Source organism: Paracoccus sp. DMF (genome assembly GCF_004407025.1).
Lineage (GTDB): Bacteria > Pseudomonadota > Alphaproteobacteria > Rhodobacterales > Rhodobacteraceae > Paracoccus > Paracoccus aminovorans_B.
The window spans coordinates 53602-111272 of sequence record NZ_SOKV02000007.1 but is presented as its reverse complement, the minus strand read 5'-3'; the positions used below and the strand labels follow the sequence as shown (position 1 = coordinate 111272).

Sequence of the window (57671 nt, the reverse complement as noted above, 5' to 3'; positions counted from 1 at the left end):
CGAGGCCGGGGTCGAGGTGATCCTGGTGCCCTCCTGCACCGACACGGTGGCGGGCTACAACCGCGTCCGCATCGGCGCCATGGCGCGGGCGCTGGAGAGCCAATGCGTGGTGGTGCAGGCGCCGACGGTCGGCTGCGTGGACTGGAGCCCGGCGGTGGACGAGAACCGCGGCGCGGCGGCGATCTATGCGCCGCCGGATGGGCTGTGGCCGGAAAGCGGCGTGGTGGCCGAGGGGGCGATGGACGCGCCGGGCTGGGTCAAGGCCGAGGTGGACCTGGACCTGGTGGCGGAAAGCCGGCGGAACGGGCGGGTGCTGCCCTTCGCGCATTGGGGAGAGACGGTGGGGGTGCGGGCGGTGGAATGAGGGGCGGCACGCAACGCGCCAGCATTAACCGAATCTTGTGATCTGCTGTTGGAGGATGCCGCGCGGCATATGAGGTTCCCGGCATGAACATGATCCACACGGAAGCATATCGAACTGCCTTCAGCGCGTATCTGCGCAACGGCACGCCGATCCCCCTGACCCTGAAACAGGCAGCGACCACGGCACGGTATGTCTGGCGCTGCCAAGGCGACAATTTTGTGCGACCGGCACATCGTGCCAACGATGGCCGCGTGTTGCATGGGACAATCCGCCTGATACCGGCCATCCGGGCGAGGATTACAACTGCCGCTGCGCGGCCGATCCCTATATCCTTGGCGAGACAGAGTTCGCGTTTCACGAATTCACCTCGGATTTCCCGCCCGGCCCCGTCCGGTGGGGGAACCGGGAATTCGTGTCGCACTATTACTTTGGTGACGGGCGCGCCGTGACCTTGGAAGAGATCGGGCATTTGCGCGAGATCGCCGAGCAATATGCTTATGCTGATGGCGCACAAGGTTCGTTTCGCAGACTGTCGGGCCAAATTTCCGACGCGGCTCGAGAAAATGGAGCCGGAAAGCTTTACGTGCCTTTCAATAACACCTATCAATTCGGCGACGTTGCCTTTTCGCATGGCAGGGGAACGGTCTCAGGCTCCTTCCTGGGAACGGTCGAATATCACGACGATATGCTGCGGATCACTGGTGAAAGCAACTTTGAGTTCACCGACGAATTTGCCGATCCTCTGGATATGAATTTCGAGCCCGGTGGCATACCCTATCACATCAGCGGAACATGGCGCGCAAGCTTTTCGGCAGAGGTGCTAAGAGACCGCAGAAATAGCATTTACTTTGACCCAAGGAAATGATGGTGATGCTGCGCACGTTTGCCCATCATCTGCTTCTGCTTCCGGTCTTTCTCTTCCTGCTCTGGGCGGCGGTCGCGGGGGTGCAATGGGTCAGGCATGCGCCCAAAAGCGTCACCCTACCAAATGGCATGATGCTCAAGCTGCAATATTATTTCCCCCGCGCTCCGGTCGCGCTTTTTGCCACGGATGGCAGAACGATCCTTGCCCGCAGGCTTGAATTCCTTTGCTTCAACGATCGCTATGTCAGGATCACGTCCTACAAATTCGGTGATTCCGGCATTTACGACGCCCAGACCGACGCCAAGGTCCGGGAAGAGCAGTATGACACTGTTGCGCGTGAGCTACGCTCAGGGAGGGGAGGATGCAACGGCTATTACACCGGCCTGCTCGGAGCTGTTTTTCTGCTCGATGGCCAAAGATTCCCGTTCCTGCCGCCCTGCGAATGGCGCAACCTGAACAACCCGGCGCTGAAAAACCGCGCCTGGTTCGATCGTCCCTGCGATGACCGGTCGGGGCGGGAGGAGATGCGCCCCCCGACCGTCGCGGGCGATACGGCCGTCCAGTCCGACCTCGGGCCATAGACCGCGTCCGCCGCGAAGCGACTCAAGACCGCATCCGGCGCGGGCCAGCGCGCGGATGCCGGGTGCGGCCGCTTCGACCTACTGCTCCACGGTCCCCTCGGGCTCCTCCGGCACCGCGCCCTCGGGCGTCGCGCCTTGCGGGGCTGCACCCTCGGTCGGCACCGCAAGCCGGTTGTCCTCCCATTCGCCCGAGGCCACCTCGCCCGTCGCATAGCGCATCACGCCCGCGCCCTGGCGCTTGCCCATGACGAAATGGCCGGTGTAGACGTCGCCGTTGGCATAGGTGGCCACGCCCTCGCCGTCGATCTCGCCTTGCTTCCACAGGCCCTCGTAGCGGAAGCCGTCGGGCGCGATCAGCCGGCCCTTGCCCTGCCGCAGCCCGTCCACGAAGGAACCGTCATAGGTCGTGCCGTCGGCATAGGTCGCCTGGCCCTGGCCGTGGCGCTGGCCGTCGCGCCAGGCGCCGTTGTAGACATAGCCGTCGGGATAGGTCATGCGGCCCTGCCCCTCGTTCCGGCCGCGCTTGAAACCGCCTTCGTAGACCAGGCCATTGGCATATTTCGCCACGCCCTGGCCCTCGATCACCCCGGCCAGCCAGTCGCCGTCATAGGTGGCGCCGTCGGGATAGGTGATGAGCCCGCGCCCGTCCGGCATGTCGGCCTTCAGCGCGCCCTCGTAGACCGAGCCGTCGGGGTAGGTGATGCGGCCTAGCCCCTCCATGCGGCCCTCGACCCAGTCGCCGGAATAGACATAGCCGTCGGTGCCGGTGAAGGTGCCCACGCCCCAGCGCTTGTCGGCGCGGAAATCGCCCTCGTAGCGGTCGCCGTTGGCGAAGGTGGCGATGCCCTTGCCCTCGCGCCTGCCATTGGCAAAGCGGCCATCGTAGCTGTCGCCCGAGGGCTGGACCAGCTTGCCCTGCCCCGCCATCTGCCCGGCCGACCAGCCACCGTCATAGGACAGCCCGTCCGGCATGGTCAGCTTGCCCTGGCCGGAACGCTGGTCGGCCTTCATCCCGCCCTCATAAGCGGCGCCGTCGGGATAGGTGATCTTGCCGAAGCCCTCCTTGACTCCGGCCTTCCAGTCGCCCTCGTAGCGATAGCCGTTGGGCTGGGTCAGCACGCCCTTGCCGTCATGCAGCGCGTTGACAAAGCCGCCCTTGTAGATCGAGCCATTGGCGTAATGCGCCTCGCCCTGGCCGGTGATCTGGCCGTCCAGCCAGTCGCCCTCGTAGGTGCCGCCGTCGGCATAGGTGATCTTGCCCTTGCCGCTGGGCTTGCCCTTGGCGAAGGCGCCTTCGTAAACCGAGCCATTGGGGAATTTCGCCACGCCCTGGCCCAGGATCTCGCCCTCGACCCAGTCGCCGGTGTATTCATAGCCCGAGGGCAGGCGATAGGTGCCGCGGCCGTGCTGCTTGCCGTTGCGGAAGGTGCCCTCATAGACGCCGCCGTCGTCGTATTGCTTGGTGATGACGGATTGGGCGGCGGCCACGCCGCTGCCGGCCAGGATCATCGCGCATGCGAAAATGGCTGCCTTCATGGACCTGCCTCCGCCTCTTGTTCGTTCTTTCGGCAAGGGTTTACCGCATGGGCCGGCCGGCGCAAAGCCGACTTTTCCTTTGCCGCGCCCTCGCCTATCACAGGGATCAAAGCCGAAGGACGCACCATGACCGATACGTTCCGCATCACGCTGGCACAGCTGAACCCCACCGTCGGCGACCTGCCGGGCAATGCCGCCAAGGCCCGCGATGCCTGGCAGCAGGCGCGCGCGGCCGGGTCCGACATGCTGGTGCTGCCCGAGATGTTCATCACCGGCTACCAGACCCAGGACCTGGTGCTGAAGGCCGCCTTCACCCAGCAGGCCATGGCCGAGATCGAGACGCTGGCCTGCGACTGTGCCCAAGGCCCCACCATCGGCATCGGCGGCCCCTTTGCCGAAGGGGACCGGCTCTACAATGCCTATTGGGTCTTGCAGGACGGCCGGGTCGCCGCCCGCGTGCTGAAGCACGAACTGCCGCACAAGCAGCTTTTCGACGAATGGCGGCTGTTCAACGTCGGGCCGATCTCGGGCCCCTACCGCGTGGGCGGCGTCCGCATCGGCAGCCCGATCTGCGAGGACGCCTGGTGGCCCGAGGTCGCCGAGACCCTGGCCGAGACCGGGGCCGAGATCCTGATCGTGCCGAACGGCAGCCCCTACCACCGGGGCAAGCTGGACCTGCGCATGGGCCACATGGTCGGTCGCGTGGTCGAGACCGACCTGCCGCTGGTCTATCTGAACTCGGTCGGCGGCCAGGACGACCAGCTCTATGACGGCGCCAGCTTCGTGCTGAACCCGGGCAGGACCGGCGGCGCCGACAAGGTCGTGCAGCTGGCGCCCTTCGACGAACAGATCGTGCATGTCGACTTCACCCGCACGCCCGATGGCTGGCGCGCGGTGCCGGGGCCGATGGAGCACCAGCCCGACGAATGGGAGCAAGACTATCGCGCCATGACCGAGGGGCTGCGCGACTACATGCGCAAGTCCGGATTCCGCAAGGTGGTGCTGGGCATGTCGGGCGGCATCGATTCGGCGCTGGTCGCGACCATCGCCTGCGACGCCATCGGGCCGCAGAACGTGCGCTGCGTGATGCTGCCCAGCGAATACACCTCGCGGGCCAGCCTTGACGATGCCGCCGATGCCGCGACCCGGCTGGGCGCGCGGCTGGACACGGTGCAGATCGAGGGCGCCCGCGACGCGGTCGGCGCGGCGCTGGCACAGCTGATGGAGGGGACGAAACCCGACACGACCGAGGAGAACATCCAGTCCCGGTTGCGCGGCGTGATGCTGATGGCGATCTCGAACAAGTTCGGCGAGCTTCTGCTGACCACCGGCAACAAGTCCGAGGTCGCGGTGGGCTATGCCACGATCTATGGCGACATGGCCGGCGGCTACAACCCGATCAAGGATCTGTACAAGACCCGGGTGTTCGAGACCTGCCGTTGGCGCAACCGCAACCACCGCCCCTGGATGCAGGGCCCGGCGGGCGCGGTGATCCCGCCGCAGATCATCACGAAACCGCCCTCGGCCGAGCTGCGCCCGGACCAGAAGGACCAGGACAGCCTGCCGCCCTATGAGGTGCTGGACGCGATCCTGGAGGGGCTGGTCGAGAAGGACCTGGCGCTGAAGGACCTGGTCGCCCAGGGCTTCGACGCCGAGACGGTGAAGAAGGTCGAGACGCTGCTTTATGGCAGCGAATGGAAACGCTACCAGGCGGCGCCCGGCCCGCGAATCTCGACCAAGGCCTTCTGGCTGGACCGGCGCTATCCGCTGGTCAACCGCTGGCGCGACCGGCTCTAGGGTCGCATCCCGGGTGACGCCACGTCATGCCGGCGCCGGCATGGCGTCATTTCCGACATCACCCTGATATCGCGATGGAAAATTTGACCGATCATTAAAATCCTGTCGATTTGGACAGGTATCTAAACTTGCAGGCATTCCCTAGCTATCCAGCCGTGCCCCGCGTTGCCTATCCTTGGGGCAGGACGTGATGCAGGACCGGATGTTCCGGGACGCGCATGACTGAATGGTTCACTGGTATCGACCCTCCCCGTCGGAGGGTCTGTTAATGATGAGGGTCTGCTTATGCCGACAACGACGACGATTCGCGTCATTTCCCTGGGCACGCATCGCGACCTGGACAGCAACGAGCGCTATCTGGGCGCGGAACGGGCCGGCGAACTGGTCGGCACCACCTTCGGCAGCGCGGATGACCCGCTGGCCCGCAGCATTACCCCGGTCACGCTGAACGACGGCAACGGCAACCGGTCCATCGGCTTCGACGGCCCGCACGGCAGCCCGCGCGGCGAATACGTGCTGCATGACGGCGTGCGCTACAACCTCGACTCGGGCATCATCTATTCCGGCACCGTCACCTATATGGACGGCACGACCGCCAGCAACGTCCCGCTGCGTATCCTGCAGGCGACCGATGGCACGCTGGCGCTGGTGCCGCCGCCCAGCAACGCCTCGCAGGCCGAAATCCAGGGCGTGACCAGCAAGGCGATCCAGTCGATCACCCTGACCCGGGTCATCAACAGCAATTTCAACGGGCTCGACACCTCGCGCTATGGGCTGACCGACCCGACATTCGTCTGCTTCCGCAACGGCACGCTGATCCTGACCGCGCGCGGCAATGTCGCGGTCGAGGATCTGCGCGTCGGCGACATGGTGATGACCCGCGACCACGGGCCGCAGCCGCTGCGCTGGATCGGCTCGAAACAGGTGACGCCGGAGCTGCTGCAGCTGTTCCCGAACATGCGCCCGGTGCGGATCCGCGCAGGCGCGCTGGGGGCCGACCTGCCGGCGCGCGATCTTTACGTCTCGCAGCAGCACCGGGTCCTGGTCAGCTCGAAGATCGCCGAGCGCGTGCTGGGCGAGGCCGAGGTTCTGGTCGCCGCCAAGCACCTGACCGGGATCGACGGCATCGAGATCGACGACAGCACCGAGGCGCTAAGCTATTTCCACCTGCTGTTCGACCGGCATGAGATCGTCTGCTCGGAAGGCGCGCAGACCGAGTCGCTGTTCACCGGCCCCGAGGCGCTGAAGGCCGTGCCGCCCGAGGCGCGGGCCGAAATTCTGGCGCTGTTCCCCGAACTGCTGGCCGAGGGCCGGGCGCATGAACCTGCGCGCCGTCTCGGTTCTGGCCGCGAGGGGCGGCAGCTCGCGAAGCGCCATGCCGCAAACGGACGCGAGCTGCAAACGGCGCGGTCGCGCTGAAACTCCAGGCCCCGGACCACCACATGCCGGGGCCTTTTCCCTTCCGTGCCCGCCGCGTTCAGACCAGCACGTCCTGGCGCTGCTGCTGGCCGACGCCGAACACGCGCTTGTAGCGGGCGATTTCCTCGGCCGGGCCGGTGGCCTTCTCGGGGTTGTCCGACAGTTTCACCGTCGGCCGGCCATCCGCCGCCACCGCCTTGCAGACCAGCGAAAACGGCGCCAGCCCGTCGCCCGGCACCAGCCCGCGGAAATCATTGGTCAGCAAGGTGCCCCAGCCGAAGCTGACCTTCACCCGGCCGCGGAAGCGCCGGAACAATTCGCGGATCTTGTCCACGTCCAGCCCGTCCGAGAAGATGATCAGCTTGTTGCGCGGATCCTCGCCCCGCTCCTGCCACCAGCGGATCGCGGTTTCGGCCCCCTCGGCCGGGTCGCCGCTGTCGACGCGGATGCCGGTCCAGCCCGCCAGCCAGTCCGGCGCATGCTCCAGGAAACCCTTGGTGCCATAGGTATCGGGCAGGATGATGCGCAGCATGCCGTCATGTTCTTCTTGCCAATCGGCGAGGACGCGATAGGGGGCCTGGCGCAATGCCTCGTCCGTATCGGCCAGCGCGGCATAGACCATGGGCAGTTCGTGGGCGTTGGTGCCGATGGCCTCGATGTCGCGGCGCATGGCGATCAGGCAGTTCGAGGTGCCGATGAAGCGCTGATCCCCCAGCCCCTCATACATCGCCTGCACGCACCAGTCCTGCCACAGGAAGCTGTGCCGGCGCCGGGTGCCGAAATCGGCGATGCGCAGCTCGGGACCAAGCTCCCGCAGCTGCTCGATCTTTTCCCACAGCCGCGCCATGGCGCGGGCATAGAGCACCTGCAGTTCAAAACGCCCCATGTCCTTCAGCACCGCGCGCGAACGCAGCTCCATGATGATGGCCAGCGCCGGGATCTCCCACAGCATGACCTCGGGCCAGCGGCCTTCGAAGGTCAGCTCATACTGGCCGTCGCGCTTTTCCAGCTGATAGGCGGGCAGGCGCAGGTTCTCCAGGAACTCCATGAAGTCCGGGCGGAACATCTGGCGCTTGCCATAGAAGGTATTGCCGCGCAGCCAGGTGCTTTCGCCGCGCGTCAGCGACAGCCCGCGGACATGGTCAAGCTGTTCGCGCAGCTCGCCCTCGTCGATCAGCTCGGCCAGGCGGATGGACCTGGTGCGGTTGATCAGGCTGAAGGCGACATGCGTGTCGGGCCGATTGCGGAAAACCGACTGGCACATCAACAGCTTGTAGAAGTCGGTATCGATCAGCGACCGCACGATCGGGTCGATCTTCCACTTGTGGTTATAGACGCGGGTCGCGATATCGACCGTCGGTATCATCATGCCAAAGTCACTCCCGCCTGGCGCATCCTCTCGCGGGCTGCCTCGCGCGAGCCGTCCAGGTCGATGGCGCGGGTGGCTTCCTCGATCACCGTGGCGCGAAAGCCCAGCCGCGCCGCGTCCATGGCCGACCAGGCAACGCAGAAATCATGCGCCAGGCCGACGAAGGCCAGCTCGGTCAGGTCGCGCTCGCGCAGATAGCCGGCCAGGCCGGTCGCGGTGCGGTGATCGTTCTCGTAAAAGGCGGAATAGCTGTCGATCTGCGGCCGGAATCCCTTGCGGATCACCAGATCGGCGCAATCGACGGCCAGCGCCGGATGGAACCCCGCCCCCGGGCTGCCGATGACGCAATGCGCCGGCCACAGCACCTGCGGGCCATAGGGCATCGCGACCTCGGAAAAGGCGGTCGCGCCGGGGTGGTTGTCGGCAAAGCTGGCGTGGTCATGCGGGTGCCAGTCCTGGGTCAGCACCACGGCGTCGTAATCCGCCATCAGGTCGTTGATCCCGGCCACGATCTCATCCCCGCCCGCCACGGCCAGCCGGCCGCCCGGGCAGAAATCCAGCTGCATGTCGATGACGATCAAGGCCTTGGGCATGGCTTTGCTCCTGCTTTGACGAAAGTCGTAGGCGGGTGGGCCGGGGGCGTCAATGCCGCAACTTGATCCGGGCCCCACGCGGCGCTAAGGCCAAGCCATGCTGACCGTCGCCGCGCTTTACCATTTCACCCGCTTCCCCGACCCGGCCGCGCTGAAGCCGCCGCTGGCGAAATGCGCCTGCACGCATGGCGTCAGGGGCACGCTGCTGCTGGCGCCCGAGGGCATCAACGGCACCATCGCCGGCACGCGCGCAGGGATCGACGCCGTGCTGGCCCATATCCGCGCCCTGCCCGGCTGCGCCACCCTGGAATGGAAGGAAAGCCCGGCCGAGACCATGCCCTTTGGCCGCATGAAGGTGCGGCTGAAGCGCGAGATCGTCACCATGGGTCAGCCCGACGTGGACCCGACCGCCGGCGTCGGGCGTTATGTCGCACCATCGGACTGGAACGCGCTGATCCAGGCCCCGGACGTGGCGGTGATCGACACCCGCAACGATTACGAGGTCGAGATCGGCAGCTTTGCCGGCGCCGTCGATCCCGGCACCCGCAGCTTTCGCGACTTTCCGGAATGGTGGCGCCAGAACCGCGACCGCTTTGCCGGCAAGCGGATCGCCATGTTCTGCACCGGCGGTATCCGCTGCGAGAAATCGACCAATTTCCTGCTGGGCGAAGGCGTGCCGGAGGTCTTTCACCTGAAGGGCGGCATCCTGAAATACCTCGAGGACGTGCCCGAGGCCGAAAGCCTGTGGCAGGGCGAATGCTTCGTCTTCGACAAGCGCGTCAGCATCATCCACGGCTTGCGGCCGGGGCGCCACGGCCTCTGCCACGCCTGCCGCCGGCCGCTGGCGCCCGAGGATCGCGCCCGCCCGGAATACGAGCAAGGCGTCAGCTGCCACCGCTGCGCCGGCGAATATTCCGAGGCCGACCGCGCCCGGTTCCGTGAACGCCAGCGTCAGGCCGCGCGCGGCGAATGTTTCGGCGAGCCACAGGACTAGGCTTTCAGAAACATTCGGTTACGCCCGGCAAGGTGTTGAAAATAATAAAATTACCCGCTTCACGTCCGCTCAAATCTGCTTGAGCGGCTAAGCCGTTCTTCCTGCGGCATTTCCCGCCGACACCCAAGGGCCGCCGGTCACCGGCTGACACTTGTCCGTGCTGCGGCGCCGCAAAAGCTTCCATCCGGCGGGGGTGGTGCTAGGCATGGGGGCCGAGGGATCTGGGCCAGACCGGCCCGCAAGAAATGGAGAACTCACAATGAAAGCAATTGGTTACGCAACCCTTGTCTCGCTGATCGCCGGCGGGGCCTATGCCGGGGGCTATGTCGCCCCGGTGGTCGAGCAGCCCGTTATTGCCCCGGTCGAGATGATCGCGCCGGCCCCGGTCGGCAACTGGGACGGCTTCTATGCCGGTCTGCAATACGGCAAGGGCTCGGGCGATCTGGGCGACCGCGGCGCGCTGCCGGACTTCGGCGATTTCGACGCTTATGGTCTGCATGCCGGCTACCAGAGGGGCTTCAACAAGTTCGTCCTGGGCGGCGAGCTGGACTATAACAAGGTCTCGCCCGACGAGAACTACAGCGACGGCGACATGACCCGGCTGCGGCTGCGCGCCGGCTATGACGCCGGCAAGTTCCTGCCCTATGTCACGCTGGGCGCCGCCAAGCTCGACACCGACGAATTCTCGGACACCGGCATGACCTATGGCCTGGGCGTCGACTACAAGGTCGCCGAGCACTTCACCGTCGGCGCGGAATACACCCGCAACGCCTTCAAGGACGTGCTGCAGGACAGCGCCGGCGTGGACGGCAACGACCTGGACATGGACCTGGTGCAGGTCCGGGCGTCCTACAAGTTCTAAGACCAGGCGGCGGGCGCGCCTTGCGGTGGCGCCCGCCCTGCCCGCTGCATGACCGGCAGCCGGCGCAATCACAGGCTCGTTTTCACAGAATGCCTTCGCTAGGTTCGGGATGAGACATTCATTCCGACAGGCATTTCATGACGATCTTCATTAACGGCACCGCCGGCAACGACCGGCTGCGGGCCGAGAGCACGTTCCCCTATCGCGAGACCATCGTCATCAACGGCCTGGCCGGCAATGACATATTGACCGGCAGCTTCCTGAACCCGAACGCGCTTTACGGCGGCGCCGGTCGCGACACGCTGGAGGGCGGCGCGGCGACCAATCTGCTGGACGGCGGTCTGGGCGACGACCTGCTGCGCGCCTGGCAGGGCACCGGGAACGTGCTGCGCGGCGGGGCCGGCAACGACCTGCTGACCGGCGGCAACCAGGGCAGCCGCCTGGATGGCGGCAGCGGCAGGGACACCATGGCGGGCGGCGCGGGCGGCGATGTCTATGTGGTGGATTCCACGCTGGACCAGATCCGCGAAAGCTATGTGCCCCGCTATCCTGGCGACCCCAATCCGCCCGACCAGGTGCAAAGCTGGATCAGCTGGACGCTGGGCGCCAGGCTAGAAAACCTGGTGCTGCTGGGCCATGGCGCGACCAACGGCACCGGCAACGGCCTGGCCAATCTGATCGTCGGCAACGGCGGCAGCAACCTGCTGTTCGGCGCAGCCGGGGCGGATACGCTGGAGGGCGGCCAGGGCCGTGACACGCTGGACGGCGGCGCCGGAGTCGACACGCTGCGGTTTTCCGACGCGGGACCCGTGCAGGTAAACTTGGGGGCGAGCGGGCCGCAGGCGACGGGCTTCGGCCTCGACACCATCCGCAATATCGAGAACGTGCTGACCGGCGCCGGCAACGACATCCTGACCGGCAATGCGCTGGCCAATACCCTGACCTCCGGTGCGGGAAACGACCGGATCGCCGGGATGGGCGGCCATGACCGCCTGTTCGGCCAGGCCGGCGCCGACCGGCTGCGCGGCGGCCTGGGCAATGACACGCTGCACGGCGGCCCGGGAGCCGACAGCTTCGTCTTCGCCAGAGGCGACGGCACCGACCGGATCCTGGACTTCGTCGATGGCCAGGACCGCATCGTCATCGAATCCGGGGCCGAGCGCTTTGCCGACCTGCGCATCACCGACCTGGGCGCCGATGTGCGGATCAGCTTTGGCAATGTGGTGATCGTGCTGGCGAACATCGACCACCACCTGCTGACGGCGCAGGATTTCCTGTTCGCCTGAAGGCGCGGGCCGGCCCGGGCTGGTTACTTCACCTGGCCCAGCCGGCCGGCCGCGATGGCCGCCATGTTCAGGATGTCGTTCACGGTCGAGCCGGTCGAGCAGATCTGGATCGGCTCGGGCACGCCGGTCAGGATCGGGCCGACCACCGTGGCGCCGGCCATTTCCTGCAACAGCTTCACCGAGATCGAGGCCGAGTGCCGCGCCGGCACCACCAGCACGTTCGCGGGGCCAGTCAGACGCGAGAACGGGTATTTCGCCGCCTGCGACGGGTTCAGCGCCACGTCCACGGTCATCTCGCCCTCATATTCGAAATCGACCTTGCGGGCGTCCAGCACCTCGGTCGCATGGGCCATCTTCACCGCGCGCTCGCTGACCGGATAGCCGAAGTTCGAGAAGGACAGGAACGCCACGCGCGGCTCGATGCCCAGGCCGCGTGCGACATGGGCGCCGCGGGTGGCGATATCGGCCAGATCCTCGGCCTCGGGCCATTCGTGGACCAGCGTGTCGCCGATCAGGATCACGCGGCCGTTGTGCAGGACCGTGGTGATGCCGACCGCGCCCGCCGCCGGAGTCACGTCATAGACCATGCCGATCTGCGCCAGCACATGCGCGTTCTTGCGCGTGGCGCCGGTCACCAGCCCGTCGCCATGGCCATGCGCCAGCATCAGCGCGGCAAAGACATGCCGGTCGCGGTTCGCGAGCTTGGCCGCATCCTCGCGGTCATAGCCCTTGCGCTGCAGCCGGGCATAGAGCGTCTCGTGATACTGGTCGAGATGGCGCGAATTGCCGGCATTGACCACGGTGATCTCGCGGGCGGCGTCACTCAGGCCGGCGGCGTCCAGCTTTTCCTTCACATCGGCCTCGCGCCCGACGACGATGGACTGGCCCATGCCGCCGCGCTGCCAGGCGACGGCGGCGCGCAGCACGCGCGGGTCGTCGCCCTCGGCAAAGATCATCCGGGCCTGGGCCTGGCGGGCGCGGGCATGGATGCCCTGCAGGATGGCGGCGGTCGGGTCCATGCGCGCCTTCAGCGACTGGACATAGCCCTCCATGTCGATGATCGGCCGGCGGGCGACGCCGGTGTCCATGCCGGCCTTGGCCACCGCCGGGGGAATGACGTGGATCAGCCGCGGGTCGAAGGGCGTCGGGATGATGTAGTCGCGGCCGAATTGCAGCTTGCGGCCATAGGCCACGGCGACCTCGTCCGGCACGTCCTCGCGCGCGAGCTTCGCCAGGGCCTCGGCGCAGGCGATCTTCATCTCGTCGTTGATGGCGCGGGCGTGGATGTCCAGCGCGCCGCGGAACAGATAGGGAAAGCCCAGGACGTTGTTGACCTGGTTCGGATAGTCCGAGCGCCCGGTGGCGACAATGGCGTCGGGGCGCACGGCATGCGCCTCTTCCGGGGTGATCTCGGGGTCGGGGTTCGCCATGGCGAAGATGACCGGGTTCTCGGCCATCGAGGCCACCATGTCCTGCGTCACCGCCCCCTTGGCCGAAACGCCCAGGAACACGTCGGCGCCCTTCATCGCGTCTTCCAGCGTCCGGGCCTCGGTCACCACGGCATGGGCCGATTTCCACTGGTTCATGCCCTCGGTGCGGCCCTGCCAGATCACGCCCTTGGTGTCGCACATGATGCAGTTCTCATGCCGCGCGCCCATGGATTTCAGCAGTTCCAGGCAGGCGATGCCCGCCGCGCCGGCGCCGTTCAGGACGATGCGCACATCCTCGATCTTCTTGCCCGACAGCTCCAGCGCGTTCAGCAGGCCCGCCGCGCAGATCACCGCCGTGCCGTGCTGGTCGTCATGGAACACCGGGATGTCCATCAGCTCCTTCAGGCGCTGCTCGATGATGAAGCATTCCGGCGCCTTGATGTCCTCGAGGTTGATGCCGCCGAAGGTCGGACCCATCAGCCGCACGGCATTGATGATCTGATCCGGGTCCTCGGTGTCCAGCTCGATGTCGATGGCGTTCACGTCGGCGAAGCGCTTGAACAGCACCGCCTTGCCCTCCATCACCGGCTTCGAGGCCAGCGCGCCCAGGTTGCCAAGCCCCAAAATCGCGGTGCCGTTCGAGATCACCGCGACCATGTTGCCCTTGACGGTATAGTCATAGGCGGTCTCGGGCCGTTCGGCGATGGCCTCGACCGGCACGGCGACGCCGGGGGAATAGGCAAGCGACAGGTCGCGCTGGGTCGCCATCGGGGTCGAGGCCACGATGTCGTATTTGCCCGGCCGGGGCTCCAGGTGATAGGCCAGAGCCTCTTCCCGCGTGATGCGGGACTTGCGCGGGGTGTTGTCGTCGCTCATCCGGTCCTCCTCGTGGCGTGGCCTATGCCATAGCGCCCGGGCCGCGGCGACCGGAAGGGGTAAAATGCTTGAAGCTGATCCTAGGGATGCAGGGCAGCCGCGATGGTATGCTGGTGCCCGGTCAGCGCCGCCGCGATGGCCGTCAGCGCGACCAGCGCCGCGACGGCGTCATGGCGCGGATCCCAGCAGCCGTGCCGGCGCGCCAGCCAGACCGTGACCGGATAGCACAGGATCTGCGACAGGCCCTGCCCGACCAGCAGCCCCGGCAGGCCGTAGAACCAGGCCCCGGTCGCGACCAGCGTGAAATAGATCGCCGCCCGCAGCGACTGCATCACGAAGAAGCCGCGCGAATCCCCGGCGGCCAGCGCCGAGAATTCATAGCTGATCGGGATCACCTGCAGCATCTGGATACAGGCGATGGCCACAAGGATGCCGCCCGCCGCCGCATAGCGCGGGTCGTAAAGCAGTCCGACCAGCGGCGGCCCGGCCCAGGCCAGCACCACCGCCGCGACCAGCAAGAGCGCGGACAGACCGGCGCGGGTGCGGGCCAGGATGCGGGCGTTCTCGCGGCTCTCGGCCGGCGGGTGCTGGCGATACATCGGGATGAACAGCCGGCTGGCGATGGAATTGCCCAGCATCATCGGCACCGTCGCCAGGAACAGGCCGATGTTGTAGATGCCCAGCTGGTGCAGCGTCAGCACCCGGCCCAGGATGATGCGGTCACCCTGGAACAGCAGGAAGCCGCAGATGGTGCTGAAGAAGATCCATTTGCCGAAATGCATCACCTCGGCGCGGGCCTCGGGCTCCAGCCGGAAGCGGTTGCGGTGGCCGGGCAGGAACAGGCGGAACATCAAGAGCTGCGCGAAGGCGCCCAGCACATTGCCCCAGACCAGCGCCCAGACCGAATTCAGGATCAGCGCCGCCGCGATGGTGATCAGGATGCCGATCAGCTGGTTGCCAAGCTCGATCACCGTCAGCCGGCCCAGTTGCAGGTGGCGGGCGGCGCTGTCGATGCGGGTGGGCAGGAAGCCGCCCACGATCATCGAGGTGGCCGCGACCGGGAACACCCAGCCGAACAGCGGTGCGTCGTAGAACAGCGACAGCGGCCAGGCCATCGCCATGGCGGCGGCGAAGATCAGGAAGCCGCGCACGATCTTCAGCGTCCAGATCGTGTCCAGGAAATCCGGATCGTCGCCGCGTTTGCTTTGCATGATCGACGGGCCGAAGCCCATGTCGCTGAACATGCTGAGCCCGATCAGGAAGCTGGTGACCAGCGCCATCAACCCGAAATCGTCCGGGCTGAGGATGCGGGTCAGGATCAGGTTCGAGCCCAGCCGCATGATCTGGCCCAGGCCGAAATTGGCCATCGACCAGGCGCTGCTGCCCAGGGCGCGCGAGGCCAGCGTCTTGCGCGCCGGTTCGGAGGTGGTGGCGTCGCTCATCAGCCCATCCCGTCGGTCGGCGTCGGCACGACGCCCGGCGAGGGCAGGCCGGGGATCTTGCCCAGCAGCCACAGCGCCACCAGCGCGCCCACGACCAGAAGGACGACCAGATAGACCTGCCGCAGCCGGCGGGCGTGCAGGTCTTCGGGCGACAGCCGATAGGGCAGCGCGATCACCGGCCGGGTGCCGGTGGCGCGGGCGAATTGCGTGGTGCGGCGCAGCACCGGGTTCAGCAGCTCCAGCACGAAGGCCACCATCATCGCCAGCGCGAAGCTGCCGCCGACGCCCATCACCGCGCTTTTCTTGCGGTTCGACAGCGCCGGATATTCCGGCGGCAGGGCGCGCTCCAGCAGCACGAAGCGTTCGGTCTGGTCGTTTTCCATCAGCATCTGCTGGGTCTCGACCTGGGCCAGCTGGCGCGAGATCTCGTTATAGCGGTCCTGCAGGCGGCGCTGCTCGCGCTGCATCGCCTCGAGCTCGCGGGTGACCTGCGGCACGCGGGCGCGGGCGCGATCGATCTCGATGCGGCGGGTCTCGAAACCGGCCTTCTGCTGGTTCAACTGCAGCAATTGCGCGTCGATCAGCTCGGCCTGGCGGCGCACCACGTCCGAGCCGCCCGAGCCGCCGCCGCTGTTCAGCCGCTGCAGGTTGTCCTCGAGCCGCTTGATCTCGGGGTGGTCGGCGGCCAGCGTGCGCCGGGCCTGCGCCAGTTCGATCTCGGCCGAGCGGATCTGCTGCACCAGCGAGGCCGAGGGCCGGGCATCGGCGCCGGCGCCCGCCTCGAGCGACAGCCGCTCGCGTTGCAGGTCCATGATGCTGCTGTTCAGCGTGGTTTCCATTTCGCTCAGCTGGGCGAGTTCGGTCTGCAGGAAGGTCTGCGAGCTGGGCAGCGCGTCCTCGTTGCGGGCGCTGTATTCGACGACCTTGCGCTCCTGCGCCGAAAGCTGCTCGTTCAGCCGCGCCTCCTCGCCGCGCAGATAGTCCTGCGATTCCAGGATGCGGGCCTTGCGGTTCTCGCGGTCGCGGTTGACGACGCTGTCGGCGAAGTCATTGGCGATGGCCGCGGCCATGTTCGCCGTCTCGGCCTGCGAGGTGATGACGATGGCGGCCAGCGCCAGCCGGGAATCCACCGAGACGCCGGGCGCGGTGATGCTCTCGATCCGGGTCGAGTTGCGCAGCGCCACCAGCTTTTCCGTCTCGCTGAGGCCGGGCGTGTCGGCGAAAAGCCCCAGCCGCTGGATGACGTCACGCAGGTTGGCGCGCGCCATCAGCCGCTGCTCGATCAGCTGCACCCGGCGCGAGGCGGGCAGCGAGCTGTCGGCGCCCTGGTCCATCACCGCCGGCATGTCGAGCTGGATCACCGCCGAAGCCTGGTAAACCCGGGGCGAGGAGACGATCAGATAGAACGACACCAGCACGCCCAGCACCATGATCGTCATGACCAGCGGCAACCGCCGCCAGACCATCGAGATCAGATCCTGCAAGGATTGAATCGGTCCCAAAATCCTGAACCCTTAAAGCAAACTCATGAAATCAATCTTCGGATTTGTTCAGCACCACGCCCATCACGGGCGGCATGCCGACCAGCAGCCGCTCGGCCTCGGTCATACGGGCGGCGGTGCCCTTGCGGCCGTCGGCGACCAGCAGCAGCGCATCGGCCAGCGGCAGCGCGGCCAGCGCCGCGTCCTCGCCCAGAAGCGGCGCGGTGTCCAGGATCACCATCTCGGCCGGGTGGCGGTCGTGCAGGCGCTGCATGGCCTGGACCAGCGTCTCGTCCTGCAACAGCTCGGCGGCGCCGGGCTCGGCGCGTTCGGGGGCCAGCACGGCGAGGTTCGGCGCCTCGTCCACCCGCGACAGCAGCTTGTCGAGTTCGCCGCTGTCGCGCAGCACCGGCGCCAGGGCGCCGCAACCGGGCACGCCCAGTTCCCGCGCCACGCTGGGCGTGCCCAGGTCCAGGTCGAGCAGCGCCACCTTGGTGTGCGGCTGGCGCGCCAGGGCCAGCGCCAGATGCACCGCGACATAGGTGCCGCCGGCGCCCGGCGTCACCGGCACCACGGCGAGCTTGCTCCAGCCGCGGCTGCGCATCTCTTGCAGGATGCGGGTGCGCAGCAGCGAAAAGCGCTGCGCGATGATGCGGGCATGTTTCGCGTCCGAGGCCGCCAGCGCCGCCTCGCGCCGGACGAACCGGCTCGAGACCTTGCCGCGCGCGTCGGACAAAGCCTCGTCTTCCGGCGTCCTGTCCGGGCTGTTTCCTGTCGCGGGCTTCAAACCTGTGGCCCCTCTGCCTCTGGTGGAACGCGGCCGCTCCTGGCTATGCCGCCTGCCGTGACTTTCATGGCAGCGGCATGGTAGCGTCCGCGCCATGAAGGCCACAACCGAAAACACGCCGGATCACGACAATGCGCCGCATTTCGCGGCTAAGCCTGACCTTTTGGACAGCCCATGCCGCAGCGCGGCATCGACCCCGCCGCGCCGCACCCGGCGCCAAGGCCGCCCCTGCCCCCGAATCAAGGCGGCAGCAACCCTGACACGAGCCCGATGACGCCCTGCACCATCATCCTGCCCGCCCATGACGAGGCGGATTACATCGACGCCTGCCTGGACCACCTGCTGGCCCAGGACCATGCCGGCCCGGTGGCCGTCGTGGTCGTGGCCAATGGCTGCAGCGACGACACCGCCGCCCGCGCCCGCGCCCGAGCGCCGCAATGCGCCGCGCGCGGCTGGTCGCTGCGGGTCGAGGAACTGGCCCAGGGCGGCAAGATCGGCGCGCTGAACCATGGCGACGCCTGCGCCGGGCCAGGGGTGCGGCTCTATCTGGACGCCGACATCCACATGGGGCCGCGGCTGCTGTCGGGCATCATGCGCGTCCTGGACGTGGCCGAGCCGCGCTATGCCGGCGGCCGGCTGGTGGTGGCACCGGCGCGCAGCCCGGTGTCGCGCGCCTATGCGCGGTTCTGGCAGAAGCTGCCCTTCGTCGCCCAGGGCGTCACCGGCGCCGGGCTGTTCGCGGTGAACGCGGCCGGCCGGGCGCGCTGGGGGGAGTTCCCGCAGATCATCTCGGACGACACCTTCGCCCGGCTGCAATTCGCGGAATCCGAGCGGTTCCTGGTCGACGAGCCCTATCAATGGCCGCTGGTCGAGGGCTTTTCGCCGCTGGTCCGGGTGCGGCGCCGCCAGGACATGGGCGTGGCCGAGATCGCCCGGTGCTTTCCCGACCTGCCCGCCCGCCAGGGCCATGTCCGGCCGGGTCGCGGAGAGCTTTTGCGGCTGGCGGCCGCCGATCCGCTGGGCTTCGCCGCCTATGCCGCCGTCGCCCTGGCCGTGCGGCTGGGCCGCAACCGGCAGGGCTGGGCGCGCGGCCGCTAGTCGCGAAACGCCTGCACCGTCTCCCAGGCCAGGCGCTGCAAGACCTCGGCCTGGGCCCGCGGCACCTCGGGGTAAGGTCCGCCGCCGCCGGGAATCTGGTTGGTCAGCCCGACCGGGCTTTTGCCGGTCAGCGCGGCATAGTGGATCATGGCGACGTAATAGAAGCCGCCCGCCTCGGTCGGGTGGATGTCGTCGCGAAAGAAGTCGCGGATCGAGCGCGCGCCCGGCACCTGCCCCGCCGCGATGGCGTCATGCAGCCGCACCATGCCCAGCCCGGCCGGGATCAGCCGCATCGGTTGGGCGCCCGCCGGTCGGTCGCGATTGACCTCGGCCAGGATCTGCTGCCATTTCGGCAGGTCCGCCAGAATGCGGTCGCGCCAGGGCCGGGTCGCGCCGGGCTCGATATAGTCCCAGGTCTGGTAGAGCCAGGGCTGCACCTCGGGATTGCCCTGCCGCGCCAAGTCCAGCCAGCGGGCGGCATAGCCGGCGCTGTCGTGATATTCCATCGCCGGCCCCAGCGGCACCCGTTCGGTCAGGACCAGCGTGTCGATGGGATGATTGGGCAACCAGGCGCGCGCGTCGACACCCTGGGCGTGGCGCGACTCGGTCCATTGCAGCTGCAACGGGGCACCGTTCAGGATCTGCATCTCGACCGGCCGGCCCAGCAATTGCTGCATCATCCCCGGCACCGTCGGGCTGACCAGGCTGTGGCCGATGTAAAGCGCCGAAACCCCTTCGAGCAGAAATTGAAACAAGCTAGGCATTATTCAACCGAGGGTTGCTATATTGGACAAACCGAATATGGCATGAAGGAATTGAACGCACCATCATTTTCAACCCCAAGTTGCCGATGAAAGAGTTTATCCGCGTTCCTGTTGTGAGGCGCTTAAAACCTTATGAAACGCTAAGGAAAGTTAACCCTAGGGAAGGCGCGCGGGACCATCGGGAAATCTGCCGCAAGCCATTGAAAATAAACAAACCTATACTTTTCGTCAGTCGGCTGTTTCGTTCTAGTTTTATTAAAATGCAAGGCTATACTGCCGCTTGTAGTGATTAGGACGGGTTTATCATGCGGCACAGTGCAGATTTCCATATCGAGTCGATTGATTCGGTGCTGCAAGCCTCCCCCAACAGCGCGGCCATTGCAGAGCCCACGGGGATCAGTTCATTTTATGCACGCTTTTTGAAGCGCCCGCTGGACATCACCTCGGTGCTGCTGGCGGCGCCGATCGTATTGCCGCTGGTGCTCCTGCTGGCGGTCGTGATCCTGTGGAACGGCGACAAGCCCTTTTACACGCAGCTGCGCGTCGGCCGCTCGGGCCGCAGCTTCCGGCTGTGGAAGCTGCGCACCATGGTCGAGGACGCAGACCTGCGCCTGGCCGAATATCTGGCCGCGAACCCCGAAGCCAAGGCCGAGTGGGATTCGACCCAGAAGCTGAAGCAGGATCCGCGCATCACCAAGACCGGACATTTCCTGCGCAAGACCTCGCTGGACGAGCTGCCGCAGCTGTGGAACGTGTTCCGCGGCGACATGAGCGTCGTCGGCCCGCGGCCGATGATGCTGGAACAGGCGCAGCTCTACCCCGGCGCGGATTACTATCACCTGCGGCCGGGCGTGACCGGGCTGTGGCAGATCTCGGATCGCAACGACAGCACCTTCGCCGCCCGCGCCACCTTCGACGCGCGCTATGCGGCCGATCTCAGCCTGGCGGGCGATCTTGGCATCATCGCCAAGACCGTGGGCGTGGTTCTGCGCTGCACCGGATACTGAGACGGATCAGCCCCGCCCGGGCTGCATGCCGTGGTGATCGAGACATCTGGCGCGCCGCCATGCGACGAACAGCGTGGCGGCGGTTCCACTGACCGAATACAGCAGCAGCCCGCCCCAGAAGGACAGGTCCAGAGCCCAGACCCCGACCCCCGTGCTGAACAGCGCCACCGCGATGCCTATGGTCAGAATCCCGATCAGGGGTTTTCTCCACAAAATTCCATGCTCTCCTGCCACAATAGTGCCAAATAAAACCCGAATCGCCAGATAAACTTTGGTCTGGCGCAAGCTGACTACTGCATATCCGCTCATTCTTTACTAAAAATCAGCATAATCCAGCCGAAATGCCGCAAGTTTCCCGCGGCGATAGGATTTTTTTCTTGAAGGGACGGCACTTGCGAATCGGCTATCTGGTCAACACCTACCCCCGTCCCTCGCACAGTTTCATCCGGCGCGAGATCGCCGCGCTCGAGGCGCGGGGCTTTGACATCCACCGCATGGCGATGCGCGGCGACGCGCAGGCGCTGAGCGATCCGGCCGATCTGACCGAACATCAGCGGACCGAGCGGGTGCTGGATGCCGGCGGCAAGCGGCTGCTGCTGGGCTTGGCACGGCAGGCGCCGGGCCAGTTGCGCACGGCACTGCGCCTGGCGCGACAGCGCGCGAAGGCCGGCGAATCCAGCCTGGCCCGGCAGATGATCTACATGGCCGAGGGCGCCTATGTCGCCGCCCGCGCCCGGGCGCTGGATCTGCGCCATATCCACGCGCATTTCGGCACCAATTCGGCCCGCGTCGCCGCTTACGCCCGGATCTTCGGCGGCCCGCCCTTCAGCTTCACCGTGCATGGCCCCGAGGAATTCGACAATGTCCTGCCGCTGGACCTGGGCGGCAAGCTGGCGCTGGCGGATTTCTGCGTCACCGTCAGCAGTTACGGCCGCTCGCAGATGTATCGCTGGGCCGCCCCGGGCGACTGGCCCAAGCTGCGGGTGGTGCATTGCGGGCTGGACCTCGCGCGCTGGGCCGATCCGGCCCCCCTGCCCCCGGGCCCGTTCCACATGGTCGCCGTCGGCCGCTTTGCCGAGCAGAAGGGTTTCGGCCTGCTGATCCGCGCCTTCGCCCTGGCCTGGCGCCAGGATCCGGCGCTGCGGCTGTCTTTGGTCGGCGATGGCGAATTGCGCGGCCAGATCGAAAGCCTGATCGCCGCCGAGGGCATGGGCCAGGCCGTCACCCTGCTGGGCTGGCAGGACGAAGCCGGCGTGCGCGCCGCGATGAATGCCGCCCATGCGCTGGTCACGCCCAGCTTTGCCGAGGGCCTGCCCGTGGTCATCATGGAGGCGATGGCCTGCGCCCGCCCCGTCATCGCCACCTATATCGCCGGCATCCCCGAACTGGTCCGGCCCGGGCAAGAGGGCTGGCTGGTCCCCGCCGGCGATGCCGAGGCCCTGGCCGCCACCATGCTGGAAGCCGCCGCGACCCCGGCCGAGCGCCTTGTCGCCATGGGCGCCGCGGCCCGGGCGCGGGTCTGCGCCCGGCATGACATCGCGGAATCGGCGCGGCTTCTGGCCGAGTGCTTCAGCCGTTCCACAGGCTGATCGCCAGCCAGCAGCCGGCCGCCCGGCCCCAGCGCCCGCCGATCAGCCGGTCGCCCAGGCAGCCGCGAAACCGCGGGCCGCGCAGCACCAGCGGCACGTCGCGGAAATCCAGCATGCGGCCGGTCAGCGGGTATTGCGCCTTGAACATCGCCTCCTTGGCGCAAAAGGCCAGCAGCGGCGGCAGGTCGTCCGCGGCACGCCAGGGCATCACCATCTCGCCCAACCCCTCGGGCGGCGCGCGGTCGCAAGGCTCCAGGTCGACCCCCGGCCCCGGCGCCCCGGCGGGGGCCGCGACCGCGATGCAGTAATCGCCGCTATGCGACAGGCTGGCGCGGATGCCCGGCGGCAGGTCGGGCTGGCGGTCCGGCCGCATGGCGATGGGCCGCGCGGCGGGCAGCTCGTGCCCGGCCGCGTGAATTGCCGCGCGCAAGGCCATGCGGCCCAGCGCGAACTCGCGCCGGCGTTTCGGCACGGCGCGCGCCATGGCCCCGGCCTCGGCTGGCAGCAGCGGCGCGGGCTCCTGCGTCAGCGGCAGCACCGCGCAAGCATAGCCCGCGGGCATGAGGCCCAGCGCCAGCTTGCGCAGCGCCTCGGCGCCGCTCAATGCCCGCCGCGCAATTGTGCCCGCAGCGCCCGGCGCCGTGCCATGGCATCGTCGCCGGCCGCGGCCGCCGGCTCGGGCACGGCAACCGGCGCGGCGGCGGCCGCAGAAACCGGCGCCACCGGGCTCTGGTTCGCCGGCGCCAAGCCCGCGACATGCTTGACGAAATCGGCCAGCACCGGGAAGCGGAAGATGTCCGTCACCCCCAGCCGCGGCAGCGCCAGCCGGTCGCGCATGGTGCGATGCAGCTGGATCGCCAGCAGCGAATGCCCACCCAGCGCGAAGAAATTGTCGCGCGGCCCGATCTGCTCGACCCCCAGGGTCTCGGCCCACAGCGCCTGCACGGCGGCGGCCAGATCCTCGCTCGGCGCCGCAGCCGCGGCGGCAGCCGCCGCGGCGGGGGTGGCCTCGATGGCCGCCCCCGGCGCCACCATCGGCGCGACAATCGCCCCCGGCACCGGCAGCTGCTTGCGGTCGATCTTGCGATTCGGCGTCAGCGGCATCTTCTCCAGCCGGATGATGCGGCCGGGCACCATATGGGCCGGCAGATGCGCCAGCAGCGCCTCGCGCAGCGCCTTTTCCGACAGGCCGGCATCGCCGGTGACATAGCCGACCAGCCGCTTGTCGCCGGGAACATCCTCGCGCACCAGCGCCACCGCCTCGCGCACGCCGGCTTCGGCGGCCAGCCGCGCCTCGATCTCGCCCAGTTCGATGCGGAAGCCGCGCAGCTTGATCTGGTGATCGGCGCGGCCGATATAGTCAAGCCCGCCATCCTCGCGCCAGCGCACCAGGTCGCCGGTGCGATACATGCGCGCGCCCCAAGGCGCGGCGTGCCCGGCCGGCACGAAGGGATCGGGCCGGAACGCGCCCGCGGTCAGGTCCTCGCGCTGCCAATAGCCGCGCGCGACGCCATGGCCGCCGATCCACAGCTCGCCCTGCGCCCCCGGAGGCACCGGCACCTGATCGCCGTCCAGCACGTAAAGCTGCGTATTGGCGATGGGCCGGCCCAGGCTCACCTCGGCGGCGTCGGTCAGGTCGGCCACCGTGGACCAGATCGTGGTCTCGGTCGGGCCATACATGTTGAGGACGCGCGCCCGCGTGGCCGCCTTGATCTCCGAGAGTAGCGAGGGCGGCAGCGCCTCGCCGCCGACCATCACGCATTTCAGCCCGGCCATGGCCGCCGCCACCTGCGGGTCCGAGACCAGGATGCGCGCCATGCTGGGCGTGCATTGCAGATGCGTCACCTTCCAGCGCCGGATCTGCGCCGCGATCGAGAAATCGCGCGGGTCCAGCGCCACATCGGCCGGATTGACCGCCGCCCGCAGCCGGGCCAGCATCGGGAAACCGGCCATGACCTGGTCCGGCGCGATGCCATAGTCGATCAGGCAGGCCACCTCGCCCACGCCGATGGTCTTCAGCTGCTCGATCCGGGCGATGGCATCCTCCATCGACCCGAACAGGCCCGAATCCTCGAAATAGCGCAGGAAGGCGAATTCCAGGATGCCGTCCAGCTCGTCCTCGCTGAGCGTGCCCAGGTCGATGGCCATCGGGTTGGTCATGCCCGCCGGCTTGCGGAAGGCCGGGAAATCCCAGGCATATTGCTTGACCAGCGCCGCCGCGCTGCGCAGGTAGTTCTTCATCGGCTCGCGGGCGATCTCGCGCGCGGTCTCGCGATCCTCGGCCAGGCAGGTGTGCAGCATCAGCGTGACGGTGAAATGCGCCGGGTCATGGCCGGCCTCACGCAGCGCCGCGTGATAATCCTTGATCCGCGCCGCGACCGTGTCGATGCTCTGGCCCAAGAGGTGGGTCAGCACGTTCATGCCCAGCCGCCCGGCCTCGACCCAGGTTTCCGGGTTGCCGGCGACCGTCATCCACAGCGGCAGTTCCTTCTGCACCGGGCGCGGCTGCGTCACCACGCCGAACGTGCCGCCGCCGGCGCGCGGAAAGTCGACCTTTTCGCCGCGCCACAGCCGGCGCAGCTGGTCGACGCCCTGGATCAGCGCTGTCTTGTTGTTCGGCGGCGCGTTTTCCGGGCGCAGCACGAAATCGTCCGGTTGCCAGCCCGAGGCGATGGCCAGCCCCGCCCGTCCCGAGGTCAGGTTGTCGATCACCGCCCATTCCTCGGCCACCCGGGCCGGGTGATGCAAAGGCAGCACGCAGCTGCCGGCGCGGACCGAGATGTTCTTCGTCACCGCCGCCACCGCCGCGCCCGAAACCGCCGGGTTCGGATAGGGACCGCCGAAGGCGTGGAAATGCCGTTCCGGCGTATAGACGGCGACGAAGCCGTTCTGGTCGGCAAAGCGCGCGCCCTCCAGCAGCAGCCGGTATTTCTGCGGCCCGGGCCCGTCGTCATTGCCCCAGTAGAACAGGCTGAAATCCATGCCGCCCTGCACCTCGGCGCGCGGATACGCCGGCGCGCTGGACACAGCCAGCCGCGATTCCTCGCCCGCGATCACCAGTTTCAGGCCCCGCGCCAGCGACCAGAAAATCTCCAGCACCGAAATGTCGAAGGACAGGCTGGTCACCGCCAGCCAGGCATCGCCCTCGGCATGCGGGATCACCGCATCCATGCCGGCGAAGAAGTTGGCGACATTGCGATGCTCGACCATCACCCCCTTGGGCCGGCCGGTCGAGCCGGAGGTATAGATCAGATAGGCCAGGTTCCGGGGCGCCACGGCCGAGACCGGCGCCGCGACCATGCCATGCGGCAGGTCGGTCGGAATGGTCACGACCTGCGCGCCATGCGCGGGCAGCCGGTCGGCCATGCCGTCCTGGACCAGCACCACGCGGGCGCCCGAATCCTGGATGTAAAGCTCGATCCGGTCGGCGGGATAATCCGGGTCCAGGGGCACATAGGCGCCGCCGGCCTTCCAGATCGCCAGCGCGCCGATCACCAGCTCGGGCGAGCGTTTCGCGAACAGCCCGACCGGCTGGTCGGGACCGACGCCCATCGCCACCAGCTTCTCGGCCAGCGCATTGGCGGCGCGGTCCAGCTGGCCGCGGGTCAGGCTGTGATCCTCGAAGGCCAGCGCCAGCGCATCCGGGTTCTCGCCGGCCTTCTCGGCGATCAGCTGGTGGATGCAGGCCAGCCGCACCTCGGCCTGGGTGGCGTTGCGGGCGACCAGCAGTTCCTCGCGCTCGGCGGCATCCATCAGGGGAATGTCGCGCAGCGCTGTCGTGGCGGGCAGCGCCAGCCCGGCATCCAGCACCCGGGCCAGCCTTTGCGCCTGCGCGGCCGAGACGCGGGCCGGATCATGGTCCAGCCAGGCGCCGGCTTCGGTCAGGGTCACGGTCAGCGCCGCGCCCGCAACCGGGCCGCGCGCGTCGAGGCTGATCGCCAGGTCCGGCACCGCCACCTCGCGCAATTCCGGCGCGCGGTGCAGCAGGTCGGCCAGGAAGAAACCGCGTTTCGCCTGATCGGCGATCTGGCCCGAGATCGCGGCCCCCAGCTCGGCCAGGGAATGCGCACCGCCGGGCGCCACCGAAAGCGGCTGCCAGTCGGCGACGATCCCCGCCGCCTCGGGCTGGCCCTCGGGCCGCAGCGCCAGGTCGCATTCCGCCTGCCCCGCCAGCCGCGCCAGCAGCGCGGCGGCCAGCGCGATCCGCTCGGGCCCGGCGCCCGGCAGCAGCGCCACCCGCGCGCGGGCGTCCGAGCCCTCGCCCGGCAGCACCGCGGGGTTCATCGCCGCCAGCCGCTTGCGCCACCAGCCGTCATGCCGGGCCGCCTGCGCAGCCAGATCGGTCAGCCGCGCCGCCTCATCCGCCGGCAGCGCCGGGATCACCGCGCCAACCGGCGGCAATGCACCGCGAAAGATCAGCCGGACGGCCGCATCGCCGGCGGCAATGGTCGCCACGTCGCCGTGATGGGCCAGCACCGTGCCCGGCGCGGCCGTCGCCGGCTCGGTCCCGGCCGAGGCCTCCACTGCCAGCACCCGGCCATCCTCCAGCCGGACCTTGGCCTCGGTCAACGGGTTCCAGTAGCCGCCATGGTCAAGGCCACGCACCAGCGCGCAGATCCGCCCGGCCGGCTGGGAAAAGTCGATGATCCCCGCCGCCGCCGGCCGCTTGTCGCGGCCGACATAGCTGCGCGCCGACAGATCCTGCTTCACCCGCTGCGGCCCCGCCCCTTCCAGCTGGGTCACCACATCGGCGAAACTCTCGGCGCCGCGGGCAAAGCAGCGCGCGTTCAGCGTCAAGGCGGTGTCGTCCGGCCGCAGGTCGAACAGGGTCTGCGACAGGATGTCGCCCTCGTCCACGCCGCCTTCGATCAGGTGCCAGGTGATGCCGTGCTGCGGCTCCTGCCCGATGATCGCCCAGACCGGCGCGTTCAGCCCCGCCAGCCGGGGCAGCGGGCCGTCATGGAAATTGATCGCGCCCCGCGTTCCGCGCGCCAGCATCTCGGGGCGCAGGATCGACAGGTTGGCGACGCTGAACAGCCAGTCCGCCGCCGGTGCACCCACCGGCACCGGCGCGTCCTGGTCCTCGACCGCCAGCCCGGCGCCCATCGCCCAGTCGCGCAGGTCGGGATTGCGCGTCACCACCGCGACGATGCGATGGCCGCGCGCCAGCAGCGTCTCGGCCGCGTGGCGCATCAGAGATTCGTTACCCACCAGAATCGCGGAAAACTGCGTCATGGCTTACCCTTTTCAACATGCACGGGCTTTGGCTGCGAACGAAGCGCGTGGCGCGTCAGATGCGACAGATGACCCTTGGGCCCATCCGGCCTGCGCCCCGACAACAGGCAGCGCAGGCGAAACAGCCCCGCGCCCCCCAGATGCGCGATCGTGGCCCAAAGCGCGCCCGACCGCCCATGGTGTTTCTCGAAATAGCGCCGCCGCGAGTCGTACCAGTAATCCGGCGCGCGCTTCCATTCCTTCATGCCGGTGCTGACCGAACCGATATGCAGCACCAGGCTTTCGACCACGTAATGCGTCTGCCAGCCCGCCAGCGCCGCGCGGCGGCACAGGTCGGTTTCTTCGTAATAAAGGAAGAACCCCTCGTCGAAGAGGCCGATTCGGTCCAGCACGTCCATGCGGATCATCATCGACGCCCCGGCCGACCAGTCCACGCGACCCGATGTCTCGGGCTGCGGCAGCGCCACGATCTTGCGCCGCAGCAGGCGCGAGATCGGGCCGGTGCGGCTTTCCGATTCGAACTCGGCCGCCGCCGAGGGAAAGCGAAAGGCGGTGCTGTGCGGCACGTCGTCGGTGCCGCGCAGGCGCGAGCAGGCGATGCCGGCTTCGGGATGCGCGCCCAGGTAATCGACCAGCGCCCGGATCGCGCCCGGCTGCGCGATGGCGTCCGAGTTCAGCAGATAGACCAGGTCCGGCCGCCGCCCATCCGGCAGGCCTTGGCGGATGCCGTGGTTGTTGCCGGCGCCATAGCCGCCGTTCCAGCCCGACTGCACCACCGCGACCCGGTCGGCCGGCCAGCCGCGCGCGGCCACGCCGGCCTGCAAGGCCTCGAAACTGCCGTCGCCGGAATCATTGTCGACGATGGTCACGCCGCCATCCAGCCCCTGCAGTTCCCGCATGGCGGATTCGGCGGCCTGCAAGGACATCTCTGGCGTGCGCCAGTTGAGCACGACGACCTGGACGCTGGGATTGCCGTTCATGATCACTCTGCCGCCTTGACGCTGGAGGGCGCGGCATCGGCCTCGCGCAGGATCTCGCGCAGGACCGAGGCCATGCGGCGCACATTGGGTTCAAGCACCATGGAATCGTGGTCGCCCGGCACCTCGATCACCCGCAGCTGCGGCATGTAGGGGGTCCAGCCGTTGTCCTCGACGACATAATCGCGGCCCGAGTTGATCCAGCGCCCGCCGGTCACCTTCCAGCGCTTGTCGAGCGGCGGGCGGAACATCGCCACCGGCCCGTCCCATTCCGTCACCTGCATCCCCGGCAGCGCGGCCAGGAAGGCCGCCTCGATGGCGAGGTCATGGAAGGCGCCGGTCGCCTCGGCCGCGACTTCCGCCTCGACCGCCTTGGCCTTGCTGCGGCGCTGGAATTCATAGGCCACGCGGTCGCGCAGCCACTTCCAGACAAAGCCGGGACCGCCCTCGCGCAATTCGCCCAGGCGGATCGCCAGCCGGTCCTTGCGGCTGACCGGCTCGCGCAGCGGCAAGGGCGTGTCGAGCATGACCAGCATCGCCACCTCCTCGCCCGCCGCGCGCAGCTGCCGCGCCATCTCGTAAGCCGTCAGCCCGCCGCCCGAAAAGCCGCCCAGCAGATAGGGGCCGTTGGGCTGCACCTGGCGGATTTCCGCGATATAGTCGCGCGCCGCCTCGGCAAAGCTGTCATGCGGCTTGTCGTCGCCCAGAAGCCCGCGCGCCTGCAGACCATAGAAGCGGCGGTCGGCGCCGGTGCGCTGCGCCAGTTGCCGCAGGTTCATGATATTGCCGAACATGCCGGCGACGATGAAGAAGGGCGTGCCGTCGCCGCGCCCGCCCATGTCCACGACAAAGCGGAAGCGCGGTTTCTGCGACACCGGCAGCTTGGCCACATTGTCGGGCGAGACCAGCTCGCGCGGGCCGGTGCGTTCCTCGACCAGCGCGGCCAGCCCGGCGATGGTCGGCGCCTCAAACAGGGTCGAGATCGGCAGGTCGACGCCGAATTTCTTGCGCAGCTGCCCGAACATGCGCACCGCGATCAGCGAATGGCCCCCCAGGTCGAAGAAGCTGTCCGCGGCGCCGACCTGGGCGATGCCCAGCAGTTCGGACCAGATCGCGGCCAGTTCGGCCTGGGTGCCGGGGGTCGGCTCGACGAAATCGCTGTCGAGGTCGGGACGCTCGAAGCCGCCCTCGCTGGGCGCGGCATCCTCGACCACGCCGGCCTCGAGGATCAGCGCGTTCAGGTCCAGCGACGAGACATAGACCTGCGCCAGCCCGGTCGAGATCGCCCGGCTCAGCATCGAGGGGCCGATGGCGGCCGGGATGCCCTGGCTGATATTGTGCTGCAGGCGCCGCTCGGCCGGCGACAGGCTGCGCGGGGCGGCCGCCCGCTGCGGCTGGGCCGAGATCGCGGCCGAGAGCTTGCGCAGCGCGAAGCCCTTGATTTCCGCGACAATCGCGCCATCCGGCCCGGCCAGGGTGATGTCGAATTGCGCCATGCCCTGGGCATCGCTGTTCTCGCCCGCGTTGCGGATGCGGCTGGTCACCTGCGCCGGCAAGGGGGCGTAGAGCCGGATCGAGCGATAGCCCATCGGCACCCACAGGTGATCGGGCGACCAGCCCTTGATCAGCGCCATGGCCCAGCCGGTGGCGATATCCAGCAGCGCCGGATGCGCCAGCCACTCGCCCGCCTCGCCGGCGAATTCCGGCGCCAGCGACAGCTCGGCCACGCCTTCGCCCTCGGCGATGCGGAAGCGGCGCAGCACCTTCCAGCGCGGCCCGAAGGTCATCTGCCGTTCCTGTGCCGAAGGCAGCGCCGTGCCCTGCCCGTCCTGGTCCCAGCCGCCCGCAACCGCCAGCGGTGCTGGCGCGGGCGCGTCCAGCCGGCCGACCAGCGCGGTGACGTTCGGATCGCCCTGCGGGTCGTCCAGGATGTCGATGCGCATGGCGTCGCCCTCGGGCGTTACCCGCGTCGTCACCATGGCCTTGTCCGTCACCAGCAGCGGCCGGCGGAATTCCAGGTCGCGGATCACGATGGGCAGCGACAGGCCGGATTCCAGCGCCGCCTCCGAGACCAGCTCGATCCAGCCGGTGCCGGGCATCAGCGCCTGGCCCGCGGCGGTCTTGTGGCCGCCGATGATCCAGTCCTCGATGCGCAGCGTGCTGCGGAACTCGCGCCCGCCCGGAACCGGCAGGCTGTCGTCCAGGAGCGGCCGGCCCTGCGGCACCGCGACGACCGAGGCCGTGTCCAGCCCCATCGCCCGCGCCGCCATGCCGGCATCGGCCCAGACGCCCCAGTTGACCGCGACCACGCGCCCCAGCGCCGGCGGCGCGGATCGCGCCACCGCGTTCAGGTATTCGTTGGCGGCGACGTAATCCGCCTGCCCCGCCGGCGCGATCACCGAGGAGGTCGAGGCAAACAGCACCGTCAGCCCCGCCGGTTGCCCGTCCAGCGCCTCGACCAGCGCCCTCGTGCCCAAGAGCTTCGGCGCCAGCACATCCCAGCTGTCGTCGTCGGTCTTGGCGGCGATCAGGCTGTCGCGGATCACCCCCGCCGCATGCAGCACCACCTCGAGCCCGCCGAAGCGCGCCCTGGTCTCGGCCACGGCCCGGGCCATGTCCTCGGGGCTGGTCACATCGGCGCGGATCGCCAGCACCTCGGCGCCCAAGGCTTCCAGCTGGCGGACCGAGGCCAGGATGGCCGGGCTGTCCACCCGCCCGCGCGTGGTCAGCGCCAGCTTCGCGCCGCCCCTGCCGGCCAGCTCGCGGGCAATGGCTTGGCCGATGCCGCCGAAACCGCCGGTGATCAGGCAGGTCGCCCCCGCCGGCACGCCGGCCATGCCGTCATCGGCCAGCGCAACCTTTTCAAGGCTCTGCTCGAAACGGCGCCCGTCGCGCCAAGCCGCAATGGCCGCGCCCGAGGGCGCCAGCGCCTCTTCCAGCAGGTTCGCGGCCAGCGCGTCCAGCGCCTTCGGCACGCGCACATCGACCAGCCGGGCGCGGATATTCGGCATCTCATGCGGCATGACCCGGATCGGTCCCGCCGCCGTCGCCTTCTCGGGGCTGGGCGCCGGCTCGTCCGCGACGCGCAGCGCGTCGTTGCAGATCGCGATCAGCTCCAGCTTGGCCTCGGGCAGTTCCGTGCCGATGGCCTGCGCCAGGTGCAAGAGGCCGAAGAAGCCGCGCTCCAGCTGGCTGTTGAGCAGGCTCGAGCCGGGGCGGAACTTCGCGCCTTGCGTCACCGACCACAGGTGCAGGATGCGCTCGGGCACCATGTCCTGCGCCGCCAGCGCCGCCAGCAGCATCTCATAGCCCTCGCGGTCGGATTCGACCGGCAGCAGGAAGCGGCCGTCGCCCCCAGAAACGGTCTTGTCGGCGAAACTGTCGCCGATACGGACCTCGGCCACGCGCTGGCCGCGGGCGCGCAAACCCGCCGCCACGCGCTCGCCCAGGCCCAGCTCGTCGACAAAGACCAGCCAGTTCTGCGAGCCCGTCGCCACCGGACCCTGCGGCCCGATCTCGATATTCGGCGAGGCGAGTTTCCAGGCCGGGCGCCAGCCCCATTCGGCGGGCTCCTCGATCCGGGCCAGCTCGTCGGCGGCGTCGGTGGCCACGCTGGCGGAACGCTCGATGAAATAGCGCTTGCGCTGGAAGGCATAGCCCGGCAGCGACAGCCGCCGCCGCGGCGCCTCGCCCCAGATCTGGCCCCAGTCGATGGCGCCGCCGCAGGCCCAGAACCGGGCCAGCGCGGCCATGAAGAAACTGTCATCCTCGGTCGCGTGGTCGCGGTGGCGCAGCGTGGACACCACCTGATGCGCCGCGACGCCCGGGTTGGCCTTGGCCATGGCCTGCATGGCGCGGCCCGGCCCGACCTCCAGGAAGACCCGCCCCGGCGCCTGCGCCAGATGCGCGATGCCATCGGCAAAGCGCACGGTGCCGCGCAGATGCGCGACCCAGTAATCCGGGCTGGTCGCCTCGGCATCGGTCAAGGGCAGGCCCGAGCGGTTCGAGATGATCGGAATGCGCGGCGGGTTCAGCGGGATCGAGGCCAGATAGGCGCGGAATTCGGCCATCACCCCGTCGAGCAGCCGCGAATGCGCGGCGATGGAAATGGCGATGCGTTGGCATTCCACCTCGCGCGCCGCCATCTTCGCGGCGAATTCGTCAAGCGTCGCGTCCGGTCCCGAGACCACCGACATCGACGGCCCGTTGACCGCCGCCAGGTCCAGCCCCAGCGCGGCCAGCTCTTCGGCGAACTCGGCCGGCTCCAGCGGCACCGACAGCATGCCGCCCGCCGGCACCCGGTCCATCAGCAAGCCGCGCAGCCGCACCAGCCCGATGCAATCCTGAAAGCTCATCACCCCGGCGATGCAGGCGGCGGTGTTCTCGCCCATGGAATGGCCGATCAGCGCCGCAGGCGTCACGCCCCAGCTGATCCACAGCTGCGCCAGCGCATATTCGGTGATCATCAGCAGCGGCAATTGCAGCGAGGGTTGCAGCAGCCGCCGGTCCGCCTCGGCCTCATGCCCCGGTTCGGGCAGCCACAGCGCCCGCAGGTCGGCGCCATGCGCGGCCGCCATATGGTCCAGCCCGCGATCCATCCATTCGCGGAAGGTCGGCTCGGTCTGGTAGAGCCCGCGCGCCATGCCGGCATATTGCGCGCCGCCGCCGGGCAGCATGAATACCGCATCAGTCGGGTCGCCGACCGGCTGGTGGTCGAAGACCAGCCGCGGGTCGGGATTGGCCAGCAGCGCCGCCGCCTGCTCGGCGGTTTCCGCGACCAGCACCCGGCGCCGGTCGAACTGCCGCCGCCCCTGCGTCAGGGTGAAGGACAGGTCGGCCAGGTTCACCGCCGGGTTCGCCGCCAGCCAGCCGGCCAGCGCGGCCGCATTGGCATCCAGCGCCGCCTTGCTGCGCCCCGAGACGGCGATGATCTGGAACGGCCAATCCGACTCGCCCGAAGGCTGCGCCGCCGGCGGTTCCTGGACGATCACATGCGCATTGGTGCCGCCGACACCCAGCGAGTTCACCCCGGCCCGGCGCGGCCCGGCGATGGGCCAGTCGCCCAAGGCATCGTTGACGCGAAACGGCCCGCCCTCGAAGTCGATGGCCGGGTTCGGCGCCTCGTAGCCCAGGCTGGGCGGGATCTGGCCGTGATGCACCGCCAAGGCCGACTTGATGAGGCCCGCGCTGCCCGCCGCCGTATCCAGATGGCCGATATTGGTCTTGACCGAGCCGATATGGCAGGGCCCCTGCCGCGTGCCGTCCGAGACCCGCGCATAGGCCTGGTTCAGCGCCGCGACCTCGATCGGGTCGCCCAGCGCCGTGCCGGTGCCGTGGCATTCGACATAGCCGATGCTGTCGGAGCTGACCCCGGCCATGACCAGCGCCTCGGAAATCGCCTGCGCCTGGCCCTCGACGCTGGGGGCGAGATAGCCCGCCTTGGCGGCGCCGTCGTTGTTGATGGCGCTGCCCTTGATGATCGCCCAGATATGGTCGCCATCGGCGATGGCATCGCTGGCCCGCCGCAGCGCCAGCACCGCCGCGCCGCTGCCGAAGACCGTGCCCTGCGCCCGGTGGTCGAAGGCGTGGCAATGGCCGTCCGGCGACAGGATCTCGTTTTCCTTGTAGAGATAACCCAGCCCATGCGGCAGCTCGATGGTGACACCGCCGGCCAGCGCCATGTCGCATTCGCCCGAATTCAGCGACTGGCAGGCCATGTGGATCGCCACCAGCGAGGTCGAGCAGGCCGTCTGCACATTGACCGATGGCCCCTTCAGGTCGAAGACATGGCTGACACGGGTCGACAGGAAATCCTTGTCATTGCCGGTATGGCGCAGCAGGAAATGACCGACGCCATCGACCAGGTCGCGGTTCGAGCACACGTTCCAGTAGAAATAGCTGCCCATGCCGCAGCCGGCCCAGACGCCGATATTACCGGCGAACCGCTCGGGCACATGGGCGGCATCCTCCAGCGCGTGCCAGCAGGTCTCCAGGAACTTGCGGTGCTGCGGGTCCATGATCGCGGCTTCCTTGGGCGAGAGGCCAAAGAATTCCGCGTCGAATTCGTCGAATTGCCCCAGGATCGCGGCCGAGGGCACATAGTTCGGATCGGCCATGCGCGCCCGCGATTCCCCGCGCGCGATCAGCTCGGCCTCGGGCACGCGCTGGATCGACTCGACGCCCCGACAGAGGTTGTCCCAGTATTCGGCCACGCCCGCCGCACCCGGCAGTTGCGCGGCCATGCCGACGATGGCGATGTCACTGTCCTCAACGACGCTCTTGTCGAAGGCCATGGGATGCCTCTTTTCAACTCGTGGAAACCCCCTGCGGGGCCTAATGGCTTAACAACTGGCAGGCGTATTCGGCATAGCCAATTCGGCGCCGCGGACCAACCTATAAAACCGTTTGAATGCCTGCCTTTTTAGGCAGAATCCGTTCGTTCAGCGGCAGGTCGGCATCATCCGCGACACCCTGCCGCAGCCTGTGGGCATTGCCCAGCAGAGCGCCCGCCGTCAGCCAGGTCAAGGGCGTGATCGTGGCATTCGGGATCAGGTCCAGCAGATTCATCGCCAGCATCAGGGACAGCGTGCCCAGCACGACCAGTTCGCGCTCGCGCGGCGGGTGGCGGCCGCCGGGCATGGCGCGCAGCATGGCGAAGATCGGCGTCAGCAGCAGCAGGAACTGCGCCAGATAGCCGAAGATGCCGCGCGCGCCGATCCAGATCACCCATTGCCCGTCCGGGACCGAGGCCAGCTTGCCGTTGTAGAGGTCGTAAAACAGCGGCCGCCCCCAGCCACCCCAGCCGAAGACCGGCCGCTCCATGGCGCGCTCCAGCAGCGCCTCCTCGTTCATCAGCCGGAATTCCAGCGAGCGGCCGCGCTCGGGCGAGATCGACATGGCCAGGTCCACGATGCCCTGCAGCGGCATCCAGGATGTGGTGCGCAGCGTCGGATAGGAAAAGGCGACGCCCGCGACCAGCGCCGCCGCCAGCACCATCAGCCGCGGCCGGGCAAAGGCCACCAGCGGCGCCGCCATCATCGTCTGCAACAGCGCCCCGGCCGATTTGCACAGAAAGACGATGCAGCCCAGATAGGCGGCGATCAGCAGGTTGCGCCGGGTGCGGTCGTTGCGCCAGATCGCGATGGCCGACAGAAAGGCGGTCATGGTCATCAGCGCCACCCACAGCGGATGCTCCAGGAAGACGATGGGTCGATAGCCGCCATAGCGGATGGTCTGGATGAAATCGTGCTGGAAATAGCCATAGACCCAGACGTTGATCTGCGGGCTCATGCGCAGCTCGATCAGCATCGGGACGGTATAGCACAGCACGCCCAGCACCAGGGCGCGGATCCACAGCTCGGCCCCGCGCGCGTTCCAGAGCAGCTTGTAGCCCATGAGGAAGGGCAGCAGCAGGATGAATTGCAAGATCAGGTCGGCCACGCCCTGGCTGATCGACATGGCGGGGCGGTAGTTGATGCCGTCGATCAGCGGGTCGGGATTGGTCAGCGCCGTCAGCACCGGCGCGGCGAAGTTCATCGCCAGCAGCACCGCCACCCAGGCGCCCATGGGCGGCGGCGGCGGTTCGTCCCGGGCGCGGTCCTTGGTGACGAAATAGACCATGACCGCCGCGGCCATGGCCGGGATCATGTGCTTGTTCAGGCCCGGAAAGGCCGGCAGGTCGATCTCGACCAGCTGCGGCAGGATCAGGTAGCCCGCGAAGATCGACCAAATCAGCGCCAGCGCCCGCTCCTTGCGCGAGAACAGGATGCCGACCACCACCGGCCAGCTCAGCAGCACCATCAGGGCCAATACGGGCATGGCCTGCCTCCACCAGTCACGCGGCGGGCGCCGCTCATTGCCAAGGGCCGGGAAGGGCGTTGCAATCGCCGCGCCCAGGCCACATCCTGCCGCGAATTCCGGCCGGACCCCGAGGCGCATCATGCAGTTCAGCTTTCCCGACGGCAATGCCGTCCGGATCAATTGTCACGATTCAACGGCGCTGCTGGCGGCGGTGCGGCAGAAGCTGCGGGACGGCCAGGGTTTCGCCATCGCCACGATCAACGTCGATCACCTGCAAAGGCTGGCCGAGGACGGGCGTTTCCGCCGCGCCTATGCCGCGCATGACCTGGTCTGCGCCGACGGCAATCCCATCGTCTGGCTGTCGCGCATCGCCGGGCGGCCGGTGGCGCTGGCGCCGGGCTCGGATCTGGTGCTGCCGCTCGCGGCCGAGGCGGCGCGGGCCGGCCTGCCGGTGGCGCTGATCGGCAGCAGCGACGAATCGCTGGCGCTGGCGGCCGAGGCCATGGCGCGCGCCGTGCCCGGGCTGCGCGTGGCGCTGACCCATGCACCGGGCTTTCCCTTCGACCCGATGGGCGAGGAAGCCGGCCAGATCATCGAGCGCATCCGCGCCTCGGGCGCGCGGCTCTGCTTCCTGGCGCTCGGTGCGCCGCGGCAGGAGCTGTTCGCGATCCGCGCCCGCGATGCCCTGGGCGATGTCGGCTTCGCCTCGATCGGCGCCGGGCTGGACTTCCTGTCGGGCCACCAGCGCCGGGCGCCGGCCCTGCTGCGCAAGGCCAAGCTGGAATGGGCCTGGCGCATGCTGTCGAACCCGCGCCGGCTGTTCCTGCGCTATGCCAAGGGCTTCGCCATCCTGCCCGGCCATGTCCGGCAGGCGGCCGCCCTGCGCCGCGCGCGGCGGGACTGACGGCGCCCCGCAACGGGACGCCGCCAAGGAGGTCAACCCCAGTCGAAGAGCTGCGCCAGCAGGTGCTGGACGCCGGCATGGTCGCCGCTGTCGGCATGGGCCAAGCCGCGATAGCTGTCCACCAACTCCGAAAGATCGGCCCTGGTCCCGGCCGCATGTTCCTCGGCCACCGTCGCGGCGGGCGCGAAACGCCAGGCGAAGTGATCCGCCGCAAGCTGGTCGCCCGCGGTCTCGGTCGCAGTCAGGCTGCTCGCGGCCGAGACGGTCTTGGCCTGGGCGCCATCCTCGGCCGACAGCGTCGCCGCGCTGGCCGTCTCGCTGGCCTGCGCGGAGCCGGCCGCCGGGATGCCCAGCTTGACCAGCATCGCCCGCGTCAGCGTGCCGGCATTGACGCCCTCCAGCACCAGCCGCTCGCCATTCGGAAAGCTCAGCACGGCGCTGCTGCCCTGCGAGGACACCCGCACGTCGCCGACATCGATCCGGTTGCCGGCCGCGTCATGCAGCGCGCTGACGTTCAGCACGTCGCCGTTCGCGCCGCCGACCTGGAAGGCGCGGATGGTGTCCGAGCCGAAGCCGTCCTGCAGCACCAGCACGTCGCGGGCCGCATCGCGCGGCACGCCGGCGCCGTTCGCGGCCGTGATATCCTCGAACATCGAGATGAAGTCGTTGCCGCGACCGCCGTTGATGGTGTCGGCGCCGTCGCCGCCCTCGATGGTGTCATTGCCGGCGCTGCCGGTGATGCGGTCGTCGCCCCAGCGGGTGTTGATCATGATCCCCTGCCGATTCGCGCCGATGGTGGCATTGGCGGCGGTGACGGTGTCGCGGCCCTCATGGGTCCAGAACTGCTCGAACTCGCTGAAGACCACGGTGCCATTGGCCTGCGGATAGCTGGCCCGGCCGGTGCTGGCGCTGGTGAAGACCACGTTCACGCCAACGCTGTTCTCGCCATTGCCCTTGGCCCAGAGGTTCAGCAGGTCGTGGCCGGCGCCGCCGACCAGCGTGTCATGGCCGATGTTGTAGATCGGCCCCATGCTGCCGTTGTTGCCCCAGCGCACATTGTCCTCGCCGGCGCCGGCATGGCCATAGTCGTTGCCCTGCGAGGGCATCAAGAGGTCGTTGCCGCCGCCGCCGAACACCCGGTCGTTGCCGGTGCCGGGGTCGATCACGTCGCTGCCGTTGGTGCCGCGGATGGTGTCGTTGCCGGCGCCCGAATTCACCGTCAGCCCGTGCACCGGCATGTAGCTCGCGCCGCTGCCGCGCTCGGCGTTCAGCCCGGCCCTGCTGCCGTCGATGGAATCATTGCCGGCACCGGTCTGCAGCCGCTCGATGCCCGAGAAGTTCAGCCGGTTGCCCCAGGCGTCCAGCGCAAAGCCATTCTCGCTGTTGTTGAAGGTGACGCGGAAGCCGCCGGCCCCGTTCAGATGCAGCCGGTCGCCGCCCGCCAGATCGCCATAGATGTTGGAATCGTAATTCTCGCCGGCGCTGCCGCCGATATAGGTATCGACGCTGCCGCGCGACAGCGCATCCTGGTCCCAGATCAGCACATCCGCCCCGGCCCCGCCGTGCAGATGGTCGCTGCCCCGCCCGCCGTTCAGCGTGTCGCGCCCATCGAAGCCCTGGATGGTGTCGCGCCCCGTCGTTCCGTTCAGGCGATTGGCGCCTGTCGTTCCGTTAATCACAGCCATCGCTGTCCCCAATCTCGCTCACGTTGAGGATAGGCCAGAGGGGTTAAGATATGATGAACCGCCCCGAATCGCCTATCCGGGGCGGATTAGAAAGAAAGCACCAAAACGCCGTTACCTGTCCTTTCGGGCAGGGCGCAGGGCTATCCCGCCCTGCAATTTCCACCTGTGGTTGCGCGTTCCTAGCCGATCAGCGCCTTTCCGTTCCGAGCGTGCCGCTCTGCCAATTGCCTGGCCTTGCCCCCCGGCACCAGCGGCCGCGCGGCCGCGGCCGGGCCCTCGCGCAGCTCGGGGAACAGGGTCAGGATCTCGTCTCGCGCCGCCGCACCGACCGACTTCAGCGCCTCGGCGCCGGTGTAAAGCGACTCGGTCTCGGCGCCGTTCGACAGCAGGATCTCGTGCCGCTCGAACAGCAGGTGCATATATTCGACCGCCCCCGCCTCGACCTGCTCGATGCCCGCGATCGCCAGCAATTGCTTGGCCGCGACCAGAACCTCGGGCGCGCCGAACATGCGTTGCGCGATGGCCGAGCGCACCAGGACGCGGTGCTGGGGCGAGACCATCAGGTCGGCGCGCGGCAGCCCGCGGCCCAGCGCGCCGGCGCGGATGCGGATCGGCCGCAGCTTCGGCGCCGCCGCCAGGTCCACGGCATCCAGCGCCCGGGTGCCGATCCAGCGAATCGGCTGCAACCCATGGTCGCGCGTGACGACCAGGTCGCCCACCGCCAGTTGTTCAACCGCGATTTCGCCGCGATCCGTGGCGATCAGCGTGCCGCGGCAGAAGCAGGGAATGCCCAGTTCGTGCAGCCGCGCGCGGGTCAGATCGGCCGGATCGACCTCATAGAGCACCAGGCTTTCGCCGTTCGGAAAGGTCAGCAGCGCATGGGTGCTGTCGTCGCGCGGGTCGACATAAGAGCCGACGGTGACATCGCTCAGGTCGATCGGATTGCCGTCCGCGTCATGCAGCCCGCTGACGTCCAGCCGGTCCTGCGGGAAGTGGTCGACCCCGCCCCAATCGTTCGGCTGGCTGTAATCCCGGATGGTAAAGGCGCGCACGGTGTCGTTGCCGAAGCCGTCGCGCAGCACCAGCAGGTCCTGGCCGTCGTCGTCCCAGGCATGACCCGCGTTCAGGTCGCCCGCCATCGAGATTCGGTCGTTCCCGGCCCCCGCGTCGATGGTGTCCGAGCCCCAGCCGCCCTCGATCTCGTCATTGCCGGCGCTGCCCAGGATCGAGTCGTCGCCCCAGGCGGTATAGGTGCGGAACCCGTCCACCCCGGCGCCCGAGCCATCCACCGTGTCATTGCCCGAGCCGGTGATGACATTGTTGAACTCGTAGAAATCCAGATGCCCGGTCGCGGCGCCGGTCGCATCGACCGTGCCGCTGGTCGAGGTGTTCAGCACCAGGCGGACGCCATTGCCGTCGGTGTCGTGCTGCCAGGCGTTCAGCGTATTGGTCGAGCCGGGGTCGATGGTGCCGGTGCCATATTCGCCGTAATAGACGTCGTTGCCGATGGCGCCGTTGTAATTGCCGTCGCCCCAGCGAAACCCGTCGGTGCCGCCGTTGCCATAGATGGTGTCGTCGCCGGTGCCGGTCTCGACCAGGTCATAGCCCGAGCCGCCATGGACGATGTCATTGCCGTCGCCGGTGTTGATATAATTCGCGCCATTGCCGGCGAGGACGGTATCGTCGCCGCCGCCGGTCTGGATGCGGATTCCCTGGCCATCGACCGGCGCGGCGCCGGTGGCGTCGATGAAATCCGCACCATTCCCGGTCGAGACGCGCTCGATGCCGTCGAAGGACAGGGTGTTGCCAAAGGCATCCTGCGCCGTGCCGGAATTCGGCGTCGAGAAGGTCACCTCAAAGCCGCCCGCCCCGGCGCCGGCGGTGACCATGCTCAGCGTATCGCCGCCGGACAGGGAATAGACGTCCGGGTTGTAGCCGTCCTCGCCGTCGCCGCCGTGATAGTCGTCATGCGCGCCGCTGCTGCCGGAATCGGCCGACCAGATCAGCTGATCCGCGCCGCTGCCGCCATCGACGACATCGCTGCCGGTGGCGCCGTCCAGCGTGTCCCTGCCGGCCCCCCCTTGCAGTGTATCGTCGCCTGCGTCACCCGTGATCCAATCGTTATCGGCCGTGCCGACAAGGCTGTCGTTGCCGGCGGTGCCCGGAATCGTCACCATCTCAAATCTCCAGAACTCGTAATGCGCAGGCGCGGTTTTCCGCAAAGGAATCTCACCGAATCGGCGAATTCATGCCGATTTAAACCATGCGCATGGGCGCCGGGTCAGCTGTCCTTTTGGGCAGGTGACAGGGAAACGACCGCAATCAGGTGCCCAGCACCAGCCAGCCGCCCGGCGTGGCGGTCAGGTGCAACCGCTGGCCCGGGCGCGGCAGTTCTGCGCCCGGAGCGTTGAAACGATCCAGCACCACCTCGCGCCCGGCGACCCGCGCCCGCAGCCGCTGCACCGAGCCCAGGAATTCGGCCCCGGTGATCTCGGCCGGGATGCCCGCCTCGGCGATCTGCAAGCTCTCGGGCCGGGCGGCCAGTGCGATGCGGCCGGCGGGCAAGGGCCGGTCCAGCGCGATCTCATGCCCCTCGACGCGGACCAGGCCGGTGCCGGGGTCCAGCACCTCGGCCTCGAAGCGGTTCAGCGTGCCGACGAACCCCGCGACGAAATCGGTGGCCGGGCGGTTATAGATCTGCGCGGGCGTGCCGGTCTGGTCGGCGACGCCCTTGTGCATGACCACGATACGGTCGGAAATCGACAGCGCCTCCTCCTGGTCATGGGTCACGAAGATCGTGGTAATGCCCAGCTGCTGCTGGATCGCGCGGATCTGGTTGCGCAGGCTGACGCGGATCTTGGCATCCAGCGCCGACAAAGGCTCGTCCAGCAGCAGGACGCGCGGCCGCGGCGCCAGGGCGCGCGCCAGCGCCACCCGCTGCTGCTGGCCGCCCGACAGCTGCCAGGGATAGCGCCCGCCCAGGTCCGGCAGGCCGATCAGCTCCAGCATCTCGGCCACGCGCGACCCGCGCTCGGCCCGGGGCAGGCCCGCGACCTTCAGCCCGAAGCCGACGTTCTCGGCCACGGTCAGGTTCGGAAACAGCGCATAGGCCTGGAACACCATGCCGATCTTGCGCTGGTTCGGCCGCAGCCGCGTCACGTCCTGGCCGTCGATCACGATGCGGCCGGCGCTGGGGCTCTCGAACCCCGCGACCATGCGCAGCACCGTGGTCTTGCCGCAGCCCGAGGGGCCCAGGAACGACACGAACTCGCCCTTCTCGACCCCCAGGTCGAAGTCATGCACCACCCGCGTCGGGCCAAAGGATTTCTGCAGGTGGTCGAGGGTCAGGAAGGTCATTTCGCTTGCATCCCTGTGCCGAACAGGCGGGAGATCAGCTGCATCAGCCCCATGCAGCCCCAGGTGACGGCAAAGGCGATCACCGCCAGCGCCGCCGGCTCATAGGCGCGGTTCGCGCCCAGAAGCTGCATATAGGGCCCGAAGGCCGGGCGGTTCAGCAGCGCCGCCATGGTGAATTCGCCGATGACGATGGCGAAGGACAGAAAGGCCCCCGACATCACCGCGCCCAGCACATTGGGCAGGATCAGCCGGCCGATGATCCGCACCCAGCCGGCACCCAGCGACTGCGCGGCCTCGGTCAGGCTGCGCACGTCCAGCGTCGAAAGCCCGGTGTCGACGGCGCGATACATATAGGGCAGCGCCAGCGTGGCATAGCCGCAAAGCAACAGCAGGTTGGTGCCCGAGGCAGTGCCGGTCAGCGGCAGGATCGAGCTGGTGTTGTAAAGCCGGATATAGCCGAAGACCACGACGATGGCCGGGATGACCAGCGGCAGCAGGGTGATGAACTCGATCACCGGGCGCAGCCGCGGCAGGCGCAGCCGCACCCAATAGGCGGTCGGCACCACGATCAGCACCCCCAGCACGATGGTCAGCAGCGCCATGACCACGGAATAGCTGAAGGTCTGCCGGAAGGCCGCGTCCGACAGCACCGACCGATAGGCGTCCAGCGAATATTCCCCGCGCCGCATCCGCAGCGAGAATTCGATGGTGCCGATCAGCGGCAGCAGGAAATACAGCGCGCCAAGGGTCAGCGCTGCCCAGGACCAGAGCCGCTTCATCGCATCCACCTTTCGGCGCGGGCGCGCATGACGACATAGGCCAGGTTCGCCAGGCCGGTGACGACGATCATGCCGAAGGCCATGGCATAGCCCAGATGCGGGTCCTGCAGCACGTCGCCGCGGATCTGCGCGAACAGCATGATCGGCACGATGGACAGCGACGAGCCGGTCAGCGCATAGGCCGTCGCCACCGCCCCGAAGCTGTTGGCAAAGAGCAGCGCGAAGGTGCCCAGAAGCGACGGGAACAGGATCGGCAGCGCCACCATGCGCCAGTATTGGAAGGTCGAGGCGCCCAGCACCTCGGCCGCCTCGCGCCATTCGCGCTTCAACCCCTCCAGCGCCGGGGTGATGATCAGGATCATCAGCGGGATCTGGAAGAACAGATAGGTCAGCGTCAGGCCCCAGAAACTGAGCAGGTTGAAGCCCATGGCATAGATGTTGATGCCGAACCATTGCCGCAGCAGCATGGTGACCAGCCCGACCCGGCCCAGCGTCGAGATGAAGGCAAAGGCCAGCGGCACCCCGGCGAAATTCGAGGCGACGCCGGAAAAGGTCATCAGCGGCGCCTTGATCCAGCCCGGCAAGCCGCCCATGACCACCGCCGCCGCCATGGCGAAACCGATCAGGCAGCCCAGCACGGCCGAGGCGAGCGACACCTTGATCGAGATCGCGAAGCTCTCGACGATGCGCGGCGAGGCGAGCCCGGCGAGGTTCGCCAGCGTGAAACCGCCTTCCGGGTTCCGGAAGGCGCCGATGACGATGTTCATCGTCGGCAGGATCAGAAACAGCGCCGCGAAGGCGAAGAAGGGCACCACGCCCAGCCAGTTCCAGTTCAGTCGCGTCATGCGTGGTTCCTGCCGGCGCCCTTCGCGCCGTGACTGTTTCCCGGCGCGGCCGGTTGGCTTCATGCCCCGCCCGCCTTGGTGAAAAGCGGGCGGGGCCTTGTCCTGCTTCGGGGCGCGTCTCCGGACGACGCCTCGGGCACAGGCGGTGTACGCTCGGTGCATGCCCGGTGTACACGCTTTTCGTTACTTTACAGTTACTCCTTGACGGCGGCGCCGACGACCTTGTCCCAGCCCTCGGTCACGGCCTTCTTGTTGGCCTCCTGCTGCTCCAGCGTCGGGAAGATCGCCTTTTCATAGGCGGCGGCCGGCGGCAGCGCGTCCAGCATCTCTTGCGGGATCTTGCCGGCCTTGGCCAGGTCGTTGAAGCGGATCGGGTGGCAATAGCCCTTGAGCCAGCCCAGCTGCCCTTCGTCGGAATACAGGTATTCCATCCACAGCTTGGCCGCGTTCGGATGCGGCGCATAGGCCGAGATCGCCTGGACATAGACGCCCGCGACGACGCCGTCCTCGGGGATCACCACCTCGACCGGCGGGTTGCCGTTCAGCCCGTCGCGCCAGGACAAAAGATTGTAGTCCCAGGCGGTTACGATGGGCGTGGCCCCTTGCGCGATGGTCGCCGACTTGCCGATGACCGGAACGAAATTGCCGGCCTTGTTCACCTCGGCCATCAGCTCCATGCCCTTCTGGCCCGAAGCCTCGCCGGCCTCGCCGCCATTGGCGATGCCCGCCGCCATGACCGAGATGATCGCCTGGGCCGAGGCGCGCGGATCGCCGGCCAGCGCGAAGGCGTTGGCATATTCCGGCTTGGTCAGGTCCTTCCAGCTTTTCGGCACCGTGTCGATCAGGTCCGAGTTCACGCCGAAGGCCATGACGCCGTAATAGTCGCCATACCAATAGCCCTCGGCGTCCTTGGCATCCTCGGGGATCGAGTCCCAGGTCGCGACCTTGTAGGGCTGGATCAGCCCCTCGGCCTTGGCCTGCGGGCCGAAGGACAGGCCGACGTCGATCACGTCGGGCGCCTGCGGACCCTTGTTGTCCTTGTTGGCGCGGATCGCCTCCAGCTCATCGGCCGAGCCCGCGTCGGGGTTCAGCTCGTTCACCTTGATCTCGGGGTATTTCGCCTTGAAGCCCTCGATCACGCCGCCGTAATTGCACCAGTCATGCGGCAGCGCGATGGTGGTCAGCATGCCCTCGGCCTTGGCGGCCGCTTCCAGCGCCGCCAGGTCCTGCGCCGAGGCCGCACCCGAGGCCGCCAGCGCGACCAGGGCGGCAAGCCCCGCCGCACGCGATTGAATGGTCATATGATCTACTCCGTTCCAGAACGCGCCCCATCGGCGGCTGGCTGCCACCTAGCGGCCCCGGATGACAGTGTTGCGACACAGCCCCCGGCAAAGCAAAGGTTTTTTCCGCCCCCTGCCCAAAGCGGCAGGCTGACGCGGGGTCAGGGCACCAGCGTCGCGCCGACCTTCATCGCCCGCCCGCCCAGGCGGTATTCGACCTCGACCCGGTGGCCGACATAGGCCGGATACAGCTTGCCCAGCGTGCCGAGCGAGATCACCGAGCCCGGCTTCAGCTCATAGCCGCCCTGCCGGACCAGCCACAGCACCACGTCCAGCGGGTGGCCCATCAGCACCTCGCCCGAGGCACTGTCGATGCGCTTGCCGTCCAGCTTCAGCGTCGCGGTCAGCGCGCCCAGGTCCGCGACCGGATCGGCCAGGTCGGCCACGGCAATGCCGCGCCCCAGCACCCCGCGCCATGGCGTCAGCCCATAGGCGGCCAGCAGCGGCGCGGTCGCCGTGACCCCGTCGCGCAGCGCCACGTCCGGCACCTCGATGAAGGGGCGCACGTCGCGCAGCGCCGCCGCCACCTCCTCGCGCGTGGTGGCCTGCATGATCGCGGCGCTGCCGACGGTCACCACCAGGTCGGCCTCGAAAAACGGCGTGCGGCTGCCCTTCAGGCTGAGCCGGGCGCCGTCGGGCAGCAGCATCGGCGCGAACAGCGCCCCGGCCATCGGCTCGGAGACGCCGAAATGCCTTTGCGCCGGCTTCGAGACCAGCCCGACCTTGACGCCGACCGGCGGCCCCATCTCGGCCTCGAGGATGCCGCGGAAGGCGGCATAGGCGCAGGCCCCGTCCTCGACGCTACGCACCAGGGGATCGGGCAGGCGCTGGCCGGCCAGCCAGCCCCGCGCCGCATTCTGCATCAGCGAGACATCCGGGCAGGCCGCCGCCGCCGCCTGCGCGACGGTCAGCAGCAAAGCGCCCAGAATCAGCGATCTCATGTCAAAGGCCCCGCAAGCGTATTTGCCGCGACGATGCCGTAACGCGGCCGCGCTGTCACCGGAATTTTTCACGCCCTGCCCGTATCTTGCGCCGATGCTGTTTGCATCGCCCGGCGCATCCCCTAGAACGGCGGCAGCGCAGGCGAAAGGCAGGACATGAGCGACCAACCGACCCCGATGATGGCCCAGTATCTGGCGATCCGCGAGGCGAACCCCGGCGCGCTGCTGTTCTATCGCATGGGCGATTTCTACGAGATGTTCTTTCAGGACGCGCTGGCCGCCTCGGCCGCGCTGGACATCGCGCTGACCAAGCGCGGCACGCATCTGGGCGAGCCGATCCCGATGTGCGGCGTGCCGGTCCATGCCGCCGAAAGCTATCTGCTGACGCTGATCCGCAAGGGCTTCCGCGTCGCCATCGCCGAGCAGCTGGAGGATCCGGCCGAGGCGAAGAAACGCGGCGCCAAGTCGGTCGTGGCCCGCGACGTGGTGCGGCTGGTGACGCCCGGCACCCTGACCGAGGAATCGCTGCTGGAGGCGCGGCGGCACAATTTCCTGGCCAGTTTCGCCAGCGTGCGCGACGATTGCGCGCTGGCCTGGGTCGATATTTCCACCGGCGAATTCCGCGTCATGCCCTGCCCGCCCGCGCGGCTGGCGCCGGAACTGGCCCGCCATGCGCCGCGCGAACTGCTGGCCGCCGAGGGCGCGCGCCTCGACGAGATCGCGCGCGAGGCCGGCTGCGCCCTGACCGAGCGTCCCGCCGGCAGCTTCGACAGCGCCGCCGCCGCCCGCCGGCTTTGCGTGCTGTTCCAGGTCGAGACGCTGGACGGCTTCGGCAGCTTCAGCCGGGCCGAGCTTGCCGCCATGGGTGCCATCGCCGACTATCTGGAGCTGACGCAAAAGGGCCGGATGCCGCTGATCCGCCCGCCGGTGCGCGAGGCGGCGGGCGGCGCCATGCAGATCGACGCCGCGACCCGGCGCAACCTGGAGCTGACGCAGGCGCTGTCGGGCGGGCGCGAGGGCTCGCTGCTTGCCGCCATCGACCGCACCGCGACCGCGGGCGGCGCACGGCTGCTGGAGCGCCGCATCAGCGCGCCCTCGCGCGACCTGGCCGAAATCCACGCCCGGCAGGCCGCGGTGGCGCATCTGGCCGCGGACCCGCGCCTGACCGCCGATCTGCGCGAGGCGCTGGCCCGCGCCCCGGACATGGACCGGGCGCTGTCGCGGCTGGCACTGGACCGCGGCGGGCCGCGCGACCTCGGCGCGATCCGCGCTGCGCTGACGCAGGGCGCGGCCATCGCCGCGCTGCTGGGCTGCGACGACATCGCCGTGCTGACGGATGCCGCCCGCGACCTGACCGGGCATGACGAATTGATCGACCTTCTGGACGATGCGCTGGTGGCCGAGCCGCCGCTCCTGACCCGCGACGGCGGCTTCACCGCGCCGGGCTTTGAGCCCGAGCTGGACGAGACCCGTGCCTTGCGCGACGAAGGCCGCGGCGTCATCGCCCGCATGCAGGCCGACTATATCGCGGAAACCGGCGTCACCAGCCTGAAGATCAAGCATAACAACGTGCTGGGCTATTTCATCGAGACCACCTCGACCCATGCCGAGAAGATGCTGGCCCCGCCGCTGAACGCCCGCTTCATCCACCGCCAGACCACCGCCAACCAGATCCGCTTTACCACCGTCGAGCTGTCGGAACTGGAAACCCGCATCCTGAACGCCCGCGACCGCGCGCTGGAGATCGAGCGCGAGATCTTCGCCCGCCTGACCCGCGCCGTGCTGGACCGCGCCGGCCCGCTGGGACAGGCGGCCCGCGCCCTGGCCGAGATCGACCTGACCGCCGCCTTCGCCGACCTCGCCAATGGCGAGGGCTGGGTGCGCCCCGAGGTCGATGCCTCGCGCGCCTTCGTGATCGAGGGCGGCCGCCACCCCGTGGTGGAACGCGCGCTGCGGCGCAAGGGCGAGGCCTTCGTCGCCAACGACTGCGCCCTGACCGAAGGGCCCACGCCCGCGATCTGGCTGCTGACCGGGCCGAACATGGCCGGGAAATCGACCTTTCTGCGCCAGAACGCGCTGATCGCCATCCTGGCCCAGGCCGGCGCCTTCGTCCCGGCCAGCCGCGCCCATATCGGCCTGGTCAGCCAGCTTTTCAGCCGCGTCGGCGCGGCGGACGACCTGGCGCGGGGACGGTCCACCTTCATGGTCGAGATGGTCGAGACCGCGGCGATCCTGAACCAGGCAGACGACCACGCGCTGGTGATCCTGGACGAGATCGGCCGCGGCACCGCGACCTGGGACGGGCTCAGCATCGCCTGGGCGGTGATGGAGCACCTGCATGGCAAGAACCGCTGCCGGGCGCTGTTCGCCACGCATTATCACGAGATGACCAGCCTGTCCGCCCGATTGCCGGGCGTCGAGAATGCCACCGTCGCGGTGCGCGAATGGGAAGGCGAGGTGATCTTCCTGCACGAGGTCAGGAAGGGCGCCGCCGACCGCAGCTATGGCGTGCAGGTGGCGCGGCTTGCCGGCCTCCCCGATGCGGTGGTCGAACGCGCCCGCGACATCCTGCACCAGTTGGAAAGCGGCGAACGCGAAGGCGCCAAGCCCGCCGCGCTGCTCGATGACCTGCCGCTGTTCCGCGCCGCGCCGCCGCCCGCGCCCAAACCCCGCGCCTCGGCGGTCGAGGCCCGGCTGCGCGAGCTCAACCCCGACACGATCAGCGCCCGCGAGGCGCTGGACCTGGTCTATGAATTGCGCGGGCTGCTGGACGCGCCGGGCTGAGATGCGTCCTGCGCCAGCGCCTCGTCCACCAGATCGAGGATGCGGCGGGTCGCGTTGCGGCCGACATGCACGCCCAGCAACCCTTCCGAGACCGGCGGCACCCGCGCCAGGTCGGACAGCCCCGCGACATCGGCAAAGACCGTGTCGTAATGGCAGCGCGACACATGCGCGGCGGGCAGGAGATCGCCCCAGCGGTGCAGCTGCGTCTGGCGGGTGCCGATCTCGATCACCAGCGCGCCGGACTTGGCATAGACCATGTTCGCAAGCCCGGCGCCATGCGGCGCGATCAGGATGTCCGCCGCCTGCATCTGGGCAATCTGCTCCAGCGGGCCAAGGTGCTCGAAGGCGACCACCTCGAAACCGCGGGCGGAAAGCTCGGCCAGCAGCGGCTTGTGCCCGGTGATGCCGCGCGCGCGGGCCTCGCCGCTTTCGTCGCGGCCCATCCAGACCAGGCGCGGCCGCTCCTCGACCAGCTTGCCGGGCACCTGGCGCAGGGCGTGTTCGCGCAACAGCCGCAGGCTGCTGTCATAGGAGGCCGTGGCGACGGCCTTGCGGTGCTGCGTCTCCGAGCGCAGCTGCTTGGCCCAGGCGGGATCGACCCCCGGCTCGGCGATGGCGGCGCGGATGCGCTCGTCGGCGGTCTGATACAGATAGTGCCGGTGGCTGTAATGCGCGCGCACCCGGTCATAGGACCGCCCGTTCGCGACGAAGGCCACCCGATCCGCGATGCCGGGAAACACCGCGGCGATGAAATCCGGGATGAAGCCCCGCACATTATCCTGCGGCAAATGCAGGTTGATCGGCTGGCCGCTGTCGTCATCGGCAAAGGGGGCCAGGCAGCCCAGGGTCTCGACGGTGAAATGATAGTAGTTGAAACCGTTCTTCAACTCGATGGCGATGGGCAGGTCATCGGCCGGCTCCTTCCAGACCGGCAGCGTCTGATCGGCCGCGCCGCGCGCGCGCCGGAAGGCATCGTGCAGCCGGGCCTGGCGCCATTCGGCCTGGTTCTGCTGGTCATAGCGGGTGCGCAGCCGGCCGCCGGCGGCGCCGTTCAGCCAGGCCCGCTCGCCGATCAGGGCGAAACCGTGCCGAAAGGTCGCGTCCTCCAGCAGCACGGGGGCGCAGTTGATTTCCATCACGCTGGCCAGCATCCGCCGCTGCTGGCGGTCGATGGCGTTCTGCTGCGCGCGGCGCAGCTTCGGATTGTCGCTTTCGGCGAAAAGCCGGACCCGCGCGCCCTCGGCCGGACGCAGGATCCAGCCCGGGCGCGGCGGCAGATAGGACAGGCCGGGATGCAGCCCCGGCATGTGGAACGTGGACATCGGGGGGCGGGCAAGATCGACTTTCATCTGCCTCTCCTCGGTCTTGGGTCCGCGGGGCGGCTGCGGTCAGATCGTGACCTTCACGAAACTGTCGCGCAGCGCCGCGGACCAGGCGGCGGACATGGCCATGAAGGCCGGGTCGCCCTCCAGAATGCGGCGGGTATCGGAAACCGCGCACGCATCCTTGCGGATGACGGCCATATCCAGCGGCATACCCACCGACAGATTGGACCGCAACGTCGAATCCATCGACAAGAGCACCGCCTTCTGCGCATCGGCAAGATTCGTCTCAGGCCGCACCACGCGGTCGAGGATCGGCTTGCCGTATTTGTGCTCGCCGATCTGCAGGAAGGGGGTGTCCTCGGTCGCCTCGATGAAATTGCCCTGCGGATAGACCAGGAACAGCCGCATCTCGCCGCCCTTGCGCTGGCCGGCGACAATCATGCTGGCGCTGGCCTGCTGGTTCAGGTCGCGGGTGCGGTCGGTGATCTCGCGCAGGGTGGCGTTCAGCGTATTGCCGACGATGGTCGCCACCCTCAGCATGCTGGGCGCGCGCATGATCGAGCTGTCCTCGCCGGCCTCGGGATGGTCGATGGCCTCGCGCAGGCGGGCGATGGTGGTCTGGGTCGCCGACAGGCTGCCGGCGGTCAGGATCACGATCACCCGCTCGCCCTTCTCCTCGAAGAAGAACATCTTGCGATAGGTCGAGATATTGTCCAGCCCGGCGTTCGTCCGGGTGTCGGACAGAAGCACCAGCCCCGCATTCAACTTCAAACCGACGCAATAGGTCATGACCGTCCACCAGCCTTTGCAGATCCGCCCCGCACATAGGGCCGCGGCGCGCGCGGCGCAAGCAAACGGCTATTGCTCCTGGCTCATTTCCTCGACCTGCACGCGCACGTCCAGGCTCTCGCGGCCCGAGCCGAAGGTGGTGCCGCGCACCGGCGCCGCATCGTCCGCGTCATAGCCCGAGCCCAGCCGGACATAGCGGTCGTCCGGGCAGCAGGCATTGGCGGCATCGAAACCGACCCAGCCCAGCGGGCCGACATGGATCTCGGCCCAGGCATGGGCGGCGTCGTGCGGCGTGCCGTCGATGGTCGAATGCAGATAGCCCGAGACATAGCGCGCCGGCAGGCCGCGCTGCCGGGCGCAGGCGATCAGGGCATGGGCATGGTCCTGGCAGACGCCGTGCCCCAGCGCCAGGGCCTCGGCGGCCGAGGTCAGCGCCTCGGTCACGCCGGGCAGATAGGCGATGGCCCCGGTCACGGCAGCCGAAAGCCGGTGCGCCAGGTCCAGCGCATCCTCGCCCGCGACGTCCTGCGCCAGGTCGCACAGCGCCGCGTCGGCGGCGGTCAGGGCGGTCGGGCGCAGATAGACCAGCGGATTGATCGTCTCGCGATGGCCGCGCAGCACGCCGGCGGTGTCGCGGGTCTCGACCAGGCCCGAGATCGAGACGGTGATCTCCTCGACCGGGCCGCGCACGGTCCAGGCCTCGATCCAGTCGCCGGCGCCGTCGCGGAAGGCGGCGCCGCGCTGGCCGCGGCTGACCGCGATCTGCCAGTCGGTGACGCGCTGCCCCTCGTGGACCGAGGGCGTCAGCCGCAGGCTCTGCACCAGCGCCTGCGCCGGATGGTCGTAGCGATAGCCGGTCTCATGGGTGATCTTCAGTCGCATGACGTCCCCCTACATCCGCCCGCTGAGGTAATCTTCATGCACGGCGGTCGAGACGCCGGCCACCTCATTGATGAACCAGGACAGGAATTCGTGCAGCCCCTCGTCGAAGATCGCCTCGATGTCGCGGGCCATGAGCGAGTCGAGCGTCTGGCGCGCCTTGGCCGAGGCACTGGCCTGCACCGTCTCGCCATAGCGCTTGACCAGCCCGTCCAGATGCCAGACCGCCTCGTAGAGCGAGGTCAGGAGCGAGCGCGGGCTTTCGCCGTTCAGGATCAGGAAATCGGCAACCTTGGCCGCCGTCACGTCGCCGCCATAGGCCCAATGGAAAGCCCGATGCGCCGAAAGCGCGCGCAGGATCACCTGCCACTGGTAATTGTCGAGACCCGAGCCCACGAATTCCACGCGCGGCAGCAGCACGAAATATTTCACGTCCAGCAGGCGCGCGGTGGCATCGGCGCGTTCCAGCGAATAGCCCAGGTTGATGAAATGCCAGCCGTCGTTGCGCAGCTGCGTGGCGTTGATCGCGCCGCGCACGGTCGAGCCGTGGCGGGTGGTGAAATCGGTCAGCATCGGCGTGTCGAGCTGGCCGCGCGGCCGGCGCGTCAGGGCGCGCAATTCCTGATAGGCGGTGTTCAGCGCGTCCCACACCTGGCTGGTCAGCGCCGTGCGCACGATGCGGCCGCCTTCGCGCGCGCGCTCGATGCAGGAGGTGACCGAGGACGGGTTGTCCTGGTCGAAGAACAGCCAGGAGACGATGTTTTCCTGGTTGATCTGCTCGCCATAGCGTTCGGCAAAGGCGGCCTGCGCGCCCGAGGCCCGCAGCAGCGATTCCCATTCGTTGCGATAGCCCTCGGGCGTGTTCGGCAACAGCGTGATGCGCTCGCCCACGTCCAGAAGGCGGGCGGCGGTTTCGGCGCGTTCCAGGTGGCGGCCCATCCAGAACAGGTTGGCGGCGGTGCGGCTGAGCATGGCTGACCTTTCCTATTCCGACAGAACCCAGGTGTCCTTGACGCCCCCGCCCTGCGACGAGTTCACCACCAGCGAGCCCTCGCGCAGCGCCACGCGCGTCAACCCGCCCGGCACCAGCTCGATCCGGTCGCCGCACAGGCAAAAGGGGCGCAGATCGACATGACGCGGCGCGATGCCCTCGGCGACGAAGGTCGGGCTAGTGGACAGCGCCAGCGTCGGCTGGGCGATGTAATTGCCGGGGTTCTTCTCGATCAGGCTGCGGAAACGGGCGATCTCCTCCGCGCTGGCCCTAGGGCCGATCAGCATGCCGTAGCCACCCGAGCCATGCACCTCCTTGACGACCAGCTCCTTGAGATTGGCCATGACGTATCGGTAATCCTCGTCCTTCCACAGCGCCCAGGTCTGGACGTTCTGCAGCAAGGGCTCCTCGCCCAGATAGAAGCGGATCATCTCGGGGACATAGGTATAGACCGCCTTGTCGTCGGCCACCCCTGCCCCCGGCGCGGAGGCGATGGAGACCCCGCCCGAGCGATAGACATCCATCAGCCCCGGCACGCCCAGCATGGAATCGCGGCGAAAGCACAAGGGGTCCAGGAACGGGTCGTCGATGCGGCGATAGATCACGTCCACGCGCTTCGGCCCCTGCGTGGTGCGCATGTAGACGAAGCCGCCGTCCACGAACAGGTCGCTGCCCTCGACCAGTTCGACGCCCATCAGGTTGGCGAGGAAGCTGTGCTCGTAATAGGCGCTGTTGTAATGGCCGGGGGTCAGAATGACGATGGTGGGGGCGCCGTCGCATTTCGCCGGCGCCACGCTGGCCAGGGTGCGGCGCAGCAATTCGGAATACTGGTCCACCGGCTCGATGCGGTTGTGGCGGAACAGCGCCGGGAACATGCGCATCATGATCTCGCGGTTTTCCAGCATGTAGCTGACGCCCGAGGGCGTGCGGCAATTGTCCTCCAGCACGAAGAATTCGTCGCGGCCGGTGCGCACGATGTCGATGCCGACGATATGCGAAAAGACCCCGCGCGGCGGCACGAAGCCGACCACGGCCTTTTCATAGGCGGCGTTCTGATAGACCAGCCGGGCCGGGACGCGGCCGGCACGGATGATCTCGCCCCGGCCATAGACGTCGCGCAGGAAGGCGTTCAGCGCCCGGGCGCGCTGCTTGATGCCGCGCTCCAGCTTGCGCCATTCGCCTTGCAGGAACACGCGCGGCATCATGTCGAAGGGGATCAGCCGGTCCGGGTCGCCGCCCTCGCCATAGACCGCGAAGGTGATGCCGATGCGGCGGAACAGCGCCTCGGCCTCGGCCTGCTTCATCTGGCGGATCTCGGCCGGCATGGTCTCGATCCAGTCGGACAGCATGGCATAGGGCGCCCGCACCCGCCCGTCATCGACCATTTCATTGTAATACATCGTCATCGCTGCGACCCCTGACTCTGCCCCCGATCTTCGCATCCGGGCGCGCCCTGTCCACGCCCGCCGGGTCGCGCTGCCTCGGATTTTCCGCTTTGGCGCGGCGAGGCAGCCCTTTTGCACAAAAGCAAGGCAGATGGGCCGGCAAGGGTTCCGCGTCCCGGTCAAAAACCGGCGGCAGGCCATGAAAAAGGGCGCCGCAGCTGCGACGCCTCTGCCGGTTTTCCGGGCAAGCCGGATCAGATCACGATCAGGTCGTCGCGCAGGGCGTCGATGCTGCCAAGCCCATTCAGCGTCAGCACATGGCCGCTGCCGAAATCGAAGACGGTATTGCCGCCCACCACGCGGGCATAGGACAGCACCTGCGCCACCGTGCGCGCCCCGCCGCCCCACAGCGCATCGTCGATGCGCAGCGTGTCCACGTTGTCCTGGAAGTCCAGGATCACGTCGCGCCCGGCGTGGAAGGCGAAGTGATCCGCCCCCGCCCCGCCATTCAGCTGGTCATTGCCGACGCCGCCGACCAGCAGGTCGTTGCCGATGCCACCGAACAGCGAGTCATTGCCCGCCCCGCCCAGCAGCGTGTCATTGCCGCCGGCCCCGAACAGCGCGTCATTGCCCAGCAGCCCGCTCAGCTGGTTGGCAAAGGCATTGCCGCTGATGCGGTTCGCCAGCCCGTTGCCGGTGCCGTTCTGCGCCCCGCCCGAGATCAGCTCCATGTTCTCGAGATTGGCGCCCAGCACCATGGACACGAGCGCCCGCACCGTATCGGTGCCCTGGCCGGCGGCCTCGCGGATCTCGTCACTGCCGTCGGTGACATAGATATCGTTGCCGCCGCCGCCGATCAGCAGGTCGCGTCCCGCGCCGCCGTTCAGCACATCGGCGCCGATGCCGCCCTCCAGCGTGTCGTTGCCGCCCTGGCCCAGCAGCGTATCCGCGCCATCCAGGCCCTGCAGCCGGTTCGCCGCCGCATTGCCGGTCAACTGGTTCGCCAGCGCGTTGCCGGTGCCGCTCAGCGCCCCGGTCGAGGTCAGGACCAGATTCTCCAGATTGGCCCCCAGCGCCGTCGAGAAGGGCGCATATACCGTGTCGATGCCGGCGCCCGCCGCCTCGACCACGCGGTCCTGCGCGCTGTCGACGTAATAGGCGTCGTTGCCGATGCCGCCCTCCAGCAGATCGGCGCCGCCGCCGCCGAACAGCCGGTCGTCGCCGGCATTGCCGCGCAGCGTGTCATTGCCGGCATTGCCATGGATCACGTTGTTCGCGGCATTGCCGTTGACCACGTCATAGCCGCTTCCGGCGCGATAATTCTCGATCACCGTGCCTTGCGCGATCGAGATATTGCCGGTCAACCCATAGGCGCTGGAGATGCTGCCCTGCGACAGGTTGATGCGCTGGCCGCTGTCGTCGCCCGACAGGTCCAGCGTGTCGATGCCGCCCTGGTCGAAGATGGTGAAGGCGATGTCGTCGCGGCTGCCGGCATAGCGCAGCATGGTGGCGATGCGGGCATAGGCCGCGCCGGCATTGGTCTGCTCGCCATAGGTGTTGTTGCCGGTGCGGATTGAGGTCGCGCCATAAAGCGTCTGCATCGCCAGAATGTCCGCGATCATCGCCGAGGTGATATAGGCATAGCTCGCATTCACCGAGGTATTGTCGGTCTGCGAGAAATAGGACATCACCGACGCCTGCCAGCTGTCGTTCAGATAGTGGTTGTCGACGCCATAGGTGGCATTGCCGTTGTAGTTGCCGGCATGGCCCAGGCCCAGCGCATGGCCGATCTCGTGGATATAGGTCTGGTAGCTGTAGGTGTTGAAGCCGGTGCCATAGGATTGCAGCCAGCCCGTCCCGACATTGACGTCCGAACTGAGGATGGTGCCGCCGCTGGTGAACGAGCTGGACCAGGCACTGTTCGGATCGCTGTCGTCAAAACTGATATGGATGGTGGCGTTCGGGCCCGGGTTGCGGTTGAAGCGGATGCCGGTCACCGATTCCCAGGCCGCAAGCGCGGCATCGGCCAGCACGCGGCCCGCCGGGGTCAGACCGGACAGGTCCACGTTCAGCACCCCGCCCGGCCCCACGTCGAAGGCGCGGCGCGCGGCCCCCGTCTCCTGCCAATAACCATCGGTCAGCTGCCGGGCGATCTCGGGCATGGTGAAGTTGCGCAGGGTCGCCGTCCGGGTCAGCGACAGGCTGTAGGCGCCGGCGTAGGAATCGGCATAGCTGCCGGCCTCGAGGTAGTAGGTGCCGGCCTGGGTGATGTTCAGCACCAGCCGCGAGTTCAGCCCGCTGCTGCCGCCGTCGTCGTCATAGGCGATCAGCCTGCCCGCGCCGTTCATCACCTGCAGGTAGGGATCGTAGACGCCGCCGCTGCCACGCGAATCCAGCGAGATGACATAGGTGCCGGGTTGCAGCTGCACCCGCACCCAGTCGGCGTCGCCCGCGCTGAGCGAGCCGTTGAACGTGTCGCCCACCGCGATGGAATAGCCGGTCGCGGTCGAGGCGGGCGCATCGCCGCCCTCGACCCGGATGGCGCGGGCCGGGCCGGCGTCATCCTCGGCGGTTCGGGTCCAGTCGCGGGTGAAGAAGCTGAAATTCGCGTCAGGCATCGGGAAAGTCCTTTGAAACTATTCGTCAGGGGGAAGCGTCCGGTCCAGCAGCAGCCGGGCCAGCTGGCTCAGCTGCCTGTCGGGGATATCGGCGCGATCCATTACCGTCAGTTCAAGCTCGGGTCCGTCGCGCCGGGCCGCGCCCTTGCCGATGCTCAGCCGGGCGCGCAGCAGATCGGGGCGGGGGCTGTGGGCCTGCAAGGTCAGCGGCGGCGCGGGCGTGCCGGACTGGTCCAGTTCCTGCCGCAGCGCCGCGCACAGCCGCGCGGTCAGCGCATCGCCGGGCTGGGGGCAGTTCAGGCCGGCCTGCGCGGCGCCGGCGCTCATGGCGCAGGCCGCCAGCAGGGCCGCGGGAAGAAGGGCAAAGCGCATGGGGTCATCTCGTGCCGGTCCATATCCGACCCTATCCCGCTTCGCCGCCCGCCTTCAATCTGCGACCCGGCTGCCCTTTGGGACAGGTCAAGGGCCGCAGGGACGGAAAACTGGTTAGAATTGCGCAGAAATTCTTGCCGGCAGAGGCGGGAAAACCGTGCTGCCGCTTACCGGCTGGTAATATTTTCGCGCTAGGGATGCACCAAGGCCACAGCGACGGAGCCACAGGATGCACATGACATTGCTGCCCCAGCAAGACGGGCTGACGATCCGCGTCGACGAAAAGCGTCTGGACGCCATGGTCGCCACGGCCTTCAAGGACCGCGTGCGCAGCATGATCGGCGCCTCCGGCCCGCCGGTGACGCTGGACCTGGGTGCGGTCGATTTCATGGACAGCTCGGGCCTGGGCGCGGTGATCGCCATCTACAAGGCCATGCCGCCCGACCGGCCGCTGGTGCTGGCGCGGCTGACGCCGAATGTGGCGCGGGTCTTCCGGCTCACCCGAATGGACACGGTGCTGAACAT

General features: G+C 68.4%; 42 protein-coding genes (2 of these 42 only partly in view). 14 read left to right on the top strand and 28 right to left on the bottom strand.

Annotation, left to right across the window (positions count from 1 at the left end; all coding sequences use genetic code 11):
• From E3D03_RS06200 to E3D03_RS06190, 3 genes are all read left to right on the top strand, one after another.
• Positions 1-364, top strand: the end of a protein-coding gene (locus E3D03_RS06200) for a carbon-nitrogen hydrolase family protein (protein WP_263566274.1). The gene continues 494 nt to the left of window position 1, outside the view; only the last 364 of its 858 coding nucleotides appear in the window; its start codon lies off the left edge, out of view; its stop codon occupies positions 362-364.
• A 412-nt stretch (positions 365-776) separates the two neighbouring features.
• On the top strand, positions 777-1229 hold the full coding sequence (locus E3D03_RS06195) for a hypothetical protein (protein WP_263566236.1): 453 nt from the start codon (positions 777-779) through the stop codon (positions 1227-1229).
• Positions 1229-1810: a hypothetical protein gene (locus E3D03_RS06190; RefSeq protein ID WP_263566235.1), complete on the top strand. Its 582-nt coding sequence runs from the start codon at positions 1229-1231 to the stop codon at positions 1808-1810. The genes E3D03_RS06195 and E3D03_RS06190 overlap by 1 nt, the downstream gene beginning before the upstream one ends.
• Before the next feature lie 78 nt (positions 1811-1888).
• Here the strand turns inward: E3D03_RS06190 and E3D03_RS06185 are convergent, their stop codons facing one another.
• Positions 1889-3346 carry a 2-isopropylmalate synthase gene (locus E3D03_RS06185; RefSeq protein ID WP_263566234.1) on the bottom strand — a complete coding sequence of 486 codons (1458 nt, stop codon included), beginning with the start codon at positions 3344-3346 and terminating at the stop codon, positions 1889-1891.
• A 126-nt stretch (positions 3347-3472) separates the two neighbouring features.
• On the opposite strand from E3D03_RS06185, the gene E3D03_RS06180 reads away from it, so the two are divergent.
• Together E3D03_RS06180 and E3D03_RS06175 are read left to right on the top strand one after the other, a co-directional pair.
• Positions 3473-5143 carry an NAD+ synthase gene (locus E3D03_RS06180; RefSeq protein WP_263566233.1) on the top strand — a complete coding sequence of 557 codons (1671 nt, stop codon included), beginning with the start codon at positions 3473-3475 and terminating at the stop codon, positions 5141-5143.
• A 285-nt stretch (positions 5144-5428) separates the two neighbouring features.
• A complete protein-coding gene (locus E3D03_RS06175; protein ID WP_263566232.1) occupies positions 5429-6562 on the top strand; it encodes a Hint domain-containing protein in 1134 nt (377 codons plus the stop codon).
• A 58-nt stretch (positions 6563-6620) separates the two neighbouring features.
• On the opposite strand, the gene pncB is transcribed toward E3D03_RS06175, so the two are convergent.
• Both pncB and pncA read right to left on the bottom strand, forming a co-directional pair.
• Positions 6621-7931: a nicotinate phosphoribosyltransferase gene (gene pncB, locus E3D03_RS06170; RefSeq protein ID WP_263566231.1), complete on the bottom strand. Its 1311-nt coding sequence runs from the start codon at positions 7929-7931 to the stop codon at positions 6621-6623.
• On the bottom strand, positions 7928-8524 hold the full coding sequence (pncA, locus tag E3D03_RS06165) for a bifunctional nicotinamidase/pyrazinamidase (RefSeq protein ID WP_062563418.1): 597 nt from the start codon (positions 8522-8524) through the stop codon (positions 7928-7930). The genes pncB and pncA overlap by 4 nt, the downstream gene beginning before the upstream one ends.
• A 97-nt stretch (positions 8525-8621) precedes the next feature.
• Between pncA and E3D03_RS06160 the strand changes: the two genes are divergently transcribed.
• The 3 genes from E3D03_RS06160 (at position 8622) to E3D03_RS06150 (ending at position 11666) form a co-directional block, all read left to right on the top strand.
• Positions 8622-9518: a rhodanese-related sulfurtransferase gene (locus E3D03_RS06160; RefSeq protein ID WP_263566230.1), complete on the top strand. Its 897-nt coding sequence runs from the start codon at positions 8622-8624 to the stop codon at positions 9516-9518.
• Between the two features lie 259 nt (positions 9519-9777).
• The gene (locus E3D03_RS06155; RefSeq protein ID WP_263566229.1) at positions 9778-10380 is read left to right on the top strand and encodes an outer membrane protein; all 603 of its coding nucleotides are present in this window, start codon (positions 9778-9780) and stop codon (positions 10378-10380) included.
• A gap of 137 nt (positions 10381-10517) precedes the next feature.
• Positions 10518-11666: a calcium-binding protein gene (locus E3D03_RS06150; RefSeq protein ID WP_263566228.1), complete on the top strand. Its 1149-nt coding sequence runs from the start codon at positions 10518-10520 to the stop codon at positions 11664-11666.
• A gap of 23 nt (positions 11667-11689) precedes the next feature.
• Here E3D03_RS06150 and E3D03_RS06145 read toward each other — a convergent pair whose 3' ends face one another.
• The 4 genes from E3D03_RS06145 to E3D03_RS06130 form a co-directional block, all read right to left on the bottom strand.
• Complete coding sequence (locus E3D03_RS06145) at positions 11690-13972, bottom strand: NADP-dependent malic enzyme (RefSeq protein WP_263566227.1); 2283 nt, start codon at positions 13970-13972, stop codon at positions 11690-11692.
• A gap of 80 nt (positions 13973-14052) precedes the next feature.
• The gene (locus tag E3D03_RS06140) at positions 14053-15414 is read right to left on the bottom strand and encodes an oligosaccharide flippase family protein (RefSeq protein ID WP_263566226.1); all 1362 of its coding nucleotides are present in this window, start codon (positions 15412-15414) and stop codon (positions 14053-14055) included.
• Positions 15414-16898 carry a GumC family protein gene (locus tag E3D03_RS06135; protein ID WP_263566225.1) on the bottom strand — a complete coding sequence of 495 codons (1485 nt, stop codon included), beginning with the start codon at positions 16896-16898 and terminating at the stop codon, positions 15414-15416. Before E3D03_RS06135 ends, E3D03_RS06140 begins: the two co-directional genes overlap by 1 nt.
• A 49-nt stretch (positions 16899-16947) precedes the next feature.
• A complete protein-coding gene (locus E3D03_RS06130; RefSeq protein ID WP_263566224.1) occupies positions 16948-17631 on the bottom strand; it encodes a chromosome partitioning protein in 684 nt (227 codons plus the stop codon).
• A 321-nt stretch (positions 17632-17952) separates the two neighbouring features.
• On the opposite strand from E3D03_RS06130, the gene E3D03_RS06125 reads away from it, so the two are divergent.
• Entirely contained in the window at positions 17953-18780 is an 828-nt protein-coding gene (locus tag E3D03_RS06125; protein WP_263566223.1) for a glycosyltransferase, read from the top strand.
• Here the strand turns inward: E3D03_RS06125 and E3D03_RS06120 are convergent.
• The gene (locus E3D03_RS06120) at positions 18777-19544 is read right to left on the bottom strand and encodes a hypothetical protein (protein ID WP_263566222.1); all 768 of its coding nucleotides are present in this window, start codon (positions 19542-19544) and stop codon (positions 18777-18779) included. The two genes, E3D03_RS06125 and E3D03_RS06120, sit on opposite strands and share 4 nt — an antisense overlap.
• 305 nt (positions 19545-19849) lie before the next feature.
• Between E3D03_RS06120 and E3D03_RS06115 the strand changes: the two genes are divergently transcribed.
• Positions 19850-20551, top strand: coding sequence for a sugar transferase (locus E3D03_RS06115; RefSeq protein WP_062563409.1), 702 nt, complete (start codon positions 19850-19852; stop codon positions 20549-20551).
• Positions 20552-20557: 6 nt separating this feature from the next.
• Here E3D03_RS06115 and E3D03_RS06110 read toward each other — a convergent pair whose 3' ends face one another.
• Complete coding sequence (locus E3D03_RS06110) at positions 20558-20836, bottom strand: hypothetical protein (RefSeq protein WP_263566221.1); 279 nt, start codon at positions 20834-20836, stop codon at positions 20558-20560.
• A 107-nt stretch (positions 20837-20943) separates the two neighbouring features.
• On the opposite strand from E3D03_RS06110, the gene E3D03_RS06105 reads away from it, so the two are divergent.
• Positions 20944-22140: a glycosyltransferase gene (locus E3D03_RS06105; protein WP_263566273.1), complete on the top strand. Its 1197-nt coding sequence runs from the start codon at positions 20944-20946 to the stop codon at positions 22138-22140.
• Here E3D03_RS06105 and E3D03_RS06100 read toward each other — a convergent pair.
• From E3D03_RS06100 to E3D03_RS06080, 5 genes are all read right to left on the bottom strand, one after another.
• A complete protein-coding gene (locus E3D03_RS06100) occupies positions 22121-22744 on the bottom strand; it encodes a 4'-phosphopantetheinyl transferase (RefSeq protein ID WP_263566220.1) in 624 nt (207 codons plus the stop codon). The two genes, E3D03_RS06105 and E3D03_RS06100, sit on opposite strands and share 20 nt — an antisense overlap.
• Positions 22741-27375, bottom strand: a complete 4635-nt coding sequence (locus E3D03_RS06095) for a MupA/Atu3671 family FMN-dependent luciferase-like monooxygenase (RefSeq protein ID WP_263566219.1) — start codon at positions 27373-27375, stop codon at positions 22741-22743. The genes E3D03_RS06100 and E3D03_RS06095 overlap by 4 nt, the downstream gene beginning before the upstream one ends.
• Positions 27372-28355, bottom strand: coding sequence for a glycosyltransferase family 2 protein (locus tag E3D03_RS06090; RefSeq protein WP_263566218.1), 984 nt, complete (start codon positions 28353-28355; stop codon positions 27372-27374). Before E3D03_RS06090 ends, E3D03_RS06095 begins: the two co-directional genes overlap by 4 nt.
• Before the next feature lie 2 nt (positions 28356-28357).
• Positions 28358-34645 carry a type I polyketide synthase gene (locus tag E3D03_RS06085; RefSeq protein WP_263566217.1) on the bottom strand — a complete coding sequence of 2096 codons (6288 nt, stop codon included), beginning with the start codon at positions 34643-34645 and terminating at the stop codon, positions 28358-28360.
• A gap of 100 nt (positions 34646-34745) precedes the next feature.
• The gene (locus E3D03_RS06080; protein WP_263566216.1) at positions 34746-36170 is read right to left on the bottom strand and encodes a hypothetical protein; all 1425 of its coding nucleotides are present in this window, start codon (positions 36168-36170) and stop codon (positions 34746-34748) included.
• A gap of 121 nt (positions 36171-36291) precedes the next feature.
• On the opposite strand from E3D03_RS06080, the gene E3D03_RS06075 reads away from it, so the two are divergent.
• A complete protein-coding gene (locus tag E3D03_RS06075; RefSeq protein WP_263566215.1) occupies positions 36292-37056 on the top strand; it encodes a WecB/TagA/CpsF family glycosyltransferase in 765 nt (254 codons plus the stop codon).
• 32 nt (positions 37057-37088) lie between these two features.
• On the opposite strand, the gene E3D03_RS06070 is transcribed toward E3D03_RS06075, so the two are convergent.
• The 7 genes from E3D03_RS06070 to E3D03_RS06040 all read right to left on the bottom strand — a co-directional run bounded on the left by E3D03_RS06070 (position 37089) and on the right by E3D03_RS06040 (position 46003).
• Positions 37089-38741 carry a calcium-binding protein gene (locus E3D03_RS06070; protein ID WP_263566214.1) on the bottom strand — a complete coding sequence of 551 codons (1653 nt, stop codon included), beginning with the start codon at positions 38739-38741 and terminating at the stop codon, positions 37089-37091.
• Between the two features lie 179 nt (positions 38742-38920).
• Positions 38921-40918, bottom strand: coding sequence for a Hint domain-containing protein (locus tag E3D03_RS06065; RefSeq protein WP_263566213.1), 1998 nt, complete (start codon positions 40916-40918; stop codon positions 38921-38923).
• Between the two features lie 145 nt (positions 40919-41063).
• The gene (locus tag E3D03_RS06060; protein WP_263566212.1) at positions 41064-42098 is read right to left on the bottom strand and encodes an ABC transporter ATP-binding protein; all 1035 of its coding nucleotides are present in this window, start codon (positions 42096-42098) and stop codon (positions 41064-41066) included.
• Positions 42095-42877 (bottom strand): ABC transporter permease, encoded by a 783-nt coding sequence (locus E3D03_RS06055; protein ID WP_263566211.1) that lies wholly within the window; start codon positions 42875-42877, stop codon positions 42095-42097. The genes E3D03_RS06060 and E3D03_RS06055 overlap by 4 nt, the downstream gene beginning before the upstream one ends.
• On the bottom strand, positions 42874-43722 hold the full coding sequence (locus tag E3D03_RS06050; protein ID WP_062563396.1) for an ABC transporter permease: 849 nt from the start codon (positions 43720-43722) through the stop codon (positions 42874-42876). Before E3D03_RS06050 ends, E3D03_RS06055 begins: the two co-directional genes overlap by 4 nt.
• Before the next feature lie 194 nt (positions 43723-43916).
• Positions 43917-45023 carry an ABC transporter substrate-binding protein gene (locus tag E3D03_RS06045; protein ID WP_263566210.1) on the bottom strand — a complete coding sequence of 369 codons (1107 nt, stop codon included), beginning with the start codon at positions 45021-45023 and terminating at the stop codon, positions 43917-43919.
• A 140-nt stretch (positions 45024-45163) separates the two neighbouring features.
• Positions 45164-46003: a 2-keto-4-pentenoate hydratase gene (locus tag E3D03_RS06040; protein WP_263566209.1), complete on the bottom strand. Its 840-nt coding sequence runs from the start codon at positions 46001-46003 to the stop codon at positions 45164-45166.
• A 156-nt stretch (positions 46004-46159) separates the two neighbouring features.
• Between E3D03_RS06040 and mutS the strand changes: the two genes are divergently transcribed.
• Entirely contained in the window at positions 46160-48787 is a 2628-nt protein-coding gene (gene mutS, locus E3D03_RS06035; RefSeq protein WP_263566208.1) for a DNA mismatch repair protein MutS, read from the top strand.
• Here the strand turns inward: mutS and E3D03_RS06030 are convergent.
• From E3D03_RS06030 to E3D03_RS06000, 7 genes are all read right to left on the bottom strand, one after another.
• The gene (locus E3D03_RS06030; protein ID WP_263566207.1) at positions 48751-50136 is read right to left on the bottom strand and encodes a glycosyltransferase 61 family protein; all 1386 of its coding nucleotides are present in this window, start codon (positions 50134-50136) and stop codon (positions 48751-48753) included. The genes mutS and E3D03_RS06030 overlap by 37 nt on opposite strands.
• 39 nt (positions 50137-50175) lie before the next feature.
• Complete coding sequence (locus tag E3D03_RS06025; RefSeq protein WP_263566206.1) at positions 50176-50901, bottom strand: peptidase; 726 nt, start codon at positions 50899-50901, stop codon at positions 50176-50178.
• A 69-nt stretch (positions 50902-50970) separates the two neighbouring features.
• Complete coding sequence (locus tag E3D03_RS06020; RefSeq protein WP_263566205.1) at positions 50971-51783, bottom strand: transglutaminase family protein; 813 nt, start codon at positions 51781-51783, stop codon at positions 50971-50973.
• Between the two features lie 9 nt (positions 51784-51792).
• Positions 51793-52752 (bottom strand): alpha-E domain-containing protein, encoded by a 960-nt coding sequence (locus E3D03_RS06015; RefSeq protein WP_062563389.1) that lies wholly within the window; start codon positions 52750-52752, stop codon positions 51793-51795.
• Positions 52753-52764: 12 nt separating this feature from the next.
• Positions 52765-54177: a circularly permuted type 2 ATP-grasp protein gene (locus E3D03_RS06010; protein WP_263566204.1), complete on the bottom strand. Its 1413-nt coding sequence runs from the start codon at positions 54175-54177 to the stop codon at positions 52765-52767.
• Positions 54178-54410: 233 nt separating this feature from the next.
• Positions 54411-56774 (bottom strand): M10 family metallopeptidase, encoded by a 2364-nt coding sequence (locus E3D03_RS06005; protein WP_263566203.1) that lies wholly within the window; start codon positions 56772-56774, stop codon positions 54411-54413.
• An 18-nt stretch (positions 56775-56792) separates the two neighbouring features.
• Positions 56793-57146, bottom strand: a complete 354-nt coding sequence (locus E3D03_RS06000; protein ID WP_263566202.1) for a hypothetical protein — start codon at positions 57144-57146, stop codon at positions 56793-56795.
• A 235-nt stretch (positions 57147-57381) separates the two neighbouring features.
• Between E3D03_RS06000 and E3D03_RS05995 the strand changes: the two genes are divergently transcribed.
• Positions 57382-57671: the 5' portion of an STAS domain-containing protein gene (locus E3D03_RS05995; protein WP_411969796.1), read on the top strand. It continues 49 nt past the right edge of the window; 290 of the gene's 339 nt are visible here — the first part of the coding sequence; it begins with the start codon at positions 57382-57384; the stop codon falls past the right edge of the window.

Excerpts from the sequence above, each read along its gene's own strand:
- E3D03_RS06030 (WP_263566207.1), bottom strand. The coding sequence starts at position 50,136 with ATGAAAGTCGATCTTGCCCGCCCCCCGATGTCCACGTTCCACATGCCG.
- E3D03_RS06080 (WP_263566216.1), bottom strand. The coding sequence starts at position 36,170 with ATGCCCGTATTGGCCCTGATGGTGCTGCTGAGCTGGCCGGTGGTGGTC.
- E3D03_RS06065 (WP_263566213.1), bottom strand. The coding sequence starts at position 40,918 with ATGGTGACGATTCCGGGCACCGCCGGCAACGACAGCCTTGTCGGCACG.
- E3D03_RS06040 (WP_263566209.1), bottom strand. The coding sequence starts at position 46,003 with ATGAGATCGCTGATTCTGGGCGCTTTGCTGCTGACCGTCGCGCAGGCG.
- E3D03_RS06190 (WP_263566235.1), top strand. The coding sequence starts at position 1,229 with ATGGTGATGCTGCGCACGTTTGCCCATCATCTGCTTCTGCTTCCGGTC.
- E3D03_RS06180 (WP_263566233.1), top strand. The coding sequence starts at position 3,473 with ATGACCGATACGTTCCGCATCACGCTGGCACAGCTGAACCCCACCGTC.
- E3D03_RS06020 (WP_263566205.1), bottom strand. The coding sequence starts at position 51,783 with ATGCGACTGAAGATCACCCATGAGACCGGCTATCGCTACGACCATCCG.
- E3D03_RS06085 (WP_263566217.1), bottom strand. The coding sequence starts at position 34,645 with ATGGCCTTCGACAAGAGCGTCGTTGAGGACAGTGACATCGCCATCGTC.
- E3D03_RS06160 (WP_263566230.1), top strand. The coding sequence starts at position 8,622 with ATGCTGACCGTCGCCGCGCTTTACCATTTCACCCGCTTCCCCGACCCG.
- E3D03_RS06120 (WP_263566222.1), bottom strand. The coding sequence starts at position 19,544 with ATGCCTAGCTTGTTTCAATTTCTGCTCGAAGGGGTTTCGGCGCTTTAC.
- E3D03_RS06000 (WP_263566202.1), bottom strand. The coding sequence starts at position 57,146 with ATGCGCTTTGCCCTTCTTCCCGCGGCCCTGCTGGCGGCCTGCGCCATG.
- E3D03_RS06185 (WP_263566234.1), bottom strand. The coding sequence starts at position 3,346 with ATGAAGGCAGCCATTTTCGCATGCGCGATGATCCTGGCCGGCAGCGGC.
- E3D03_RS06155 (WP_263566229.1), top strand. The coding sequence starts at position 9,778 with ATGAAAGCAATTGGTTACGCAACCCTTGTCTCGCTGATCGCCGGCGGG.
- E3D03_RS06075 (WP_263566215.1), top strand. The coding sequence starts at position 36,292 with ATGCAGTTCAGCTTTCCCGACGGCAATGCCGTCCGGATCAATTGTCAC.
- E3D03_RS06175 (WP_263566232.1), top strand. The coding sequence starts at position 5,429 with ATGCCGACAACGACGACGATTCGCGTCATTTCCCTGGGCACGCATCGC.
- pncA (WP_062563418.1), bottom strand. The coding sequence starts at position 8,524 with ATGCCCAAGGCCTTGATCGTCATCGACATGCAGCTGGATTTCTGCCCG.
- pncB (WP_263566231.1), bottom strand. The coding sequence starts at position 7,931 with ATGATGATACCGACGGTCGATATCGCGACCCGCGTCTATAACCACAAG.
- E3D03_RS06015 (WP_062563389.1), bottom strand. The coding sequence starts at position 52,752 with ATGCTCAGCCGCACCGCCGCCAACCTGTTCTGGATGGGCCGCCACCTG.
- E3D03_RS06070 (WP_263566214.1), bottom strand. The coding sequence starts at position 38,741 with ATGGCTGTGATTAACGGAACGACAGGCGCCAATCGCCTGAACGGAACG.
- E3D03_RS06090 (WP_263566218.1), bottom strand. The coding sequence starts at position 28,355 with ATGAACGGCAATCCCAGCGTCCAGGTCGTCGTGCTCAACTGGCGCACG.
- E3D03_RS06140 (WP_263566226.1), bottom strand. The coding sequence starts at position 15,414 with ATGAGCGACGCCACCACCTCCGAACCGGCGCGCAAGACGCTGGCCTCG.
- E3D03_RS06115 (WP_062563409.1), top strand. The coding sequence starts at position 19,850 with ATGCGGCACAGTGCAGATTTCCATATCGAGTCGATTGATTCGGTGCTG.
- E3D03_RS06150 (WP_263566228.1), top strand. The coding sequence starts at position 10,518 with ATGACGATCTTCATTAACGGCACCGCCGGCAACGACCGGCTGCGGGCC.
- E3D03_RS06010 (WP_263566204.1), bottom strand. The coding sequence starts at position 54,177 with ATGACGATGTATTACAATGAAATGGTCGATGACGGGCGGGTGCGGGCG.
- E3D03_RS06060 (WP_263566212.1), bottom strand. The coding sequence starts at position 42,098 with ATGACCTTCCTGACCCTCGACCACCTGCAGAAATCCTTTGGCCCGACG.
- E3D03_RS06025 (WP_263566206.1), bottom strand. The coding sequence starts at position 50,901 with ATGACCTATTGCGTCGGTTTGAAGTTGAATGCGGGGCTGGTGCTTCTG.
- E3D03_RS06125 (WP_263566223.1), top strand. The coding sequence starts at position 17,953 with ATGACGCCCTGCACCATCATCCTGCCCGCCCATGACGAGGCGGATTAC.
- mutS (WP_263566208.1), top strand. The coding sequence starts at position 46,160 with ATGAGCGACCAACCGACCCCGATGATGGCCCAGTATCTGGCGATCCGC.
- E3D03_RS06145 (WP_263566227.1), bottom strand. The coding sequence starts at position 13,972 with ATGAGCGACGACAACACCCCGCGCAAGTCCCGCATCACGCGGGAAGAG.
- E3D03_RS06050 (WP_062563396.1), bottom strand. The coding sequence starts at position 43,722 with ATGACGCGACTGAACTGGAACTGGCTGGGCGTGGTGCCCTTCTTCGCC.
- E3D03_RS06005 (WP_263566203.1), bottom strand. The coding sequence starts at position 56,774 with ATGCCTGACGCGAATTTCAGCTTCTTCACCCGCGACTGGACCCGAACC.
- E3D03_RS06055 (WP_263566211.1), bottom strand. The coding sequence starts at position 42,877 with ATGAAGCGGCTCTGGTCCTGGGCAGCGCTGACCCTTGGCGCGCTGTAT.
- E3D03_RS06045 (WP_263566210.1), bottom strand. The coding sequence starts at position 45,023 with ATGACCATTCAATCGCGTGCGGCGGGGCTTGCCGCCCTGGTCGCGCTG.
- E3D03_RS06095 (WP_263566219.1), bottom strand. The coding sequence starts at position 27,375 with ATGACGCAGTTTTCCGCGATTCTGGTGGGTAACGAATCTCTGATGCGC.